Genomic DNA, 55,984 nt, shown 5'->3' on the forward strand with positions numbered 1-55,984 from the left:
CCACACCCTCAACCCCCCCCGCTTACACCGAAACAACCTCCCCCTCCTCCATCACCCCATTGGGCAACATCCCATTCGCTAAATCATGCACCACCGCCTTCGCCATCTCCCCCAAATAATGCGCCGCCCAGGCATAACGGTCCGCTTCTTTGTCCATGGCCGCATCCAATGCGAGCATTTTGGAGCAGTGCAGCAACTCGGAAGCGTGCTCCAGGGCATCACGAATGGGCACGCCGGCATTGACACGGAATAGACGGTGCAGGTTGGGCTGTTTGCCGCAGGTGGAGAAGGTGATGATGCCGAGGGTTTTGTTGAGAGGTGGGTTGATCATTGGGCACCTCCGGGCTGGGCGGTGGTGTGGGTTGCAGTATTACGAGGATATGACCTGTCAGAAATGCTCATGGATCTAGCTCCTAATGTCGAGAAGCTGCCACATTCGTTATCAGGCGAAAGGGTGGCAGCTGTGCGCAGGCTGATAAACCGGGACAATAGGAACCCGGCAGGCCCGAAGGCCTCCCGCGCACAGCCGCCATAACACGGATGTGCGGACGCAAAAAAAGCGCCGGCATGGTGCTGGAGACGCTTGAGCGCCTATTGTTCCACGGGTTATCAGGCCCGGTCACTGAATTTGCAGTGACCGTGCGGAAAGTAGCGCAGAAAGCGGCACGGCTAATAGGCGTTATCTGTGGCGAAAAATTTCGGGAGGGCATTCGAGCAAATAGGCCGGAACTACAACATCACCGCATATGGCCCAAGCACCTTACTCGTCTGCACCAACCCCTGGCGCATCAACATCTCAAGATAACTCCCAGCCTCCATCGGCGGCCGCTTCAACGTCCGCCTTTGCTTCTGCGCCGCCCCCAACACCGCCGCCTGATCCAAATCCCACAGATCCGAAATAAAGTCATCCGGATGCATAGGCTCAATGTCATAGGCAGCCAGGATATGCGCCGGGAAATCTTTCAAATTGAAGGTCACGATAACTTCAGCCTTGCTTCGAATAGCCGCCGCCAGCACATGACGGTCATCAGGATCAGGCAAATCCAAACTCGAACACAGATCCTCGTACCCCGTCACCAATGCATCGGGTATCGCCTTATCCATCAGCGCCGACGTGCAATTGACTTGCTCAGCCGTAAGATCGGATCGGTTCTTGAGCACGTTGCGCTTCCACTCGTCATGAATCTGGCTCGTCCATCGAGCTCGATACAGTCCCGACAAACCAAGCCACATCAGCAAATCCCGGAGTGCCGCCGGGTAGAGAACACACGCATCGTATACCGCGGTAAACGGCGAACACCTCATCCGTCATACCCCATTCCCAACGCCTGAGCTTGTTGCGCCAGCGCTTCCATTGCCTCTTGGCTTTCTTCGTCACGGCGCTGCTTGAACGCCATCAGATCCGAAAACCGGATTCGCCGATGCCGGCCCGTTTTTGTAAACGGAATGGCGCCCTCCTCCAGCATCTTGACCAAGTGCGGGCGCGAAACGTTGAGCAGGTCGGCGGCCTCCTGCGAGGTCAATTCGGCATGCACCGGTACAACCTTGACGGCATTACCGATAGCCAATTCACCCAGGATATCGACCAACAGGCGCAGGGCTGAGGTCGGGAGTACGAGAGTGTGCGGTTTGTCTTCTTTGTCAAAAATGTCGATGCGCTGAGTTTCAAATTTGGTCGAAAGCAAAGACGCCAGCTCTCGCTGGCCTTGCACGGCGGCTTCGACTTCCTTTTCCAGCGGCAGGATCGTTTTGGGGAGTTGATTGGTGATCATGATGCAGCTCCGGCGTTACGCAATTCGTTTGAATCAAAGCTAAACGAAACAAACGAAAATCGCAATATTCGAAACATCCCTGACTAACCAAACGCTAGTCTCTTTTTCCCACACCAACCGTCGAACGAAGCCGACATCAGCCACTGCTCCCACCTCATAGGCTCACTCCCCACACAAGGAAGTGAGCCAGGCATGTCAGAACGCGCGTACCCCATCACCGAAGAAGAACAACTCAAACGGCGGATTCTGACGCCGCAGCCGAAGCGCGTGCCTTATTCACCGCCGATTGATTTATTTGAGCCGCCTCCCGCCCCAGCGCCAACACCCGCCAAACCGCCCGGCTGCGTCTTTACCAAAGCGTGCCAACTGCCCAACGGCATCATTCGCTACAACGACCCCACCGGTTACGTACCGCTGGAGTTGATCAAGGACTATGGCCATTTCGGCCTGTTGGGTGGCCGCGAGGTAGACAGCCGTGGCGCGGTTGCCTTGCGCAAGATCAGCGGCACTGCCCTGCCTGTCGGCTTGGGGCAATTGGCGTTGCGATCGGCGGCAGTGGAGTCGGCAGCGACTGCTGTTGGCACTGTCGCCGGTGGGCTGTTGACTGGGTTGGTCGCGTTGTTATGGCCATCGGCGCTGGGCGATAGCGCGCTCTACAGCGAGGAGCAATTACGTTCGCTGCAACGGGCGCGGTCGCAGATGCGTTTGCATGTCGAGCAGCGTGAGGACGGCACACTCAAGGGATATGGGTTTTACACGGGCAACAACCCCGATTGGCAGATGATTGATGTGGTGCAGTTCCAAAGCCGTGGCGATCAGTGTGTGGCGGATTTGGGAGAGGGCGTGGAGCTGATCTGGACGCCTGCGGTTGATCCGGGCGACACGCTGGGGATTCCCGCTTTGGAGGCTGCGCCGCAAGCGCCGGTGATCTGGATTTATCCGCCGACGGAGAAGGCGGCGCAGATTCTGGTAAACCCGATTTATCCACCGCAGTACCGGGATTTTATTCTGGTGTTCCCGGTGGAGTCGGGGGTTCGGCCGCTGTATGTGGTGGTGAGTGTTCGGGCTGGGGATCACGCTTACCACACCAAGCCGAAACTTCTAGCAGCGTTTCCAAACGCAAGGTGGGCACGCTCGAAAACACCCATGAAAGGTGGAGGTAAACGTCCAAGATGGAAAGACCCTGACGGGACGATCTATGAATGGGACTCCCTCCATGGAGCTGCGGAAAAGTACACAAAGCATGGGGCTCATCTCGGTGAGTTCGACCCTATAACCGGTAAACAAAGAAAACCAGCCGAGCCCAGCAGGAGGGTAGAACCATGAATCATGTGATTATGGGTGTTTTGCCAAACGAGGAGTTTGCATCTTTTGAGCAGGAGCTATTTCTTTCTACAGAAGAGCTAATGCAAATCATGGGTTGGTTGAAGCCGGAGGATTGCGTATTTGATTACCAATTGACGCAAGAGCAAACAATCAATATAGAAAAAGCGTGCGCCCTAAAATTGCCTACCCACCTAGATTTGTTCCTTTGCTCACACGGGTAACCTAACCTTAGAAAATTCAGCTTCATGCGCAGACTTTTCACTGACAAACAAAAAACTCCGACCCTCTCTGGATACCTGAGAGAACTCACCGTCGAGATGAATCTGCAGCAGTTCAATTTTGGGGCTGCTTCGCAGCCCGACGCAGGGCAAGCCTGCTCGCCACAACGAGGCCGTTGGCTCGTAACAGGTGGGGATCATTAATCGGTCATGTTACGCGGCACTTTCTGGTCAAAAACCAGCCGCGCACACAACCCACCCTGCTCCAAATTACTCAACGTCAACCCACACCCAATCTTCCCCACAATCATCTCCACAATCGCCAACCCCAACCCCGCGCCATTGGCGTTGTCCCGGCTGTAAAACCGTTCAAACAAGCGCCCCATCTCCGCCTCAGCAATTCCCGGCCCTTGGTCTTCCACGCTCAAACCCTGCGCGCCGATCACCACCCGCACCTCGCCACCCACCGGCGAAAAGTTAAGCGCATTGGTCACCAGGTTTTGCAGCGCAATCGCCAACGCCACCGGCTCGGTCTGTACCCAACATTCTTCATCGCCTTCCAGCACCAGCTCCACGCCTTTGTCCATGGCCAGTGGCGTTAGCTCGGCGAGTTCTTCGCGCACCAGTTCCGTCAGTTGCACGGGCTTGCGCACGGGGTTGCTCAGTTGTGGCTCGATGCGAGCCATGGTTAGCAGTTGGCTGCCAATGCGTGTGGCGCGGTCTACGCCGTTGACCAGAAAGTCCAAGGCTTCGCGCCGTTGTTCTTCAGTCCCAGCGTTTTGGGCGTTTTGCGCGTGGATGCGCAGGATCGCCAACGGCGTGCGCAGTTCATGGGCGGCGTCGGCGATGAAGCGGCGTTCGCGCTCCAGCAGGTCGTCCATCTGCACCAGCAGCCGGTTGAGTGCGGTTTGCATCGGCTCCAGTTCGTTCGGCAGTGGGTTCACGTTCAGCGGTTGCAGGGCGTTGGTGTTGCGCCCGCGCAGCTTGCGAGCCATGGTGCGCAAGGGCCTCAGCCCCCAGCCGATGGTCAGCCAGATCAGCACGGTCAGCAGCGGCACGCCAATCACGCTGGGCCATAGGGTGTGGCGCACGATGCGCTCGATAACGCTCTGGCGAATGTCGTCGCGCTCGCCCACCCAAATCAGCAGGCCTTGTTGCGGGTCGGCGAGGAGGAAGGCGCACCACTCGTTGCCACTGTCCATCAGGTCATGGGCGCCGAGAGTCGTGGGCGGTGCTGTGAGGACAGGTGCTTCGGCAGAACGCATGAGCAGTTGCCCATCGCTGCGCCAGACCTGGAAGGTCAGGCGGGTCTCGTAAGGATGGGCCACGCCCTCCTCGCCCACGCGGCTCATGGCGTGGTCGAACGCCTCATACAGGCGGCCCCAGTCTGCGTCGCCAGGATCGCGCTGGCGCAGTACGCCTTGCAGCAGGCGGGCACTTTGGGCGAGTTGGGCGTCGTAGACTTCTTCGATTTCGTGGTGGCTGTCGCGCAGCACCAGCCAACTGATCAGGGCGTCGCCGAGCAGGATCAGCACCAGCACCGGAATAAGAATGCGCGCGCGTACCGAGCTCATGGCTTGAGCGCCAGCACATAGCCCACACCGCGCACGGTACGGATCAGCTCTGTGGATAACTTCTTGCGCAGGTTATGGATCAACACTTCCAGCGTGTTGCTCTCAACCCGGTCTTGCCAACCATACAAAGCACGGGACAACCGCTCGCGGGTCACCACTTTGCCAGGGCGCACCATCAACTGGTGCAGCAGTTGGTATTCCATCGGCGTGACGATGATTTCATCGCCCAGGTAGCGCACTTGCTGAGTGGCCGGGTCGAGGCTGACGCCGACGTGTTCGAGCATCGGTTGGGCGCGCCCCTGGCTGCGGCGCAACAGGGCGCGCACGCGGGCTTTGAGTTCCTCGACGTCGAAGGGTTTGATCAGGTAGTCATCGGCGCCAGCATCCAGGCCGGCGATGCGTTCGGCGGTGCCATCGCGGGCGGTGAGGATCAGCACCGGCAGGTCGTGTTGCCCGGCGCGCAGTTGCTGCAACAGATCGAGACCATCGAGGCGCGGCAGGCCGAGATCGAGCAGCAGCAGGTCGAAGCTTTCAGTGCGCAGGGCGTGCAAGGCGCTGAGGCCGTCTTGCAACCAATCCAGGGTGTAGCCTTCGGCGCCCAATGCCACGCGAATGCCTTGGCCGAGGGCGCGGTCATCTTCGACGAGGAGTAGGCGCATAACGAAATCTCTGTAGGAAACGGCGGAATCATGCCGGGTTCCGGTACGCGCTATTCAGCTAAAGATGTTACGGCTCGTTGCCAACTAAGGTTGCGCTAAGGTTGGTTTTGCACTGTGCCGGCAGGTACGGGACCACCTGTCGTTATGCATGCCCACCGGCCGCAGGAAGCGCCTGCCGGATGAACGTGCGCAGTCATCCTTTCTTCTCACAGGTTCCCTATGCGCTGCGCCCTACTGATCTTCAGCCTGCTAGGCGTGTTTATTGCCGCCTGGCTGAGCCATCCACCCCACGTGCTGGCACCGTTTGCCCAGGCGAACCCGAGCCCGGCGAAGGTGGCGGCAGCACCGCAATACACCAGCCGTTTTGTATCGTCACAGCTCACCGACTTTGTGCACTCCTCCTCCGTGACCGCCCTGCCCGGTGGCGACTTGATGGCCGTGTGGTTTGCAGGTTCGCGCGAAGGCGCGGCCGATGTGCAGGTGCGCACGGCGCGGTTTGATGCACGCAGTGGCGAATGGGGCGGCGAGCAGGTGCTGGCCACGCGGGAAAGCACGCGCGACGGCACCCAGCGTTACATTCGCAAGCTGGGCAACCCGGTAATTGCCCTGGGGCCGGATAAACGCCTGTGGATGTTTTACGTGTCGGTGTCAGTCGGCGGCTGGGCCACCAGTGCGATCAACGTGATGGTCTCCGATGATCTCGGCGCGAACTGGTCGGCGCCTCGGCAATTGGTGACGTCGCCGTTTTTCAATATCAGCACCCTGGTGCGCGCCGCGCCCGTGTTCCATGCAGACGGTTCGATTGGGTTGCCGGTGTATCACGAGTTCATGGGCAAGTTTGCCGAGTACCTGTACTTGAGTGCCGACGGCGCGGTGATCGACAAATTCCGTATCAGCCGCGGCAAACATTCGCTGCAGCCAACCATCGTGGCACAGGACGGCCAGCGTGCTGTGGCGATGTTGCGTTACGCCGGTGAAACCCATCACCGCGTGCTCGCCAGCCGCACCGAGGATGCCGGGCAAACCTGGAGCGAGCCGTTCCCGCTGGAACCGGCCAACCCCAATTCATCGCTGGCGGCCGTAGGGACTGAAGACGATGGTCTACTCGTCGCGCTCAACGACCTGCAAGACGGCCGTTTCAAACTCAGCCTCTACGGCACCAACGCGCAGATGACGCAATGGCGCACGGTGGTGCAGTTGGACGAATCCCCGGACCCGCTCGGCCAACCGTTTTCCCCCCAGGCTTATAAAGAAATCATCGGCGAAGGCTTCCGCGCCTCCAGCGGTGCCAAGCGCCTGCCGCTGGAACAGCGCTTTCTGAGCAACCTGGATTACCGCGTGTGCAAACCCCGCGGCTGCGATTTCGAGTACGAGTACCCGTATTTCAGCCGTAGCCCGGACGGCATGTATCACTTGGTGTACTCGTGGAATAACACTTTTATCAAACATGTCAGCTTCAACGAAGCCTGGCTGGCGGAGCGCTTGTGATGATGGCGTTGTGGCAAGCCCATTTGAGTTTTGTATTGCTGGGGTTTGTGCTGCTCAGCACGTTGCGGTTTACCGCGCCGTGGCGGCCATGGTTGTTGCCGGTGTTGGTGGTGCTGAGCTTTATTCCGGTGAATGAACTGCCGTTGGCGGCGTATGTGCGCAGTTTTACCGATGACCTGGCGATCAGCACCTTGGTGTTGTTGGCGTGGGTGGCGGTGTGCCGGTTGGGGCTGGTGCAGCCGCTTGGCCGGGCACATCAGGTGCAACTGTTGGTGCTGTTTGGCGGGCTGTGCCTGGTGCTGTACCCGGCGGCGATGGGGCTGACGTATGTCGACCCGTACCGTTGGGGGTTTAACCCTCGGCCGATGATTGTGCTGGTAGGTGCGCTGGCGCTGTTGATGCTGGCGCTGCGCAACAGGCTGGCCGTGTGGATGCTGGCGGTGGGCACGTTGGCGTTTGCGCTGCGGCTCAAGGCGTCGGAGAACTATTGGGACTACCTGGTAGACCCGCTGTTGATGGGCTACTGCGCCGTCGCTGGATTAATTCAATTGAAACTGTGGGAGCGGGCTTGCTCGCGAATGCGCCGTGTCGGTCAGAACATCGTTAGTTGACAGACCGCTTTCGCGAGCAAGCCCGCTCCCACATTTGCTTTGTGGTGTTAAGGAAATTTAGTTGAGGTTAATGATGACTGCGTTGCAATCACGCCGCCTGCGCTACGGCGTGGGCGCGATCGGGTTGGTGTTTGTGTTGCTGGCCGCGTTGCGGTTGGTGTTTTTAATCAGCTTTTCCGGCCTGAATTTAAATACCGAGGGCTTGCTGGAAACCTTCGGCATCGGCCTGCGTTTCGACCTGCGCCTGGCGGTGGTGCTCCTGCTACCCGTGGCCGTGCTCGCCTGGCTGCCGCGCTGGAACCTTATCACCCTGCCTGCCCTGCGCTGGCTGGCACGCGTCTATCTGCTGATTGCACTGGCCGTGGTTGGCCTCATCTACATCATCGACTTCGGCCACTATGCCTATCTAGGCGTGCGCATTAACGCGACGGTGCTGCGCTATCTGCAAGACGCGCAGATTTCTCAACAGATGGTGTGGGAAACCTACCCGGTGCTGTGGATAACTGCTTGTTGGTTGGCGGCAGTGGCTTTGTGGGTGTGGGCGCTGGTTTGCCTGGAGCGATTGACCCTGGATCGTGCGCCAAAAACCATCGGCAAACTCACAGTGGCGTCGGTGTCCGTGATCGGTGTGGTTATGGTGCTGCTAGCCCTGCTGGGCCGCGTGGCCAACCTCAACCTGGAAAACCCGGTGCCGCTGCGCTGGAGCGATGCGTTCTTCTCCGGCAACAGCCAGGTCGCCGCCGTGGGCCTGAACCCGGTACTGTTTTTGTACGACACGCTCAAGGTTGGCCAGTCGCAATTCGATGAAGCCCAAGTGCGCAGGCATTACCCGCAAGTGGCCGAGTACCTGGGCGTTGAGCGGCCTGACGCGCAGCAGCTGAATTTCAGCCGCGAACAAGGCGTGCAGCCCTACAAACTGCCCGGCGAGCGCCCGCCCAACGTAGTCTTCGTTATGCTCGAGTCCCTGGGCACCAGCGCGGTCGGCGCCTATGGCAACCCACTGAACCCCACGCCGAATCTGGATAAGCTGGCGACACAAAGCTGGTTCTTCAAACACTTCTATGTGCCCGTCACCGGCACTGCCAAAACCGTGTGGGCGAGCATCACCGGAGTGCCCGACGTGACCCGCCAGGAGACCGCTACGCGCAACCCGCTGATCACGCGGCAACACACGTTGATCAACGCCTTCGAGGGTTACCAGAAGTTCTACATGATCGGCGGCAACGCCGGCTGGGCGAATATCAACGCACTGATCCGCCAGAGCATCGACGGCGTGCAGCTGTTTGACGAAAGCCACTGGCGTTCGCCCCGCGTGGACGTGTGGGGCATCTCTGACCTGGACCTGTTCAAGGAAGGCGACCAGTTATTGCGCGCCACACCCAACGGCCAGCCGTTCTTTGCCTACCTGCAAACCTCCGGCAACCATCGGCCGTTCACCATTCCAAAACAAAACGACGGTTTTCAGTTAAACAACGTAACCCTGGAGCAAGCACAGGCCGCTGGCTCACGCAGTGTCGAACAATACAATGCAGTACGTTTGCTGGACTTCAACATCGGTCGCCTGATGGACATCGCCAAGGCCGGTGGCTGGTATGACAACAGCATTTTTGTGTTCTTCGGCGACCACAACACGCGCATCAGCCAGATCCCGCACATGGCGCCTGCCTTCGAGCAACTGGGCCTGGAAAGCAACAATGTGCCGTTGCTGATCCACGCACCGGGGCTTGAGCCACGCGTTATCGAGGAGGCCGTGGGCCTGGCGGACTTGCTGCCGACCGTCGCCGGCATGGCGGGCGTGCCGTTTCGCAACGGTGCGATGGGCCGCGATATCCAGCAACCGGCACCGGAAGGCGAACGTGTGGTGCCACTGGTGTTGCACGAAGGCACCTTCCCGATTATCGGCGGCGTGACCCAGCACTTCCTGTTGCAGATGCAGCACGACGGCGGCTCACCGACCTTGCATGACCTGGCGTCGCAAACGCCACGCGAAGATGTGGCCGAGCAGCATCCCGAAGAGTTTCAGCGCCTGCAGGGGCTGACCCGTGGGCTGCATGAAAGTGCGCGGTTGATGCTGTTCAGGAACGTGCGCGAATGATTACTTGGGCTGGAAGGTTTCCAGGTAGGCCAGGATGTTTTCGATCTTTTCCGGGTCGCTGATACCCCAGAAGATCATGCGCGTACCGCTCACCACCTTCTTCGGCGCCTCGATATAGGCCGCGAGTTTGTCGCGGGTCCAGACCACGCCGGAGTTTTTCATCGCATCGGAATACTGATAGTCGGTGGTGGTGCCGGCAGGTCGACCGATGATGCCGTTCAGCTCAGGCCCGAAACCACCGCGCGCGCCTTCACCGATGCTGTGGCAGCCGCCGCAGGTCTTGCTGAACAGTTTGCCGCCCGCCTCGGCATCGCCGGCCGCCAAGGCCGGGGCGGAGTTGAGGATCAGGGCGAGGGTCAGTAAGGCATACTTCATGCAGGGCTCCACAGCGGGCAACGGTGCGGCAATTATGCCTGTATCCACCTTCGCGTGCCGCTATGGGCAACCCCGCGCAACCGCTCTAAAACGACCACCCATCGTTTAAAAAACATCCAATCGAACCTATTCAGCCAGCGCCCACTCCACCTTACTGAACCCTGATGGTGGAGTAAGGATCATGGCTCAGCCATCGATTTTGGTATTGGAAGACGACGAGATCATTCGTGCGTTAATGGTGGATGTATTGGAGGACTTCGGCGCACATGTGACGTCGTTTCCTTCGGCGGATGAAGGCATGATTTATCTGGAACGCGGCGATGACCCGGTGGACCTGATCGTCAGTGATATCCAGATGCCGGGGTTACTCAATGGCTATGACTTGAGCAAGGTGGTCGCGCATCGCTGGCCGTCGGTGCCGGTGGTGCTCACTTCTGGCAATACCAAGCTGGCGGCGCAACTGGGCGGCTCGGTGCGGTTTTTACCCAAGCCCTGGAGTGCGGAACATTTGGTTGAGTGCGTACAGACAGCACTGACCCAGCAAGGCGCCTCCCTGCACTAATAGCGTCGCGACATCACTTAAACCGAACTTGCTGCAGTGCCCTGTGGTCATTCATTACTCAAGGAGCGACTTTTCTGATCCGCCGGTCAGGCTTTTCGCCTTGTGCGTACAGTTGACGGCAATGAGTTGTGTAGAATCGTCGCCCATTTCACGCGTCATTCATGGCCTCAAGGCCCACAGTTCGAGCTTATTGAATGCATTCACAGGCCCATGACGTCAGTGCGCCCTCATTGCTGGAAGCGTTGCGCACAGGCACGGGTTTGCTGCATGTGGCGCTGGAAAAGCGCTTGCCGTTTTTCTCTGAGCAACTGGATGCCAACGGGTATCGGCGCTTGCTCCAGGCGTACTACGGGTTTTATGGGCCGATGGAAGCAGCGTTGTACGACTGTGGCTTGATCCCCGACGGATATGACTCTGTACTGCGTGTGAAAACACCCACACTACTGGGCGACTTGCGCGCCCTGGGCTTGAATGATTACGCCATCAACGCCCTGCCCCGCTGCACTCGACACCCAACCTTCGACACCCCCGCTGCCTGCCTTGGTGCCCTCTATGTTCTGGAAGGCGCCACCCTGGGCGGCCAAGTGCTGCGCCGGGAAATGGCCCGGCGCCTGGGTGTACACGCCGATAACGGCGGAGCATTCCTTGATGTGTACGGCACCGAAACCGGTCGGCGCTGGAAAGACTTTCTCGATTACCTGGGCCGCCTGCCGCTGGATGCTGACGCAAAACAGCGCGCGGTCGATGCGGCCCGTTCCACATTCAGTGGCTTTGAGCAATGGCTCGCCAGCCAGGAGGTACTGCTATGAAACCCGAAGATTTTGAAGAACTGCTTGCCAACTGTGCCGACGAACCGATTCGCTTCCCGGGCGCGATCCAGCCCCACGGTGTGCTGTTGACGTTGTCGGAGCCTGAGCTGCACATCACTCAGGTCAGCGCCAACGTGGCCAGCTTGTTCGGCCACGCACCCGAGGCGCTGCTGGGCCAGCCGTTGCACCAGTTAATTGGCGTTGAACCCGCCCAAGCCGTGCAATCAATCGCTGAAAACAATGCGTTTTTTGACGCGCCGGCGCTGCATGTCACGCTCAATGGTGCTGAATATGAAGGCTTGCTGCATCGCCATCAGAACGTGCTCGTGCTGGAATTCGAACCGCGCCTTGCAGATTTCAAACCCCGCGCCCTGAATGGCCGCACCAGTGACCTGGGCAAGATGCTGCAACGCTTGCAGTCGGCGAAAACCCTGCAGGCGCTGTACGAAATCAGCGTGGCTGAGATCCAGGCCATGACCGGTTACGACCGGGTGCTGATCTATCGCTTTGAAGAAGAAGGCCACGGCCAGGTGATTGCCGAAGCGTCGGCGCCGTCCATGGAGCTGTTCAACGGGTTGTTTTTCCCCGCGTCCGACATTCCCGAGCAGGCCCGCGAGCTGTACCGCACCAACTGGCTGCGCATCATCCCGAACGCTGCCTATGAGCCGGTGCCGCTGCTGCCCAAGCTGCGGCCGGGCACTGACCAGCCGCTGGACTTGAGCTTCGCTACCCTGCGCAGTGTGTCGCCGATTCACTGCCAATACATGCAAAACATGGGCGTGCTGTCGTCCATGAGCATCTCGTTGATGGCCGGCGATAAGCTGTGGGGCCTGATCAGCTGCGGCAACCGCGAGCCCTTGCTGGTACCCAATGACCTGCGAGTTGCCTGCCAGACCATCGGCCAGGTGTTGTCGCTGCAGATCAGCGCCATGGAAGCCCTGGACTTGAGCCGTCAGCGCGAAGAGAAAGTCGACGCCCTGGCACTGCTGGACCGGGCGATGAAATCCTCGGAGCAAAACGTTTTCGATGGCCTGGCCCAGCAGCCCCAGGTGTTGATGGACCTGGCCCTGTCGGGCGGCGTGGCGATCATCGAAGACAAGCAATTGCACCGTTACGGCAATTGCCCCGAGCCTGCGCAGATTCGTGCGCTGCACAAGTGGCTGCAAGAAAGTGGCGAGCCGGTGTTTTCCAGCCATAACCTGACGTCGGTGTACCCGCCTGCCGCCGAGTTCCAGCAAGTGGCCAGCGGCGTTCTGGCCATGAGCCTGCCTAAGCCTGTGGATAACGGCGTGTTGTGGTTTCGCCCGGAAGTCAAAGAGAACATCAACTGGAGCGGTGACCCGAACAAGCCGCTGAACCTGGAAAGCTCCGACGCCGGTTTGCGCCTGCGCCCACGCACCTCGTTTGAAATCTGGAAAGTCGAAATGGCCGGCATCTCCACCAAGTGGAGCCACGGCGACCGGTTTGCCGCCAACGACCTGCGCCGTTCCGCCCTGGAAAATGACCTGGCCCGCCAAGTGCTGCGCGAACAGCAAGCCGTGCGTGCGCGTGATGAGCTGGTGGCGGTGGTATCCCACGATCTGCGCAACCCGATGACGGTTATCTCGATGCTCTGCGGCATGATGCAAAAAGCCTTCAGCTCCGACGGCCCACACACCTCACGGCGGATTTCCTCGGCCATCGACACCATGCAACAGGCCGCCGGGCGCATGAATGTGCTGCTGGAAGATTTGCTCGACACCTCGAAAATCGAGGCCGGGCGTTATGTGGTCAAGCCAGTGTCGTTGGACGTCAGCCAGATGTTCGAAGAGGCCTATTCGCTGCTCGCACCCTTGGCGATGGAGAAAGCTATCGATCTGTCGTTCAACGCCGAGCCCGGCCTGCTGATCCATGCCGACCCGGAGCGCCTGTTCCAGGTGCTGTCGAACCTGATCGGCAATGCCATCAAGTTCACCCCACGCCAGGGCAATATCGGCATCAGCGCCATGAGCAATGGCGAAGACATTGTGTTTTCGGTGCGCGACTCCGGCGAAGGTATTGCGCCTGAGCAGTTGCCCCATGTGTTTGATCGCTACTGGACCCAGACCGAAAACAACCCCACCGGCAGTGGTTTGGGGCTGTATATCACCCAAGGCATCGTGCAGGCACACGGCGGGCGAATCGAGGCTGAGAGTGAGTTGGGGCGTGGCAGTGAGTTCCGGTTTACGGTGCCCAAGCCTGCCTGAAACGCGCGGAACCCTGAGATTCAAATATGCGGAAACCTATGGCCGGGAACGTTAACCCGGCCAATGCCACTGAGTCGGTGCGCAGTCAAAGGGAGTATTGATGCGACAACCCCTTTCCCATTGAGCAAGAGGCTTCCCCATGGATATCTTCCACATGCTCCCCGGTTTTCAGTTCAACATAGCTTTCCACATGACCAACCAAATAACTGACATCGCCTTCCAGACTGCGCAAAAGCACTCACGTCCTGACAGCAACCCCATGATGCAAAACGCACCACCCAAGCCCAAGCCTTATCGAATGTCCCTGGACTCCCTGGGGCAAGGCCGGTTGCTTTAACGCAACCAGGGCAATCGGCTGCCAGGTGTCTGCTGCAAGCTGTTAACAAAACGCTGACATCCTCTGCGTTACCCTTTTAAGTCCTACCTTGTATGAGCTGCTTGCTGCATGCCGCAATCCGACACACTGCCCGCCGTCATTGCCGGCCCAATGCTACGGCGCCTGGAACCCCAGCGCCTGGTGATCTGGCTGGTGGGCAGTCGTGTCCTGCCATTGGCCTTGAAGCTGCAAGCGCCTGAAGGCCAAACACTGACGATCGATCTGGACACCCAGCAGTGCCAAGTCGTGCCCATTGGCCGCCACGCCTTTATCCACCTGATCGACGTTGCCCTGAGCGAAGCCCTGCCTCTGGACGTGGTCATCGACTACGACCTGCTGGTTGACGGCTGTCGCATTGCACAATGGGCGCCGCACCTGCTGTATGCCGACGCTCCATCGGCGAATTTCGTATTGCATAGCCGCATCCACCAGTTGGTGCATGGCTCGTGCCGCAAACCCCATCACCACGCCGATGACGGTTTGCTATGCGTAGACCGCCTGCTGGCTGACGCACACGCACCGGCTGAGCGCCCGGCGCTGTTAATGATGAGCGGCGACCAGGTTTACGCCGACGATGTAGCCGGCCCCATGCTGCGGGCGATTCATGCGCTGATCGCACGGCTGGAATTGTTCGACGAATACCTGGAAGGCGCCGTGGTGGATGACAGCGCCAGCCTCTACGGGCATCGCGCCAGCTATTACCACCGCGCGGATCTGCTGCCCGCACTGGACAGCAACGAGACCCTGCGCGAACGCTTTTTCGGCGGTGTGAAAAAACCGATCTTTACCAGCAGTACCGCCGATAACCACTTGGTAACTTTTGCCGAAGTGCTGGCGATGTACCTGTTGGTGTGGTCGCCCACGCCCTGGACCCTGATCACGCCACAGCCGCCGTCATTAAGTGCGCCGGAACAACTGCGCTATGACCGTGAGCAGGTGCAGGTGGATCGGTTCCGTGTCGGCCTGCCCGGTGTTGCGCGGGTTTTCGCGCACCTGTCGACGCTGATGATCTTTGACGATCACGACATCACCGACGACTGGAACCTCAGCGCCCAATGGGAGGCCACCGCCTACGGCCATCCATTCTCCAAACGCATCATCGGCAATGCCCTGCTCGCTTATATGCTGTGCCAGGGCTGGGGCAACCAGCCGGATGTGTTTGGCGAACTGCTGGAACACACCCAGGCTCTGGCCGCCAAGACTCAAGACAACCACCTGCACGCCGCTGCGCAGGATGAACTGCTGCAACGCCTGCTGAAATTTCAGCACTGGCATTACGTGCTGCCCACCACACCCGCGCTGGTAGTGCTCGACACTCGCACCCGGCGCTGGCGCAGTGAGTTCGCGCTCAAGCAACCCTCCGGCCTGCTGGACTGGGAGGCTTTGAGCGAACTGCAACAGGCCTTGCTGGACCACCCGTCGGCCATCATCGTCTCGCCTGCGCCAATCTTCGGCGTCAAGCTGATCGAGACGGTGCAAAAAGTCTTCAGTTGGTGCGGCTACCCATTGCTGGTAGACGCCGAAAACTGGATGGCCCATCGCGGCGCCGCCCAGGTGATCCTGAATATCTTCCGCCACTCGCGCACGCCAGGTAACTACGTGATCCTGTCGGGCGATGTGCATTACTCGTTCGTCTATGAGGTGCTGATTCGCCACCGCAGCGCTGGCCCAAAAATCTGGCAGATCACCAGCAGCGGCATCAAGAACCAGTTCCCGGCACGCTTGCTGGAGTGGTTCGACCGCCTCAACCGCTGGCTCTACTCACCGCGCTCGCCACTCAACGGTTTCACACGCCGACGCACCATGCAGGTAGTACCGCATATCCCGGAACATGCCGAGGCGGGTGAACGGCTGTGGAATTCGGCGGGCATCGGCCAAGTGTTCTTCAATGAGCTGGGCCAGCCGGAGGCGATTTACCAGCACAACGCGGACGGAAAGCCTCGAACGCGCATGGTGGCGCCGGAGTAAGTTTTCCTACGCATGGAAAATTATTCTCGCACCCACCTTTCAGAAAGTTCATAACGCTTTATTTTTAATGATTTTTTTTGAAACCCTTCAACCTCAGCAACTCACAAAATAAGTGCCAGGCTCTGACCAATCTTCGCGAAAAGCCCTCTTAATCGCCGATTGCCTTATGAACCTATTTTGGTACGCTCTCCATGAACAACATACCTCTTGTGTTGAGCGTCGCATTTTACCGAACGGAGGCTGGCAACGAGCCCGTGCGTGACTGGCTGATGGAATTACCCAGGGACTCAAAAAAACTGATAGGCACTGACATAAAGTCGGTACAACTCGGATGGCCGCAAGGGATGCCGTTGGTTAGAAAGCTGGAGCATCGCCTTTGGGAGGTCCGAACCGATCTCGGTGAAAATGCTGCACGCGTCATTTTTACGTTGGTCGCCAGCCAAATGGTTTTGCTGCACGGCTTCATTAAAAAGAGCCAGAAAACACCATTAGTCGACCTGAATACTGCCAAACATCGCAAAACAAGCTGTGAGGAACATCCCATGAATAAGCATATCGGCTCCAACTTTGATGATTTTCTCAGTGATGATGGGCTCATAGAAGAGGTCTCTGCCGGGGCGTTGAAGCGTGTTATTGCCTGGCAGTTGGCAGAGGCGATGAAGGCGCAGAAGGTCAGCAAGAAAGCGCTGGCCGAACGTATGCATACCAGCCGTACCGCCGTCGATCGAGCGCTGGACCAAAACGACGCGGGCATGACACTGTCCACCCTGGCCTGTGCGGCAAGGGCTTTGGGTCAACATGTAGAAATACGCCTCGTATCGAACACGCAAGCAAGGCCCGCAAGGGCGTGAAAGCTCGCGCCAGGCGAGCACAACGTATATATCTTCACCTGTTGATTAATGGCCTATCGCCACACCACTAAAGCAGCACATTCAGCCTATTCAAAGCGCGCAAGCCGCGATGTAGAGTAACCTCAGCCACGGTGTACCGGCGTCAATGAAGACTGGCCGTAGGAGCCAGCATCGGCAGGGAAGCGCACAGATGAACGAGACATCCGGCAATAAACCGTTGCTCAATAACTTTTCCGAACTCAACGCCGACATGTTGCATGCGGTGATGGAACTGGTAAGCGACGGTATCTGGGACTGGAATGCCAACACGGGGTTCGTGTACCGCAGCCCCGGCTGGTACATGATGCTTGGCTACCCCCGCCACTCTCTGGAGAACAGCGTGTTCACCTGGGAGAACGTGATCCACCCCGAAGATTACCCACGCGTAATGGCCGTTTTTGATGACTACATCAGCCAACGCGCGCCCTATTACCAGGCCGAGTATCGTTGCCGCAAGGCTGATGGCACTTACCTGTGGATCGAAGACCGTGGCTACGTCATTGCACGTAACCCCGACAATTCAGTGGCGCGCATGGTCGGTGCGCACCGCGATATCCATACACGCAAAATCTCCATCGAACAGCTGCAACAGCGCAACCAGTCGCTGGAAGCGCTGGTGGCCGAACGCACCCGTGAATTATCGCGGGTCAATCAGCAACTGCAAATGCAGTTGGACGAGAACCGCTCCCTGGCCGAACAGGATGCCCTGACACGCATCGCCAACCGTTATCGCCTGGAGAAGGTGCTGCTGGAGGAGTGCGACCGTGCCGAGCGCTTCCGCGTACCGCTGGCCTTGGTGGCCATGGATATCGATGACTTCAAGCCGATCAACGACAAACAGGGTCACGGCGTCGGCGACCAGACCCTGGTGAGCGTGGTAGACAGCCTGGAAACCTGTATGCGCCCAGGCGACTTGCTCGCGCGCTGGGGTGGCGATGAGTTTATGGTGGTCCTGCCCAAAAGCACATTGGACACCGCCAGGCAATTGGCTGAACGTATCCGTCAGGCCATCGCCGAGATGCCCGCCGTGGGCGACTTCAAGGTCACCCTGAGCCTGGGCATAGTGGAGCGGCGGATGGGCGAAACGCCCGCCGCCCTGATGGCACGTGCCGATCAAGCACTGTACCGATCCAAGGCGGCGGGCAAGGATGTGGTCTCGGAGTGATGTGGGAGCTGGCTTGCCAGCTCCCACTTAAGGCAGCGCTCAGTCAACGCACCGGCGGTGCGTACTGAATGCCGCCATTGCTCCACAACGCATTAAGCCCGCGTTTGATCTTCAGCACGCTGCCCTGGCCGATATTGCGTTCGAATACCTCGTCGTAGTTACCCACTTGCTTGACGATCTGCACCACCCAATCCTTGCGCAACTTCAGGTCTTTGCCGTAATCGCCGTCTGCACCGAGCAAGCGTGCAACGTCGGGGTTCTGGGTGGACTTTGCCTGGGCCTCGACATTTTGCGAGGTGATGCCCATTTCTTCGGCATTGAGCATGGCGAACAAGGTCCACTTGACGATGCTGAACCACTCATCGTCGCCCTTGCGTACCAGCGGCCCCAACGGCTCTTTGGAGATCACCTCCGGCAGCACCACGAACTCATCCGCGTGGGCCATCTTGATGCGCTGGGCATACAGGCCCGACTGGTCGGTGGTGAGCACGTCGCAACGTCCGGCTTCCAGGCCCTTGGCGCTCTCATCGGCGGTGTCGAAGGTGATCGGCGTGTACTTCATGCCGTGGGTGCGAAAGTAATCGGAAACGTTGAGTTCGGTGGTGGTGCCGGCCTGGATGCAGACGGTCGCGCCATCGAGTTGCTTGGCGCCGGTCACGCCCAACTTGTGGTTGACCAGAAAGCCGATACCGTCGTAATAGGTCACGCCGGCAAACACCAGGCCCATGCCGGAATCGCGCGAGCTGGTCCAGGTGGTGTTGCGCGAGATCAGGTCGATTTCGCCCGATTGCAGCGCGGTGAAACGCTCCTTGGCGGTCAACTGGGTGAACTTCACTTTTGACGCATCGCCAAACACGGCGGCGGCGACGGCGTGGCACACGTCCACATCAAGGCCGGTCATCCTGCCCTGGCTGTCGGGCACGCCGAAGCCCGGCAAGCCGTCACTGACGCCGCACTGGATAAAGCCTTTTTTCTGGATCGCGTCCAGTGTCACACCCGCGTGGGCGCTGCCGGCAAGCGCAATGGCCGTGGCGGCGAGGATAGTTTTAAGGTGGTTCATGCGAGGCACTCCCTGTGTATCTTTTATTATTCGGCGCCGCACTGCCCGCGCCGGTTTCTGAGGTTGCCCGGCAGTATTGTCAGGTTTGCAGCGTGGCCACAAACGACCTTTAGGCAACAGCTCCTTCCGATTTGGAATGACCCGGCGACTTTATTTCGTTTGCGGCAAGCCTGGGCGCGCGGCTTAGATAAATACACGTCCGCCATTGCCGAGTCCCCGATTCATGAGCCGCGAAAGCATCAGCCAGTCGATTTCCATCGTTCACCCCATCAGCCTTAGCCACGGTAAAAATGCCGAGGTGTGGGACACCACGGGCAAGCGCTATATCGATTTTGTCGGTGGCATTGGCGTGCTTAACCTCGGGCACTGTCACCCAGGTGTGGTGGAGGCGATTCGCGAACAAGCCACCCGGCTTACCCACTATGCGTTCAACGCCGCGCCGCACGCGCCCTACATCGAGCTGATGGATCGCCTTTGTGCGTTTATCCCGGTGGATTACGCGGTGAGCGGCATGCTCACCAACAGCGGCGCGGAAGCGGCGGAAAACGCCTTGAAAATCGTGCGCGGCGCCACCGGCCGCACGGCGGTGATCGCCTTTGACGGTGCCTTCCACGGCCGCACCCTGGCCACGCTTAACCTCAATGGCAAGGTAGCGCCATACAAGCAAAAAGTCGGTGTGCTGCCTGGCCCGGTGTATCACCTGCCCTACCCCAGCGCCGATAACGACGTGACCTGCGCCGAAGCCCTGAAGGCCATGGACCGTCTGTTCAGTGTGGAAATCGACGTAAACGATGTAGCCTGTTTCATCATCGAACCGGTGCAGGGCGAAGGCGGCTTTCTGGCCCTGGACATCGAGTTCGCCCAGGCCCTGCGCCGCTTCTGTGATGCGAAAAACATCCTGCTGATTGCCGACGAAATCCAGTCCGGCTTCGGGCGTACCGGCCAGCGCTTTGCGTTCTCGCGCCTGGGTATCGAACCGGATCTGATCCTGCTCGGCAAAAGCATCGCCGGGGGCGTGCCATTGGGCGCGGTGGTCGGGCGCAAGGCGCTGCTCGACAACTTGCCCAAAGGCGGCCTGGGTGGCACCTATTCCGGCAACCCGATTGCCTGCGCAGCGGCGTTGGCAACATTGGACGCGATGACTGATGAACACCTGCAAACCTGGGGCTCACAGCAAGAGGCCGCCATCGTCCGCCGTTATGCCGCCTGGCGCGAGCAGCAACTGTCGCCCTATCTGGGCCGCCTGACCGGCGTGGGTGCCATGCGCGGCATCGAGCTGGCCCATGCCGACGGCACGCCCGCGCCCCAGCAACTGACCCAACTGCTCAGCCTGGCGCGCGATGCCGGCTTGCTGCTGATGCCCAGCGGCAAATCGCGGCATATCATCCGCCTGCTGGCACCGCTGACTACTGAGCCTACGGTGCTGGAGCAAGGCCTGGATATTCTTGAGGACTGCCTTAAGCAGCTGGCTTAATAGCGCGCATCCACCGGTTTGCCGCCGTTGGGCCAGTCTTTGACCTTGTCCGGGAAATCCGGGCGCGGTTGGCCAGAGAAGTACGCCGCCACGTCCACCGCTTCCTGGTCCGACAAGCCGCCCTGCCCCAACGGGAATTTCTCGTGGAAGCCGATCGGCATGTTGCGCTTCACAAACGCCGCCGCAGTGTAAGGCCGTGCCATACCGGCGCCGATGTTGAACGACTGCTCGCCCCACAGTGGCGGGTACACCAGCTCGCCGTCGGCACGCGCCAGGCCTTGGCCGTTATCGCCATGGCACACCGCGCATTGCTTGGCATACACCTGCTTGCCGTTGTCCAGGTCCGGCTTGATCGCCGGGTCGATCTTCCCCACGCCGCGCCCGGCGACTTTATCTTCAGGGCGGGTGTTGTTTTTCATCCAGTCGAAATACGCGACCATCGCCTGCATATCCGCCGACTGCGGCGCCAGTGGCTTGCCGTTCATGGAACGGCGGAAACAGCCATTGATGCGCTCCTCCAGCGTGACCACCTTGCCCGCACGCGGCGCGTAACTGGGGAAAAATGCCGACACGCCCACAAACGGCGAACCGTCCGCCACGGTGCCGGCGTTGAGATGGCAACTGGTGCAGTTAAGCGAATTGCCGACGTTATCCGGCAGCAGCGCCTTGGTTTGCAGGTGCAGGCGCATGCCGCGAATAACCTGGCCGGCGTTCGGTGCGGCGAGCAAATCTGCCAGCCTTGGGGTTTCGAAGGCCGACGAATCGGTGCTGGCAGGGTTGAGTTGGTCGCGCAGTGTCTTCACCTGGGCAGCGCTGATAGGTGTGCCTGCGTTGCCCCAACCGGTGCGCACGAAGGTCAGGATCTCGGCGATTTCCTGATCGGCCAGCCGGCTGAAACCGGGCATGGTGTAGACCCTCGGGTGGGCAGCGGTTTGCGCGGTTTCCCAACCGGTCAGGGTGATATGCAACAGCGAAGACGGGTTGTTCGAGGCAATGCTCGGGTTACCGGCCAAGGGTGGAAACAGGCCTTTAACGCCAGCGCCGTCACTGCGGTGACAATCACTGCAAAACTGCATATAACCCAGGCCGCCACGGCTGGTGAACAAGTCGGCTGGCGGTGCGGCAGGTGCATGGGCGACCGATGGCATTGGCAGGTCGTCTTTACCCGGCGGCAGGGACTTGAGGTAACTGGCGATGGCCGTAAGGTCGTCATCGCTGAAATGCTGGGTGCTGTGGTGGATCACATCGGCCATGTTGCCGGCGACCGTGGCAAAGCGGTTCTGCCCGGTCTTGAGCAGTTGCACGGTGTCTGGCACCGTCCACAGGTTGCGCAGGCTCAGGGCTCGCCAGTGCTCGACGGTTTCCCCGGCCAGGTAATGCCGGCCGCTGCGGCCCGCATCGCTCATGGCTTTTTCCTGGAAGGCGATGCCCCGTGGCGTGTGGCACGAGCCGCAATGCCCCAGGCCCTGGACCAGGTAGGCACCACGGTTGAGCACCGCGCTACGCTGCGGGTCAGGTTGGAACGGTTGCTTGTCGAGAAAGGCAAAATTCCACAGCGCCAGGCCCCAGCGCTGATTGAACGGGAAGCCCATGTCCGCCTCTAGATTGGCCTGTTGCACCGGCTCGACGCCTTGCATCAGGTAGGCGTACAGGGCGCGCATGTCCTCGTCGCTCATCTTCGCGTAAGACGGATACGGCATCGCCGGGTAAAGGTTCATGCCCGCCGGTGTCACGCCTTCACGCATCACCTTGTCGAACTGCTCGAAGCTGTAGTTGCCGATACCGGTGGCGCGGTCCGGCGTGATGTTGCTCGAATAAATCGTGCCCATCGGCGTGCTCAGCTCCAGCCCGCCAGCCATCACCTGGCCTTGCTTGGCGGTATGGCAGGCGATGCAGTCGCCCAGTTGGGCCACGTATTTACCCTGTTCTATTTGGGTTGGGGTGGCGTGCAGAGGTAGCGCAAGACACAGCGTCGCCCCCAGCAAGGCCAGGCGGGACAATGAAAAGGCCATCGCATTAATCCTTTAATAACCTGGCGTGGAGTAGCCCCCTCGGCGCAGGCCAGCGGTTGTTTTTATGGGTTCATCAGGCCGCTGTGTTGTAACGGGTTTTGTGGTGGAGGGTGTTGATGTGGGTCAGCTGTAAAAATGATGACAACGCCAAGCGCGTGACCGTTGATAGGATGCCCCTTGTAGACATGTACGCATTTCTGTACGTTTCAGCCATCAATGAGGAGACCTGCATGGAAACTATCAACTACACCAAAGCCCGCGCTCATTTGTCCGAAACGATGGACCGAGTTAACGAAGATCACATCCCGCTGCTGCTGACACGACAAAAAGGCGAGCCGGTGGTGATGATCTCGCTGTCAGAATTCAATGCTCTTGAAGAGACAGCCTATCTGCTGCGTTCGCCAAAAAATGCTGAACGTCTCATCAACTCAGTCAACAGCTTGCGAGCCGGTAAAGCCAAGCCAAGGCGGTTGATTGAAGAATGAAAATACTTTTTACCCCTGAAGGCTGGGACGACTACCTCTGGTTTCAACAAAACGACAAGGCAGGCCTCAAGCGTATAAACCTGCTGATCAAAGCGATCCAAAGAGACCCCTTTGATGGTGTCGGCAAACCTGAACCTCTCAAACACAACCTGAGTGGCTTCTGGTCCCGCAGAATCACTGCCGAGCATCGACTTGTTTATGGTATTGAGGCGGATGAAGTACAAATTTTGATGTGCCGCTATCATTACTGACCGAGCTCACATCGCCTGATCTGCTCCTCTCCTGAAAGTACCCGACGCATTACTGCAAGGAAGCACCCATGCTCGATATCCTCCAAGGCACGCCCCTGTGGGTGTACGCCATCTACCTGTGGATTTGTTATTACGGCGTCAAGGCCTGCCTGGGCGGTCGCGAGAATCGCCGCTCACTGCTGATTTTGCCGGTGGTGCTGGTGGTGTGGTCGCTGATGTCGCTGGCGCCTTCATTGCTGTCGAGTGGTGCCTGGGTCGGTGGTGTGCTGGCAGGCTGCCTGATGGGGATGTTGCTGTTTAACGCCGATGGCGCCCGGCTCGATGCCGATGGCGAAACGCTGGTGCTGGTGGGCACCTGGAAAACCCTGCTGATCTCGCAGCTGTTCTTTGCGGTGAAGTACTACTTCGGCTATCAGCAGGCCGTGCATCCGTTGCTGTTGAGCACGCCTGAGATGTTGCTGGCCGTCGGCGGTGTGTCGGGGTTTACCGTTGGTCTGTTCTGCGGGCGGGCCGATCGATTGCAGCGGGCGCTGAGCGCATTGCGCCGCGATATGGGCAGTGTGCTGCCTTGACCTGACCTGCGTGGCCGCCGAAAATGCGCGACGTTTTTTTGTTCCCGCTTACTGAAGTAGTGAAATTTCAATGTCTGATTCTTACACCGAACACGCCGCCGAAGAATCTGTAGCCGCCCTGCAATCGAAGGCCGAATACGAAAACGCCATCAATCTTTCACAGCATGTGCCTGCGGCCAAGATCATCAGTGAGATGGTGCTGGACGCGTTCCACACCTCCAAGGAAAGCGACCAGATCCGCGAACTGCGCGTGGCCATCCGCCAGGCCCATGACGCCTTCGACGACGACAAGGCCTACGACCTGATGGGCCAGCTCAAGCAACTCAAGGATGCCGAAGCAGCCGACAACATCGCCCTGGAAGACCTGAGCAGTAAGTTCTCGATCAGCCGCATCCTCTCCAGTTTCAAGGACGACCCCGAGTTCCAGGAGCTGGTCTACGGCCTGGCCCTCAAGGTGCTGAACCAGTCTCACCAGGCCATCAGCAACCCAAGCGCCGGCAAGGGCAAGGCTGCACGGGCCAAGAAAGAAGCCGAAGTGTTTGTGATCAGCAAGGATGGCATCAGCGTCACCCTGCCGCTGCGCACGCCGCGCTCCAAGCTCAACGTTGACCGCGAGGCATTCGAGTTTTTGGGCTTCAGCTTTGTGGGTGAAGGTGACGAGGCTGAGCTTGAAACCGAGAGCTTTGTGGATAACACCGGCGCCGAGCAGCCGTTGAGCCGCAAGAGTGTGATTACTGCATTGCAGCAGCAGACGGCGTTTGATGGGTACAGCATCGCGCAGCAGTAATTCAGTACTCAAAAGGTGGGAGCTGGCTTGCCTGCGATAGCATCACCTCGGTATGCCTGATGGACCGAGGTGATGCTATCGCAGGCAAGCCAGCTCCCACATTGGGCCCGCGTCGGTTCAGACCTGCGCGGCAAACACTTCGCGAAACCGCGCCATCTCCTGTTTGTTGCCCACCGTCACCCGCACCCACTGCGGCCAATCCTTCCACACCCGCCCGACCAATACGCCCTGTGCCGCCAGCTTCTCGATAACCTGCTCTGCCGGCTGCTTCACGTTAATCATGAAGCAATTGCTTTGCGACGCTGTGCAGGTAAAACCACGCCCGTTTAGCCAGGCGATGGTTTCATCACGCAATTGGGCGTTGAGCGCCTTGCGTTGCGGCACCAGCTTGAGGTCGTCCAGGCTTGCCCGGGCACCGAGCAACGTGGACGCCGCCGGCACATTGTCGCCACCAAACACCGCCAGCCGTTCCAGCAACGCCGGGTGGCCGATCGCCAGGCCCAGGCGCGCGCCGGCCATGCCGTAGATTTTCGAGAAGGTGCGCAGCACCAGCAAGTCGTCGTGGTCCTTGACCCAGCTCACGCAGCTTTGTGCATCGCAGAAGTCGATGTAGGCCTCGTCCACTACCAGCACGCAGCCTTTGGGTTTGTTTGCCAGCGCCTGGCGGATCGCTTCGGTGGGTGTCAGCGTGCCAGTCGGGTTGTTGGGGTTGCACAGGTACAGCATGCCCGCCTGCGGGTCGGCGGCGAGCATGGCCGGCACATCATGGGCATGCTCGGTATTGAGGCTCACTTCGTGTACTGGCGCCTGCCACGCTTCGGCGGCCTGGCGTGGCACTTCATAAGATGGCGTGGCCATCACCAGACCACGGGCCTGGCTGGTAAACGCCAACACGGCGTAGCGCAGGGCGGCCATGGAGCCGGCAAATACAGCGACCTGTTCTTCGGCAAGCCCCTGCGCTTTAGCGAACTGTTCTGCCAAGCCGTACATATAGCCATAGGGATACAGCCCGGAGAGGCCGATGCCACGCTGCATCGCCTCGCGGGCGGCGGTTGAAGGGCCGTAGGGGCTTTCGTTGTAGTTGAGTCGCACCGTGTCCGCCGGGGCCGGTGGCGGGCTAGCCACCGCCCAGTCCAGGCGGCCCAGCACCGGCAAGGCCACGCCAAAGGCGAGAAGAGACCGACGACTTACGCTGAACATGGAGCAACTCCTTGTAGACGGGTGATGGTTTCTCACGGTTCGTACAAAGAAGTATGACGAGAAGGCGTTCAGCTGATTTAGCCACCTGCGCGGTGATCAGCCCTCCAGGTAGTCGGCGATCGGGTAATTCATGCACAAAGCTTCCACCGCCGTGCGCACCTGCTCGCGCACCTCAGGCTCAAGGCGATAGTCCAGTTCGCCCAGCGGGGTGACGTGTCCCAACACCCGACAAATCAGCTCAATCACCTGCCTGCAGCCGTCGGTGTCAAGTTGGCGTTGCGCCATTGAGCCGGTACCGAGACACAAACCGCTGGTGACCAACTTCGAACGTGTCTCGCCCGGTACGCGGTGCTTGCTCACCACAATGGCGCAAGACTCCAGGGCCGCCTCGGCGATGGCGCCGGTCATGGCGCCCCGCAACCGGATCAGCACCGTATGGTTCTCACTGCGCCCGCCCACCACGTCGTAACCCTGGGCCGCAAACGCACTGGCCACCTCATCGGCAAGCGCACGGCCACGCCCCATACAGGCATCAAACTCTGCCGACTTCGCATACCCCAAGGCCGCCGCTTTTGCCGCGATCATGTTCATCGCCGGCGCACCTTGCATACGCGGGAACACGGCTTGATCCAGCACGCGTCTGAACGTTGATTTAAGGCCGGGAACCTTGGTCTCGGCGTCGCGGCCGCACAGAATCAACCCACCCCTTGGGCCGCCCAATTGCTTGTGCGTGCAGGCGATGGTGACGTGTGCGGCATTGATCGGGCTCGGATGGCGCCCCGTTACCACCAACCCGGCGATAGCGGAAATATCCGCCAGCAGGATGGCGCCCGCCTCGTCGGCAATCGCGCGAAAGCGCTCAAAATCCACCACCCTTGAGTAAGCGCCCGCGCCACAAATAATGATGCGTGGGCGATGAGCCAGGGCCAGGCTGCGCACCTGCTCATAGTCGATAAGGCCTGCGTCGGTGGTGCCATAGCGGATGGCCTTGTAATACGCCCCGGTGAACACCGCCGGGCTGCCAAGGGTGAGTTCACCGCCATGGTCATGGGCCATGCCCAGTAGCGTATCGCCCGGTTCAAGCAGCGCCGAAAGCACTTGGGATATGGCGTTGGACGCCGAATGAGGCTGCACGCCGGCGTAATGCGCGTCGAACAACTCCCGCGCCCTGCGTATGGCCAGGGATTCAACCAGATCGACATTTTCGCAGCCGGTGCGATAGCGTTTGCCGGGCGTGCCTTCGGCGCTCACGTTGACCAGCGCAGAGGCGCAGGCGACCAAGGTGCGTGGCTTGACCGCGCAGGAAGAAGCCACCAGTGAGAGGGTGCGATGCTGGCGAGTGACTTCAGCATCCAGCAGGCTGGCGAGTTCGAAGTCTTCTGCGCGCAAATCCGCCAGGCCACGACGCAGCAGGTCGGCTTGGTCTTTGAGCGGTACGGTATTGAATGCCATCGGTGCGGTTCCCTTCCTGGGCGTTGCGTGCCGGTCCGTCCTGAACCGAGAGGGTTAATTAAACAGGAAATTAAACATTTTCCAAATCAAATGTTCATTTCTCACGCACCATGCCCATCAAAAGTACGCAAGCCGCGCATCCGGACTTTATTGTTAGGCCCGACGCATGCAACACTCCCGCCGCCGCAAAACCAGAAGCGCCCCGGGAACGGGCGCTCGCCTGTTGTGGCTGCGCAAACAACGGACGTTAACGACTAAAAGGAAGTGGTGAGCACGTGATACACAGACGCGAAAAAACCGAGCACTTGAAGAGCAACATCAAGTACTTGATCAAAAGCCGCGGCGAGACGCAGTTGTCGTTATCCAATGCTGCCGGCCTGACCAGGACCACCATCTACAACATCCTGGAAGGCAAGGTCGTCAACGTGCAGCAGTCCACCGTCCGCAAGATCTCGGACTTCTTCGGCGTCTCCTACGATGAAATCGAGACCCTCGATTTTGAAGCCAAGGAAATCATCGAGAGCAGTGTTTCCCCACAGGGCAACATGAACCCGGCCGCCGTGCCGGTGCTCAAGGAAAGCCTGGTTATCCAGAACCTGGACAAGCGCATTGGCGAGTTGGCCACACTGTATCCGCTGACCTACTACTTCGGTTCTTCCTACAACCTGATCGGTGTGCGCCTGGAACGGGGCATTCCCGGCATCAACGAGCCGGGTGATTTGTTGATCGTGCAGAAAGGCGCGTCAACCCTGGGCAAAGAAAAGCTGGTGTACGACCGGGCTACCCAGAAGATGTTTATCACCCTTGAAGCCTGCGTTGGCTCAGAGCGCCTGTGCGTGATCGGCGACATCATTGAGGAGCGCTTCAATGACAACCTATGAAGCGGGCATCGAAAACAGCAAATACAAACTGCTGGGCTTTGAGAATGACAAGAGCCTGGCGGTGATCATGGTGATCGCCACCGGCAAGGTCATCAGGATGAAGCTGAGTGAAGTCATCAACAGCGAAATTATGGATAACCTCAATAAAATGGAAGTTAAGAACATGTACAAGAAGTTTTATTCCCAGGGAGGGACGCTGACGGCCTACGACATAAACGACCGCAACGAAAACTCCTGGATGATCTACATCATCCTGAACCTGTTGCTGTTCACGTTTTATATCTTCACCAGCATTGCCGCGACCAAGCCTATTTACTTGGAGTCGATGGGCATCATCGTCACGCCGGGCACGTTTCTGTACCCACTGACGTTTTTGATCGTGGATCTGCTCAACGAGCAATTCGGCCTGCGCCTGGCCAGACGCGCCATTTTGTTTGCGTTCGCCAGTAACGCGATGATCATCATCCTGCTCTACGGCTCGACGTTTCTGCCAGGGTTGCCGGGCTGGAAACTCGATGGCCCCTACAACGACGTGATCATTCAGGTGTCCTCGGTATTGGTGGCGTCCTCGGTCTCGTTCCTGGTGTCGGAGAATATAAACTCCTACTTGCTGTGCAAGATCAAAGAACTGACCAACTCCAGATACCTGTACCTGCGGATTTTCCTCAGTACGTTTTTTGCGGTGATTATCGACAGCTTCCTGTTCTGCTTTATTGCGTTCTATGGCGCGATGCAGACCAGTGACATCTTGAGCATGATCTACGTGCAGATCGCGATCAAAGTCGGCTTTGCGTTTTTCAATATTCTGCCGGCCTATGGCGCGCGCGCGTTGTTCAAACGCTGGATTACCGGTAGCGCTGCCTGATGTAATGCGCTCTAACTGTGGGAGCTGGCTTGCCTGCGATGCAGACAACTCGGTACATCTGCAACACCGCAGCGATGCTATCGCAGGCAAGCCAGCTCCCACAGTTGACCGAGTATGACTCCTACAACTAGCTCAACCGCAACTTCTGCTTCAGGCTGCTCATCACACCAGCCTTGTCCTGCAAATACTCATTCAAGCCCCGCGCCCGCAGGTTGCATGCATCGCAATTACCGCAGCCGGTGCCCATGATGCCGTTGTAGCAGGTCAGGGTCTGGTGCTGAACCAGCTCCAGTTGGTTGTGGTAATCAGCCAGCGCCCAGGTTTCAGCCTTGTTCAGCCACATCAACGGCGTGTCCAGGCGCAGCGTGTAGTCCATGCCCAGTTGGAGCGCGGTGTTCAGCGCTTTGACAAAGTCATCGCGGCAATCGGGGTAACCCGAGAAGTCGGTTTCGCACACACCGGTAATCACGCTTTCGGCTTTGACTTGATAGGCGTAGATCGCCGCCAGGGTCAGAAACAGAATATTGCGACCCGGCACAAACGTGCTCGGCAGGCTTTCGCCCGAGCTGTTCACGGTCGGCACCGGGATGTTGTCGCGGGTCAGGCTGCTGATTGCCAGCTCGTTGAGCAAGGACACGTCCATCACTTTGTGAACGGTGGCGCCCAACTGCTTTGCCAGCTTTTGCGCGACTTCAACTTCGGCGACATGGCGCTGGCCATAATCGAAGGTAATGCAGTGCACTTCGTCATACTGCCCCAGCGCCTGGATCAGGCACGTGGTCGAGTCCTGCCCGCCACTGAATACCATCACGGCTTTTTTAGTCATCAGTTTGCTTCCTGCATTTGTAGAATGTGGGAATAGTTTAAAGGCCACTCAATAAAAAGCCCCGCGCTTCTTGCGAAGGCGGGGCTTTTTGTTGCTCGATGACTCAGTGTGCGTAGGTCAGCAACAGCTCTTTCGGCACTTGGAAATCCAGGGACATCATCACGCTGAGCGCGGTGATGGTGAAGATCGAGAACACGAACAGCTTGCGCGCCCAGACGGTGTCATCCACCGCCTTGTAGCCGGTCCAGGCCATGTACAACCAGTACATGCCCATGGCGGCAGCGACGGCGAGGTAGCTCATGCCGGCGTAGCCACTGAAGGTCAGCATCAAGGTCGCCACGAGGAAGGCCAGGATGTAGAGCAGGATGTGTTTCTTGGCTACCTGAATGCCACGTTTTACCGGCAGCACCGGAATCGACGCAGCCAGGTAGTCATTGAAGCGGAAGATCGCGATGGCATAAGAGTGCGGCATCTGCCACAGGCTGAACATCACCAGCAGCACCAGCGCAGCCATGTCGAAGCTATTGGTCACAGCCACATAACCAATCACCGGCGGCATCGCCCCCGACAGACTGCCCACCAGCGTGCCGTGAACCGACTTGCGCTTGAGGTACAGGCTGTAAAGGCCGACGTAGATGACAAAACCGATCACGGCAAACAGCGCCGCCAACGGGTTGGCCACCTTGTACAACAGGGCCACACCGGCAACACCCAGGACGGTCGCATAGATCAGAGCCAGTTTCAGGGAGATAAGGCCCTGCACCAGCACACGATTCTTGGTGCGTTCCATCTTCAAGTCGATGTCACGGTCGATGCAGTTGTTGAACACACAACCGGAAGCTACCACCAGGGACGTGCCGATCATCGCAGCCAGAAAAATGGCCAGATCGACATGCCCCTTGGAGGCCAGGAAGAAACCGCCTGCCACAGAAAGCACGTTACCGAAAATGATCCCCGGTTTGGTGATTTGGATAAAGTGCTTAAGCGACATCGGGTCTTACCTCACTTCGCCATCATGAACGTATGGATGCTGAACATGATCCATATCGACAGGCCAACCAGCAGCAGGATCACAAGACCTGCGAACACGAACGCAATCACGTTATCGCGCTGCTCTTTCGAGCGATCCAGGTGCAGGAAGTACACCAGGTGAACCAGAACCTGAATCACCGCAAACGCCAGGACGATCATCAAGGTGATCGACTTCGGCAAGGTTGGGTACATCACCAGGCCGAATGGGATCAGGGTCAGGATGACCGACAGGATGAAGCCGATAGCGTAAGACTTTACGCTGCCGTGGCTCGCATCATGGCTGTCATGGTCATGGGAGTGTGCATTAGCCATTACAGAGTCCCCATCAAGTAAACGACGGTGAATACGCAGATCCAGACCACGTCCAGGAAGTGCCAGAACAGGCTCAGGCAGCTCAGGCGAGTCTTGTTGGTGTTGGTCAGGCCGTGTTTATTGACCTGATACATCATCACCGCCATCCACAGCAGGCCGGCAGATACGTGCAGACCGTGGGTGCCTACCAGCGTGAAGAACGCGGACAGGAAGCCGGAACGGTGCGGGCCGTAGCCTTCGGAGATCAGCAGGTGGAACTCGTTGATCTCCATGCCGATGAAGCCCAGGCCGAACAGGAAGGTCAGTGCCAACCAGCTCAGTACGCCCTTCTTGCTGCCCTTGTAGAAGGCCAGCATGGCGAAGCCGTAGGTGATCGAGCTGAACAACAGCAAGGCGGTTTCGCCGAGCACGTAAGGCAGTTCGAAGATGTCGTGGCCCGACGGGCCACCCGCTACGTTGTTTACCAGTACCGCGTACACCGCGAAGATCGACGCAAACAAGATGCAGTCGGTCATCAGGTAGAGCCAGAAACCGAATACGGTCATTGGCCCCGAGTCGTGGTGATGGTCATCGTGCCCATGGTCATCGACATGGGCGTGTCCAGCATTGGTCACTAAGTTCGACATGGTTTAAGCCTGTTCCAACGAGGTTTCTACACGGTTGGCCGGGATTTTCTTCTCGGCTACCAGGCGAGCGTGTTGCTCGGCTTCGATGCGTTCGATCGTCTCGACCGGCACCATGTAGCCTTGATCATCACGGGCAGCGTGAATGATGAAGTAACCGATGGTGCCTACCAGGCCCACGATTGCCAGCCACCAGATGTGCCAGATCATCGCGAAACCGAACACGGTCAACAGCGCGCCCATCACCACGCCAGTGGCGGTGTTGTTCGGCATGTGGATCGGCTCGTAGTGCTTAGGCTTCTGGTACGCAGTACCGTCTTCCTTGGCTTCGGTGAACGCATCAATGGTGTTCGCAGTCGGGATCACAGCGAAGTTGTAGAACGGTGGTGGCGACGAAGTCGACCATTCCAGGGTGTGGCCATTCCATGGGTCACCGGAGTCACAGGCGTTCTGCTTGCGATCACGGATACTCACGTACAGCTGGATCAGCTGGCAGGCGATACCGGCAGCGATCATCAACGCACCGAACATGGCGACGTACAGGTACGGCACCCACTCAGGGTTGGTAGTGGCGTTCAGACGACGGGTCATGCCCATGAAGCCCAGAGCGTAGAGCGGCATGAACGCGACGAAGAAGCCCGAGATCCAGAACCAGAATGCAGCCTTGCCCCAACCTTCGTGCAGCTTGAAGCCGAACGCTTTCGGGAAGTAGAAGCTGAAACCTGCGATGTACCCGAATACAGCACCACCGATGATCACGTTGTGGAAGTGAGCGATCACGAACAGGCTGTTGTGCAGCACGAAGTCAGCACCCGGGATGGCCAGCAGTACGCCGGTCATGCCGCCGATGGCGAAGGTCACCATGAAGCCCAGGGTCCACAGAACCTGGCTGGTGATACGCAGACGGCCGTGGTAGATGGTGAATAGCCAGTTAAATAGCTTCACCCCCGTCGGGATAGAAATCAGCATCGTCGCCAGGCCGAAGAAGGCGTTGACACTGGCCCCCGAGCCCATGGTGAAGAAGTGGTGCAGCCAAACCATGAAGCCCAGTACCGAGATCGCGCCCGATGCGTAAACCATCGAGTGGTGACCGAACAGGCGCTTGCCGGTAAAGGTCGAGATTACTTCAGAGAAGATACCGAACGCTGGCAGGATCAGGATGTACACCTCAGGGTGACCCCATGCCCAGAACAGGTTCACGTACATCATTGGATTGCCACCAAGTTCATTGGTGAAAATGTGGAAATCCAGGTAACGGTCAAGCGACAGCAGCGCCATGGTAGCGGCCAGGATCGGGAACGAAGCCACGATCAGGACGTTGGCCCAGGTGCAGGTCCAGGTGAAGATCGGCATGTCCATCAGTTTCATGCCAGGGGCGCGCATTTTCAGGACGGTGGCCAGGAAGTTGACCCCCGTCAATGTCGTCCCGAGTCCTGATAACTGTAGCGCCCAGATGTAGTAGTCCACACCCACGCCAGGGCTGTACTGAATGCCCGACAGTGGCGGATACGCAACCCAACCGGTCTTGGCGAATTCGCCGACGCCCAGGGACAGGTTGATCAGCACCACGCCGGAAACCAGCAGCCAGAAGCTCAAGGAGTTCAGGAACGGGTAGGCAACGTCACGCGCACCAATCTGCAGCGGCAAGGCAAGGTTCATCAAGCCGGTGAAGAATGGCATCGCCATGAAGATGATCATGATCACACCGTGAGCGGTGAAGATCTGGTCATAGTGTTCAGGCGGCAGGTAGCCAGGCGAACCCTCGGTGGCCATGGCCAACTGGGTACGCATCATGATGGCGTCGGCAAAACCACGCAGCAGCATGACCATGGCAACGATGACGTACATGACACCGATTTTCTTGTGGTCGACAGACGTCAGCCACTCGGTCCACAGGTAGGTCCATTTCTTGAAATACGTGATTGCAGCAAACAGTGCCAGACCACCCAGCGCGATCATGGCGATGGTCACCATTACGATCGGCTCGTGGAACGGGACCGCATCCCAACTTAATTTACCAAACATCGTTTACTCCTCTGCCCCAGCAGTTGAATGCGAGCCCGTGTCAGAACCTTCAACCACGGCCACTTCTTTCTTCTCGTGCTTGACCGGCTTGCCTGGCTTCATACCTTCGTACTTGTCGACGATTTTCTGAAACAGGTCCGGCTCAAACGCGGAGTACAGAGCGACTGGGTTGTTCTGGCTTGGTTTGGTCAGGGCGTCGTATTCAGCTTGATCAAGCTGTTTAGGTGCGGCCTTGACTGCGGCTACCCAGGCGTTGAAGTCTTCCTGGCTCGTCGAGATCGCTTTGAATTTCATGCCGGTGAAGCCAGCGCCGCTGTAGTTCGCGGAGATGCCTTCCATTTCAGCTTTCTCGTTGGCGATCAGGTGCAGGCGAGTCTGCATGCCTGCCATCGCGTAGATCTGGCCGCCCAGTGCAGGGATGAAGAACGAGTTCATCACGGCATCGGAGGTGATTCGGAAATTAAGCGGAGTGTTCTCCGGGAACTGGATCTCGTTGACCGTGGCGATACCCAGGTCCGGGTAGATGAACAGCCACTTCCAGTCCAGCGCGACCACTTCGATGTTGATCGGCTTGACGTTGGATTCCAGCGGACGGTACGGGTCCAGCTCGTGGGTCGACTTATAGGTGATGTAACCCAGGGCGATGATGATGAGGACCGGCACCAGCCACACGGCGATTTCGATCTTGGTGGAGTGCGACCACTTAGGCGCGTAGGTAGCGCTGGTGTTCGACGCGCGGTATTTCCAGGCGAAGGCGAAGGTCATGATGATCACAGGGACCACGACCAGCAGCATCAGCAGGGTAGCGGTGATGATCAGGTTTCGTTGATCCAGACCGATCTGTCCTTTTGGGTCCATCAAGGTCCACTTGCAGCCTCCCAGCATTAACAGCATGCCAATCAGCGGCAAAAAGCCTAGTAATCGGGGGTACCTGTTTTTACTCATCTCACGACCTCTAAAGCAGCTTGCGCAATGCAGTTGGGTTTTGATCGCCAACACTTCACCCTGCCAAGGGTTGGCATTTCTCTTCGATTGAATAAGAGCCTGCCCGTCACGCCATAACTGTACGTTTCACGGACCTGCGGTGAGTTCTTATTCGATTTCGTGGTTAAAGGCCTTGTTACAGACCAATTCCATTTGGTGCGGATAGTTGAAAGGCTGCCGGAACCTTGGGGTCGCACAGAGCCGTCCATCTGCCCCTCGACCGCTCCAGTGCTCAAATATTGAACAGCACAGGACATTCAGTGCGGGCGATTGTAGTTAGCTAGCGATGTATAAACCATGTCTTATAAAGAAATAATTTTTATCGATTACAGCAACAATCCTTCACTAAACCTGCAAAGGTTCGCGATCTTATCGTGTTCGATTCTCAACAAAAACCACAAAAATTGCCGTGTTATTGGGCATAACGCCACTTCCCTTACGCCTTGTAAGGGCTTGCAAAACGGATCCAAGCCCCCATAAAACAAGGCATTCGGACATCACCCAATGGCTCGGGCGGCGTGACATTCACGGCATCGCCCAAACGATGAACTGACAGCACAATTTAGCCATCGGGTGCAAATTTAGGCGGTGGTTTGATGGGTCAGAAATGTCCTGCGACAGCGTCCGTGTGACAACATGTCGCACGCTGTGCACACCTATTGTTGCCCCTCGTCACGGCCCTTTCACAAATCCCTACAACCAAAAACGCCCCGGACTTCCTTCAATGAAGACCGAGGCGTTTTGGGGAACAGACTCAGGCCTGGCGTTGGCGATTGCGATAGATGCCCAGCGGCACCAGGATCACCGTCAACACAAACGCTACCAGCGCCCATTGCGCCAGCGACAGGCCAAGGATCGGCGGGTACGGCGTGCTGCAGAAGCCGTCAACCTGGAAGCCCAGCGGGAACACCTTGGCCAGCGGCAGTTCATCGACAATCGGCTGCAGCACATCGACGCCGCAGCTCACCTCGGGGAAAAACTGGGTATACACGTGGTGACCTGCGGCAGCGACGCCGCCCAAAGCACTGAGTACTACCAGCCCTTCAAACAGAGTGACCGCACCTTTGCGGCGCATGGCAGCGCCGATGAAGGCAAAGATCGCAATCAACAGCAAAGCGTAGCGCTGCAGGATACACAGCGGGCACGGTGCCTCGCCCAACACCACTTGCATATACAGCGCACCGCCGATCAGCGCCAGGCAGATGATGCCCAGCAACACCAGAAAGCGCCGCTCCCTGCCTAAACGCAATTCGTCACTCATGCCCATTTTCCCTTTGTCGTTGTGCCAATGCCGGCAAGTTTACACACAGAGCATGGTTAAAACAGAGAGGGGTTAACTGCGGATTAATCTGGATAAATGTTGTGGCTGAGCGGATGCCATCGCGGGCAAGCCCGGCTCCCACATTGGAATGCGATTCCCTGTGGGAGCCGGGCTTGCCCGCGATGATGCCGCCTCGGTGTGATGCCGAACGTTACTCCAGCGCCGCCGCCGGGCCGAAGAACTCGTAGCGCGCCTGCTGCTCCGGCACACCCAGCGCCTTCAGGTGACGCTTGATCGCCGCCATAAAGCCTTTAGGCCCCAGGAAGTACGCATCCAGGTCACGCTCCTGCGGCAACCACGCCGCCAATTGCTCCTGGCTCAACAGCCCCACCTTGTCCGCCGCCGGGCTCACGCCATCGTCCTCGGCATAGCAATAAAAGCGTTTGAGCTGCGGGTGCCTGGCTGCCAGGGCATCGACCCATTCGCGGAACGCATGCACACCGCCGTTGCGCGCGCAGTGGATAAAGTGCACTGGGCGCTCGGTTGCCAGGGCCGCTTCAAGCATTGGCAATGTCGGAGTAATGCCCACCCCGCCGCTGATCAGCACCAGCGGTTTATCGCTGGCCGCCAGAGTGAACTCACCCGATGGTGGGAACAGGTCGATAGTTGCACCGACATGCATCTGGTCATGCAGGTAGTTGGACACCCGCCCACCGGCCTCGCGTTTGACGCTGATGCGGTACAGGCCCGCATCGCTCAAGGCCGACAGGGAATAGTTGCGGCGCACTTCTTCGCCGTCCAGCAGCAGTTTCATGCCGATGTACTGGCCCGGCGCGGCTTGCAGGATTGGGCCGTTATCCACAGGCGCAAAGTAGAACGAGATGATTTCGTCGCTCTCCTCCACGCGCTTGACCAGCAAGAATGGCCGCGCACCGCGCCAGCCGCCCGGTGCCTGGGCTTTTTCGTCGTAGATGGCCGCTTCGGCGCCAATCAGGATGTCGGCCAATTGGCCGTAGGCCGCGCCCCAGGCATTCATCACTTCAGGCGTGGCGATCTCGCTGCCGAGCACTTCAGAGATGGCGCGCAGCAGGCAGGCGCCCACAATCGGGTAGTGTTCCGGCAGGATCTGCAAGGCCACGTGCTTGTTGATAATCTTGGCGACCAGGTCACCCAGTTGGTCCAACTGGTCGATGTGCCGCGCATACATCAGCACGCCATTGGCCAGGGCACGGGGCTGGTCACCGCTGGCCTGGTGGGCCTGGTTGAACAGCGGACGAACTTCCGGGTATTCGCTGAGCATCATGCGGTAAAAATGCGTGATCAGCGCTTCGCCGCCGCTTTCCAGCAGGGGCACAGTGGATTTGACGATGGCACGGTCTTGGGCACTAAGCATGGCACACTCCTGGGTCTCTTTACTGATGACCTTTACCTACTCAGTATTCGTGCCAACTTATTAATCGTTATATTTCAATTACTTAAATATTTTGTAGTCAGTATGACACCCTACACTTTATAGTCATAAGGACTACAAGGAGTCATTATGACTGCACAATCACTGCTCACCACCCTTTTGCCCCTGGTCGCCGATCTGTCCCGCGAGCTGCCCGAGGGCGAGCGCTATCGACGCCTGCTGCAAGCCATGCGCGCACTGCTGCCGTGCGATGCCGCCGCGTTGTTACGCCTGGACGGTGAGTGGCTGGTGCCGCTGGCAGTGGATGGTTTGAGCGCCGATACCCTCGGTCGGCGCTTCAAGATCAGTGAACACCCACGCTTTGCAGTGTTGCTGAGCAGCCCCGGCCCTACCCGTTTTGACAGCGACAGCGAACTGCCCGACCCCTACGACGGTTTGGTCGATGGCCTGCACGGGCACCTGGAAGTCCACGACTGCATGGGCTGCCCGCTGTTTATTGACGACCAGCCTTGGGGCCTGCTGACCCTCGATGCGTTGGATACCGAGCGGTTCGAACGCGTCGAGCTGGATGCCTTGCAAGCCTTTGCCAGCCTGGCGGCGGCCACGGTCAATGTCGCCGAACGCATCGAACGCCTGGCATTGCGCGCCGAAGACGAGCACCAGCGCGCCGAAATCTACCGTCAGGCCAGCGGCCAGCAGCACAAGGAAATGATCGGCCAGAGCAAGGCGCACAAGCGTCTGGTCGAGGAGATCAAGCTGGTGGGCGGCAGCGACCTGACCGTACTGATCACCGGCGAAACCGGGGTCGGCAAGGAACTGGTCGCCCAAGCCATCCACGCCGCCTCGCCGCGTGCAGACAAGCCGCTGATCAGCCTCAACTGCGCCGCGCTGCCGGAAACCCTGGTGGAAAGCGAACTGTTCGGCCACGTGCGCGGCGCCTTTACCGGCGCGTTGAATGAACGCCGCGGCAAGTTCGAGCTGGCCAATGGCGGCACCTTGTTTCTGGATGAAGTGGGCGAGCTGTCGTTGACCGTGCAGGCCAAATTGCTGCGCGTGCTGCAAAGCGGCCAGTTGCAACGCCTCGGTTCGGACAAGGAACACCAGGTGGATGTGCGCCTGATCGCCGCCACCAACCGCGACCTCGCCGAAGAAGTGCGCAATGGCCGCTACCGCGCCGACTTCTACCACCGCCTGAGCGTGTACCCGCTGCAAGTACCGGCGCTGCGCGAGCGCGGGCGGGATGTGTTGCTGCTGGCGGGCTACTTCCTGGAGCAGAACCGTTCGCGCATGGGCCTGGGCAGCCTGCGCCTGACCAGCGACGCCCAGACCGCGCTGCTGGCCTACAACTGGCCGGGTAATGTGCGGGAGCTGGAACATTTGATCGGGCGCAGCGCGCTCAAAGCCCTGGGCAATTGCCGCGAGCGGCCGAAGATTCTGAGCCTGAGCACCCAGGACCTGGACCTGCCGGACGTCAGCGCGCCAGCCATCGAAGCACCGCTGCAAGCGCCTCCGGCCGTGACCGGCGACCTGCGCCAGGCCACCGAGCATTACCAGCGCCAAGTCATCAGCGCTTGCCTGGAGCGCCACCAGCATAACTGGGCCAGCGCCGCCCGCGAACTCGGCCTGGACCGTGCCAACCTCGGCCGCATGGCCAAGCGCCTGGGCCTCAAATAGCCCAGGCAACTCGGTCAACTGTGGGAGCTGGCTTGCCTGCGATTGCGGTGGGTCAGTTAGTTCAACTTTGACTGATCCACCGCCATCGCAGGCAAGCCAGCTCCCACATTAGATAGCCTTTACCTTTAAGATTGGCTGAACCGGCCGAGGCTTACGAAACACCAACACATTCCCCAACATCACCAGCACCAACCCCATCAGCGCCGGGGCGGTCCATTGGTAGCCCTCGGCAAACGCCGACACGTTCAGCGCCACCACCGGAAACAGCACCGTGCAATACGCCGCCCGCTCCGGCCCCATGCGCCCAACCAGGGTGAGATATGCGGTAAAGCCGATCACCGAACCCGGAATCACCAAGTACCAGAGCGCGCCGATATACCGTGCACTCCAGTCCATGTCGAAGGGAATGCCGCGCACCGCACAGTAAGTCGCCAGCATGGTCGCGCCATAGGCCATGCCCCACGCGTTGGTGGTCAGCGGCTTGAGCCCGGCCTTCTGTTGCAGGCTCGAAAGCATATTGCCCGCCGAGAAACACATGGTCCCCAACAACGCCAAGCCCAGGCCGAGCAAGGTCTGCGGGCTGGCGGTATGCCCTGCCAGCTCCGGCCAGAACAAAAAGCCCAGTCCCAGCAAGCCGAGTGCGCCGCCCATCAACACGTTACGCGCTACGCGCTGGCCAAAAAACACGCGGGCATTGAGGGCGTTCCACAAGGTGGCGGTGGAAAACACCACTGCGACCAGACCGCTCGGGATCCATTGGCTGGCGGTCAGGAAGCACATGAAGTTGACGCAGAACAGGCACAGCCCTTGCGCCAGGCAGATCAAATGCCCGCGCCGGTTCATCACCTGCAACTTGCGGCTGAGCAGCAACAGCGCAAACAGCACCAGCGCCGCCAGGCCAAAGCGGTAGACGATCGATACGGGAATCGCCACGACACCCAATTGCCACTTGAGGGCGATCCAGGTGGTGCCCCAGATCAACACGGTGAGTAAATACAGGAAAAGGTTCATAGCGGGCTCCGTCGGTTGAGCCACAGTGTCCCTTGGCAGCCGGTCGGCGCTCTTGCACATTCTTGCGCTTTTGTCGGGCGCAGGGATCACAGCCATCGCCGGCGGGAGTAGGATGCAAGGCGTCGGAGAGCACAACCATGCCAGATCTGGAATCCCTGCAAGTCTTTCAAGCCCTGAACCGCTCGCCCAACGCACGCCTGGAAGCCTGCGCCGAGCTCGGTGACGGCTTGTCTGCGGCCTTGTGGAGCAACCATCACGATTCGCAGGACTACCAGGCGCCGACCCACCACACCTTGTCCTGCTACATCGGCGGTGGCACCGGCACCTTTCGGCGCGATCAGCCAGGTACCAAAGGTGGCCCGGACAAACTCTGCATCCTGCCCGCCGAACACCAGTCAGCCTGGGTGATCAACGGCGAAATTCGCCTGGCCCATGTGTATTTCAGCCCGGAGCAATTTGCCCTCGGCTGCGTCACGCTGCTTGACCGCGAGCCGCGTGAATTGCAATTACGCGAAAGCACCTTCCTCGAAGACGCCAGCCAGGCCCAACGCTTTCACCAACTGATCGCGCTCAACTGGCACGAGCCCGCCGAGCGCCTGCTGACCAGCAGCCTGGCCCACGAGATGCTCAGCCACACCTTGCTCAGCCAAGTCGGCGCACGCAATGGCCTGCGTTTGAAAGGTGGGTTGGCGGCGCATCAGCGGCGGCTGTTGGTGGAGTTTATCGACCACCATCTGGAAGACCCGATCAGCCTCGGGCAACTGGCGGGTATGTGCGCGCTGTCGGAATACCATTTTGCACGGATGTTCCGCCAAAGCTTCGGCCTGCCGCCCCACCAGTACTTGCTGACGCGTCGCCTGGCGCGTGCGCAAGCCTTGCTGCGCGGCGGTGCCCTGCCCCTTGGCGAGATTGCCTGGCGGTGTGGCTTCTCCAGCGCCAGCCACTTTACCCACCGCTTTCGCCAGGCCATGGGCGCTACGCCCGGGGAATACCGCCAGGCATTCTGCGCCTAGACCATCAAGCCCAATGTCTTGGCTTTGGCCACCGCTTGGGTGCGCCGCTCCACGCCGAGCTTGCTGTGGATGCGCCGCGCGTGGGTCTTGACGGTGTGCAGCGAGATAAACAGCCGGTCGGCGATTTCCAGGTTGGAGTTGCCTTGGGCGATCAGTTGCAGCACTTCCAGTTCGCGCTGGCTCAGCGGGTTTTCCACCACGCCACTGGGCGCCGCCGGGGTTTCCAGGCCCAGCTCACTCAACAGCCCCGGCGCCCGCAAACGCAGCTCGCGAATGGCCTGCTGCACCTGGCAGCGCTGCGCCAGCTCGAGCCCGGCTTGCAGGGCGCGCCGGGCCACGGCCGAGTCGCCCAACTGCCAGGCCACTTCGCCCAGCACCAGGTGCAGCTCGGTTTCCAGGCAGAGCATGCCGCGTTGTTGGGTGGTGTCGAGCAAGGCATACAAGCGCTCCATGGGCTGAACAGCCACACCCAGCTTCACTTCGGCCAGCACCAGCAGGTACTCCAGCCGTGGAATCAGTTCCAAGGTGGCCGGTGGTGCCTGCCGGGCCTGTGGCCCACGGAAATGCCGCAGCACGCGGCGCACCGCCTCCACGGTCAGTTCGGCTCGGCCCTGTTGCAACCAGAAGTGTCCACTGACCAACAGCAGCACCGCGCGGTATACCGAGTCCGGCACATGGCGCTGCTGCATCAAGCGCTCCGCCTCGCGCAACTGGATAAACGCCTGGGCGTAATCGCCCTGGTTGGCCGCCAGCAGCGCCAGGCCGAGAAACCCGTAGAGCACGCGCTTGTCCTGGCTGTGCAGGCACAGGTTCAAACCGCTCTCGAAACATTCACCGGCGAGCGCGTCCTGGCCTTGACGTAACGCCAGATGCCCGCGCCGCAGGGCGATGCGCCCTACCAGTGGCCCCGCCTTGAGGCGCTGGCGCGCCAGCATCGCCTGCACATTTTCCAGCAGGCTTTGCGCCCGATACGGTGCACCGCGCTGCTCCAGCAATTGCGCATGATCCAGTTCCAGCAGCGCCTCCAGCACCAATGAACCATGGGCACGCGCCAGGCACAGCGCTTCGCGGTTCAAGGCTTGGCTGACGTCCAACTCGCCGCGCAACAAGGCTTGCTGGGTCAGCCCCGACAGGCACATCAAGCGGGAGGTCCAGGCGCTGTCGGGCAACGCTTGCAAGGCCTCCAGAAAATGCTCGCGCGAGCGCTCGGCATCGCCATTGAGGTGCAACAACCAGCCCCATTGCGCCTGCCAGCGCGCCAATAAATGCCGCTGTTTCGCCGCCGTCGGCTGCGGTGCAAACCGGGCAAGCTGGTCGATGCACACACCGGCTTGCTCAAAGCGCCCGGCGAACAGTAATGCGGCCGTCACCAGCCCCACCAGTTGCGCCGAGCCCAGCATCAATTCATCGCCATGCTGTTCATGCAAACGCAACAGCAGTTGCGCATTCTGCTGACGGAACAGGTCTTCAAAATTGAAGTGCTGCAACAGGCTCACCGCCACCTCAAACTCTTCGGCCAGCAAGGCCTGCTCAAACGCGGCTTGCCAATCGCACTCAGTGGTAAACCATTGGCAGGCGCGCCGATGCCAGGAACGCTTGGCCGGCCAGGGTTCATCGCGCAGCAAGCGTGCGAGCGGCGGGAACACCTGCAGCCAATCGGCGGTGTCTTCCCAAGGCTGGATAAACGCGCCCAGTGCCTGCAATTCGCGCAGGTAGTGGTCACCGTCGCCAGCGCCGAACAGGTGCTCGCACAGGCTCGGGTTGAAACGCGGCAGGTGCGCCAGTACCCGCCAGGCCTCAGCCAACTCGACCGGCAAGGTGCGCAGCAGTTCGTGTTGCAGGTAGTCGAGCAAGGTCTTGTCCGGGTGACCATCACCGAGCAAGGCAATGCGTACACCGGCGCACCAGCCGCCGCTGAACTGCATCACGCTGTCGAGGCTTTGCTTGGGGCCGAGCAGTTGCTGGACCTGCGCCGGGCTGAAGTTCAGCTCGCTGCACACCAGCAGTTCATCGTCGAGCAACAGGCGCGGCCAGTTGCACGCTGGTCGCCGCCGCGCGCCCAGCCACCAGGTCAGCGCCGGGCTGGCGACACTGAGCAGGCGGTCGAGCAAAGCATCCAATTCGGGCGCGGGCAGGCGGCAGTAATCATCCAGGAACAACCAGGCCGTGGGCTGCCAACGGCTCAGGTCAAGCAACAAGGTAGCTTCATCGACAAACGCCAGCCCCAGGTTGTGCGCCAAGCGTTGGCACAACTCATCGGGGCCCAAGGCCGCGCCATTGAGGGGCAGCCAATACACCTGGCAACCCTTGGGCGCCTGCAAGGCACACTCGGCCAGCAATGCGCTTTTGCCACTGCCGCCCGGCGCGCACAGCAACTTCACCCTCACGGGCGCCGCGAGTAGCGGCTCGGTCAATTGCGGGCGTAACAAGTGATGGGCGGACAGCCGTGGCATGAATCCAGGACGGTCCAGGCAGCGGGTCATGGCAGTCATTGCTGCATCCTGCGTTTTTATTGTTATGCAACCTGACGCCACCCTAGTCCTGTGGTTGGCGGTTGTTGAAGAAGTATTCAGCGGGGTGATCAGTGGCCATGCACAAAACCAAGTGTGGGAGCTGGCTTGCCTGCGATGCAGACACCTCGGTCTCACAGCCATACCGAGGTGATGCTATCGCAGGCAAGCCAGCTCCCACAAAAGCCAGCTCCCACAGGTTGATTGCATTTCAAATGGGGATCAGCGAACGCCCTCGGACCGCAACGCTGCTGGCGTGTAGTCCGCCGCCTTGGCCGCAAAGCCGAACACGAAACTGCGCTTCTCCTCGTTCTTCATGCCGAGGGCGATGTAGCGCCCGGCGATGATGTCGTACAGGGTTTCCACGGTGTAGGCCGGCACCTGGTGGTCGTAGTAGAACTGCGCATGGCCTTCAGCAACGCGCCACAGCTGGCCACGCCCGTCGTAGTGATCCACCAGCGCGACCTGCCAGCTGTCCTCGTCGATGTACATATGGCGCTTGGCGTAGATGTGCCGCTCGCTTGGCTTGACCGTGCCGACCACTTCCCACACGCGGTGCAGCTCGTAGCGGGTGAGGTCCTGGTTGATGTGCCCGGCCTTGATGATGTCGTCGTACTTGAGGGTCGGCGAATCGAGCTTGTAGCTGTTGTAGGGGATGTACATCTCTTTTTTGCCGACCAGTTTCCAGTCGTAGCGGTCGGGCGCGCCGGAGAACATGTCGAAGTTGTCGGTGGTGCGCAGGCCGTCGGAGGCGGTGCCCGGGCCGTCATACGAGACTTGCGGTGCACGGCGTACGCGGCGTTGGCCGGCGTTGTAGATCCACGCCAGGCGCGGTTCCTTCACCTGGTCGAGGGTTTCATGCACCAGCAGCACGTTGCCCGCCAGGCGTGCGGGCGCCGTCACCGACTGCTTGAAGAAGCTCAGCACGTTGGCCGCCTTGGCTGCGTCGATGTCCGGGATGGCTTGCGGCACTGCCACTTCTTCTTCAAAGCGGATCGGTGTGTAGCTGCCATTCGTTTGCGGAGTGGCCTGGGTGATGATGCGCTTGAGATTACCGCCGTGGTAACGGGTGATGTGGTTCCACAGCACTTCCACGCCATTTTTCGGGATCGGGAACGCGTAGTAACGGTTGCCGGTGAAATTTTCCAGGCCGTTACCGTCGTTGATCGCGTGCACGTTCAACGCGCTGCGCTTGATCGACTCGTAGATGTCCGGCGGCAGGTTGACCGTGCGGTGGGTCGGGTACACCGGGATCTTGTAGGTCTCGGGGTAACGTTTGAACATCGCCACCTGCCCGTCGGAGAGCTTGTCTTTGTACTTGTCGACCGTGGCGGCAGTGATCACGAACAGCGGTTTTTCATTGGCGAACGGGTCGGCCAAAAAGCCTTTGCTGTCCACCGCGCCAGCGTTTTTCGGGATGCCGCCGGTCCAGGCGGGGATCGAGCCGTCGGCGTTGCCGGCTTTTTCGGCACCCACCGGCGTCAGGGTAGTGCCGAGCTTGGCCGCCTCTTCGGGCGAGACGGCGGCCATGACGTGGGCGGCCAGTACACTCAGGGCCATCACTGCAAATAGCTTACGCATAGGTTGTTGTCCTTCCTTAAACCAAGTCAGAAGTTCACGCCGAAGCTGAGGGCGATAAAGTCACGGTCGGTGAGGGTGTTGTAGTCACCGCCAAAAAAGTCGGTGTAGCTCAGGCTCGCGGTGTAGGTGTTGCGGTAGTCCGCATCCACGCCGACGCTGATCGCCTTGGCGCCTTCGTTGAAAATGCCGTTGGGGCCGTAGCCGCTGACGTCATGGGACCAGGACAGGTTGGGCTTGAGGTTCACCCCGGCAAACACGTTGTTGTAGTCGAGGATCGCGCGGGCGCGGTAGCCCCAGGAGTTGGCGGTGACAAAGCCGTCGGTATCGCCGCCAAACCCATAGGCGCCGTACACCGAATCGCGGCCGTAGCGCAGTTTGGTCTTGGCTTCCAGCCCGCCGACGTGCACATACGCCGCCTCGCCCACCAGCGTCAGGCGTTCGGCGCCCAGCACCTGGTCGAAGAATTGGGTCATGGTGCTTTGGATCTGGGTGATTTCCTTGCGGCGGTAGCCGGAGTTATCCGAGCCGAACGAACTGCGGATCGGCGAGGCGGTTTGGCCGGCAATCGGGTTGACCAGCGCCAGGGTCAGGTCAGTGGTGTTGAGTTGCACCGGCGCATTCGGCCGGTAGCTGATTTCGCCGGTCCAGGCTGTGCCGGTGGGTAAGGTGGTGGAAAAACTCGCGCCGTACAGGCGGATGTCTTCCGGGTAATCGAGGTAATACTGGCCACGCCCGAGCATGGTGCTCTGGGCCAGGCCCGCGCCGGTACCTGGGGCAATGGCGTTGGCGGTATTGATAATGCGGCCGATAGTGGCCAGGTTGGTGTTGGCGGTGATCGTGCCCACCGTTGGCGTGCGGCTGTGGTAGTTCATGAAGTAGAGGCCGTACTCGGTGTCATCGCCGAGCCAGCGCAAGGCCGCCCCGAACTGGCCGCCATCGCGCGCTTCGCGGTCGTTGGCGCGCTGCACCACCACGCCTTCACGGGTCACCTGGAAGCCCTGGCCAAACGCTGCGGCCACCGGTTGCAATGGCGCAATCGCCGGGCTGCCGACCGTGTAGTTGCTGTTGCAGCCGTGGGCCACCACGTCGTTACCAAAGAAGGTGCCGCAGTTATCCACCACGGTGTTTTCCCAGTTGAGTTGGTAGAAACCTTCTACCGACAGCTGGTTGGTCAGGCTTTGGGACGCGAACAACATGTTGACCGGGATCAGGCCTTCCTTGATCTCAGCGCCTGGACGGCGGAACGCCGAGACGTCGATGGGGTTGATGCTGTTGATCGAGTTACCGATAAACGTACTTTCGCCCCAGCTCACCACCTGTTTGCCGACCCGCACAGCGCCCGGCAAATCGCCGATGGAATAGTTGTGGTACACGAAAGCGTCCAGCAGTTCGTAGCCGGACGAGCGCGCACCTTCGTCACGGTGGTTGTTGCTGATTTGCTTGAACTCGCGGTTTTCGTCCTGCAGTTCGAAGTCGTACCAGTACTTGCCGCGCACAAAGATGCCGCTGTCGCCGTACTTGAGCTCCAAGTCGTGAATGCCCTTGAAGATCTTGGAGAAGGTCTCACCCTTCTTGAAGTTCAGCCGCCCGTCATCACCGGTGGACGCCTGCCCCGTGCCGCCGTTGGGAATACCCACCAGCTTCTTGTCAGCATCGCGCATGCCCCAGCTGGCGCCGACCGACAGCGAGGAATCGAATTGCCCTTCGATCTCGCCGATGTTGAATGAAACAGCCTGTGCCTGGGCGCAGAAACCCAGCGCAACCGCCGTGGCCAGCGCCTGTGGCGTGAAGATGGCGCGCATTGTTGTTTTTGTCATGCGTCTTCCCCGGTGAGTGACAGAAGGCCCCACCCTACTGCCGCCCGTCGGGAGCGATAAGCGCACCAAAGGGGTATTCGTGGTGTCGCTCGAAAGGATGAACAGGCGCTCTGGCCGGGGTTTGCGCGCCGCCATGGATTGGGTAGATGGCGGATTATCAGGAGGATGGATAGGCGCAAGCGATCGTTACCGAAATTGCAACAGTCCTTGTCCTGAACTGCTATTACTCATTTTGTTACAACCGACTATTCTTAACGCACTTTCAGGGCACATGGCCCGCTTGCGTAATCGCAGGAAAAGTCTGATTCCATAGATTGGTCCAATGTTTCAATCTATTACCGCTGTTCACTGACGTTGATTTGTCGCTCCTTGATCCAACGTCTTACTTCGGCCGCTGCGTTTGCAGCGGCCTTTTTTATGCCCAAAATAAAACGGGGCGCCTGTAGCGCCCCGTAGTATTCAAACGTGTTCAAGCAACGATCAGAGGCTGAACTTCTGCAGGTTGGCCATCATCTCCTTCAACGCCTCGATGTTGTCCTTGGGGTGCGCGGCGCCTTCGAAGTCGCAAATCTGCGCCCAGTGCGCTGCCACATCGTCGGGTGAGAACCCGGCCTCAGGGTCAAACCCCACGCCCAGGCTGCGTTCCCAGCGGGTCTTGCCGACCCAGCCGCCGCCGACTTCGAACAACCCGGAGGTGTCCTGGCATGCCTCGCTGCCCAGGTACACCACCAAGGGGCTGACCAGCTCCGGCTTGAGCCGCTCGAACACCTGCGGCGGGATCAGGCCTTCGGTCATGCGCGTGCCGCCGGTAGGGGCGATGGCATTGACCAGAATGTTGTTCTTGCGCCCTTCCAGCGCCAGGGTGCGTGTCAGGCCATACAGACCCAGCTTGGCCATGCCGTAGTTGGACTGGCCGAAGTTGCCATAGATGCCCGAAGTGGACGCGGTGAAGATCACGCGCCCATAACCCTGCTCGCGCATGTGCGGCCAGGCGGCGCGGGTAACTTTGTAGGCGCCTTCGACATGCACGCGGTAGACCAAATCCCAGTCACTGTCGTCCATCTTGTGGAAGGTCTTGTCGCGCAGGATGCCGGCGTTGTTGACCACCACGTCGACACGGCCAAATACGTCGAGGGCGTGCTGGACGATCTTGTCACCCTCGGTTACGGAGTCATGGTTGGCCTCGGCAATACCGCCTGCCTCTCGAATCTCAGCCACGACACGGTCGGCGGCCGAGGCATTCGCGCCCTCGCCCTGGGCCGAGCCGCCGAGGTCGTTGACCAGCACTTTGGCCCCGTGCCTGGCAAACAGCAGCGCATGGGCACGGCCCAACCCGCCGCCGGCACCGGTGACGATCACGACCTTATCCTGGAACTGCACTGACTCACTCATACCGAACTCCGCTGACGACAATGGGAATAGCTTGAGTGTCAGGCACGCAGCCTTTGGTCACAATAAAGTCAGCCGAGGCTGAATGGTGCTCGATAAGGCAGGGGGATGATCATTTAGCTCAGGAATAGGCGACACGTGGCGCGGGCTGCCCCACTCGCTCGCGAAACGCCAGGTAATGCTTGAGCACCAGCACCGGCGCTTCGATCTGCGGATAGTGGCCGATATTGGCCAGCGACACCGAGTCGGCATTGGGCACCAACTGGTGGTAACGCTCCACCATATGCGCGCCGGAAATGGGATCGACTTCGCCGTCGATCACCCGCAGCGGCACCTCATCGCGTTGCATCGCCGCCACCCAACGTTCACGCATACGCCGGCGCTGGGGAATGTAAGCAATCAGCTTATGCAGGATGCGCGGGCCCTCATTGCAGTCGATCAGGCTCCAGAAGTCATCCAATGCACTTTCACTGGGCCGCGTGGTCGGGCCGAAAATCTGGCTGAAACTGTTCGACAAGGCATTACGCCCAAAGGCGCGGCCGATCATCCAGCCGAGCGGGCTGAGCAAGAGTTTCTGCACCAGCGCCGGGCGATGGGTCTCGGGAAACAGCCCGCCATTGAGGAACACACAGCTGGCCATCTGGAAGCGACCGTCGTAATGGCGCGCCAGTAATTCCTGGGCCACGCTGTCGCCATAGTCATGGGCCAGCACATGCACTGGCCGTTCCACGCGCAAGTGTTCGAGCAGCGCTTGTTGCAGGTCCGCCTGCTCCAGCAGGCAGTAATCGTGGTTCAACGGTTTGGCCGAATCGCCAAACCCGAGCATGTCGCAGGCGATCACCAAGTTGCGCTGGGCCAGGGGCTGCCACAGGTAATGCCAGTCCCAGCTGGCGGTAGGGAAGCCGTGAATCAGCAGCAATGGCTCACCCTGCCCCGCCACCCAGTAACGGATCACGTGGCCACGAAAGAGGAATTCCTGGCCACGTTTGCGCCAGGCTCTAAGCGGTATCTCGGCGAGTGGCATCAGCTTTTATACCCGGGATCTTGCAGGTCCAATTTACGCAACAGCGCCGGCCATGCCAGCGCACCGCCCATACCTTGAGCGCTCTTTGTGACAGCCGCCACCATCGCCTTGGCGCCCGCCAGAATCTGCGGCTCGATGGCAATCAATTCGGCGCCGCCGTTTTGCGCCAGCACCTGGATGTCGCAGGCGCGCTGGAAGGTGAACATCATTAAAAACGTGTCGGCGATGGAGCCCGCGCAGGTCAACAGGCCGTGGTTGTGCAGCATGAGGAAATTGTTCTCGCCCAAGTCCGCCTGCAAGCGGGCTTTTTCTTCAGGGTTGAGCGCCACGCCTTCATAGGCGTGATAGGCCAGGCTGGACAAGACAAAGGTGGATTGCTGGCTGATCGGCAGCACGCCCTGCTTTTGCGCGGAAACGGCAACGCCCGCGGCGGTGTGGGTGTGCAGCACACAGACCACATCGTGGCGCACTTCATGGATGGCACTGTGGATGGTGTAGCCGGCGGGGTTGATCTCGTAAGGGCTGTCCATCAGCTTGTTGCCGGCCTGATCGACCTTGACCAGGCTCGACGCCGTTATCTCATGGAACATCAGGCCATAGGGGTTGATCAGGAAATCATCGGTGCCCGGCACCTTGGCGGAAATATGCGTGAAGATCAGGTCGTCCCAGCCATGCAGCGCCACCAGACGATAGCAGGCCGCCAGGTCGACGCGGGTCTGCCATTCGGCAGCGCTGACCTGGTCTTTGACATTCTGTGGCGATAGAACAGGGGCTAGGCTCACGGCAACAACCTCCTTGGTTCGCTTTATTATTATTTTTTTGGATGAGGGGCCAGTCTAGTCAGACGCCGTGGCGCAAGGAGTTGCCTTGGCAGCCAGCTTGATGACTGAGCGAGTCAGTCATGAGAATAGTACAAACGGTGTCAGAGAAGTGCCGCCAATAAAGGTACGGCGAACAAGTTGAGCAAGCCGGTCAGCACCATCACCAGGCCCGCCACCGAACCCTCTTCGCCGCCGACTTCACGCGCCCGGCTGACACCCGCGCCATGGGCACCCACGCCAAACAATGCGCCACGCGCCAAGGGTGTACGCAGTGGCAACCATTTGAGCAATATGCCACCGAGCATGGCGCCGAACACACCGGTGAACATCACGAACACCGCCGTAAGCTCCGGCACGCCGCCAAGGTCCGAGGACACCGGCATGGCAAAGGGAGTGGTGATCGAGCGCGGTAACAGCGACATCGTGACCGAACTGTTCAACGCCAGCGCCTTGGCCAGCCCGAACGAGGTGCCGATAGACGCTGCGCTGCCCGCCACCATGCCCAGCAACAATGCCGACCAGTGGCGTGCCAACACGCGCCGCTGTTGCCAGATCGGCACGGCAAACGCCACGGTAACCGGCCCCAGCACCAGCATCAGCCAGTGGGTGTCGGTGGCGTATTCGGCATAGGCGGTTTTCATCGGCACCGCCACCGCCAGCAGCAGCGCCGGCACCAGAATCAAGGGTGACAGCAGGTAGCGGCCGGTGCGGCTATAGATCCAGCGGCTGAAAACATAGGCGGCCAAGGTCAGGGCAAGCCAGAACAGCGGCATCAGCTCAAGCTTCACGGCGCAGGCTCCAGCGGCAGACCATCTCCACGGTGAACGCAGTCACAAGCATCACCGCCAGCGTGCTGAAGCCAATCACCAGCAGGATGCGCCAGCCGTCATTGCGCACCAGGCCACCATAATCGAGCAGGCTCATCAGGGCCGGGATAAAGAACAACAGCATCTCCGCCATCAACACCCCGGCGCCCAGTTGCAGGGCCGCAGGCTTGACCAGGCCGCTGGCGAAAGTCGCCAGCAACAGGCCAAGGCCCACCACGCCGCCGGGAATCGGCCACGCGAACCACACCGACAACTGAGTGCCGAGCAGATAAATGGCCAGCAGTACCACCAACTCCGTGAGCAGGCGGCCGAGATGTTTGAAGGTGAATCGTTTCATGAGCTTTGGGTCCTCGCAGGCGCTCATTTTAATGAGACACGCCCCCATACCCACAGCGAATTGTTAGACTGCATACTATTCCAAACTGGAATCACGCTATGGAATTCAAACAGCTGCGCAGCTTCGTCGAAGTGATCCACCGTGGGGGCTTTACCCAAGCCGGTAAGACCCTGCACATCAGCCAATCGGCGGTGAGCAAGCAAGTCGCGCAGCTGGAGCAAAGCCTCGGCACACCGCTGCTGGAGCGCACCGGTTCACACATCCGCCTGACCGCCAGCGGCGAGGTGGTATTGCAGCGCGCCGAGGCCATGTTGCGCCTGCAGACCGAGCTGCTCAGTGAGCTGGATGACATGCAACAACTGACGCGCGGCGAGTTGCGCCTGGGCTTGCCACTGCTCGCGGGCGATACCTTGTTCGCCGGGTTATTCGCCGAGTACCGCCGTCGCTACCCGAAGGTCTCCATCCAGTTGCTTGAAGGCGGCAGCCGCACCATCGAGCAGGCGATTCTCAACGGTGAATTGGACGTGGGCGGCACCTTGATGCCCAGCGACCCGGCTTTCGCCTGGCAACTCTTCTGTGATGAACCCCTGGATGCCTTGCTGCCAATGGACCACCCGCTGGCCGACAACGCCCAAGTGCGCCTGGAAGAATTGGCGGACACGCCGTTCCTGATGTACCAGCGCAGCTTTGTGCTCAATGACCGGCTGATGCAGGCGTGCCAGCAACTGGGCTTCACGCCCAAGGAAATCGGGCGCAGCGGCCAGGCGGATTTTCTGGTCGCCCTGGTCGCGGCCGGCCAAGGCGTGGTGTTGTTGCCCAGCGTGGTCGCCCGTGGGCTGGTGCGACCGGGCGTGGTGCGCCTGACGCTCAAGGCGCCCGATTTCCTGCGCTGGGACATCGCCTTTATCTGGCGTGAGGGCGCCTATCTGTCGAAAGCCGCCCAGGCGTGGCTGGCATTGCTGCGTGAATTCCCGGTCAAGCGCGCAGTGCAGTGACCAACTCAGCCAGCCACGGCTCGGCGTCGGCTTCCGGGGTCACGCTTTCGCTGGCATCCAGGCGCAGCATTGGCAGCACTTCGTGTACGCCCAGCTCACCGAACAGTTCGCGCATTTGCTCGCCGCCACCGCAGAACGTGTCGCCATAGCTGGCGTCGCCCAGGCCGATCACCGCACCGGGCAGGCCGCGCCAGGCGGCTGGCAGCTGGTCGCGAATGGTCGAATACAGCGGTTGCAGGTTGTCGGGCAGCTCACCCATGCCGGTGGTCGATGTGACCGCCAGGAACGCCTCGGGGGCAAAGGCCTGCACCTCGGCCAAGGTGGCACGCGGGTTGTGCCAGGCTTCAAAACCGGCGGCGTTGAGGATACCGGCGGCGTGGCGGGCGACTTCTTCAGCAGTGCCGTAGACCGAGCCGGAAAGGATGGCGACTTTCATCAATCTGATCCTGTAGTTGAGCGAAAGCGTGGGATATTAGCAGCTGATGCAAATATTTCAGCGCACACCGTGCAACATTCAAAAGTTGCCATAGAATTCAGACTCTAAAAACGCGCCATGGACTGCTCAATGATCAACGCCAAACTCATGCAACTGGTAATCAACGCCTCTAACGACGGCATCGTCGTCGCCGAACGTGAAGGCCAGGACAAGCCGCTGATCTACGTGAACCCGGCGTTCGAGCGCATGACCGGTTACGCCTTGGACGACATCCTGTATCAGGACTGCCGCTTCCTGCAGGCGGGTGACCGCGATCAGCCGGCGCTGATGGCCATTCGTGAAGCCCTCGACAGTGGTGGCGCCTGCCGGGAGATCCTGCGCAATTACCGCAAGGACGGCACGCATTTCTGGAACGAGCTGTCGCTTTCCACGGTGTACAACGAGGCCGACAAGCAGACGTATTTTGTAGGTGTGCAAAAAGACGTCACGGCTCAGGTGAAAGCGCAGCAACGTGTCGCGCAGCTGGAAGTCCAGGTGACCAAGCTCGAAAACGAGCTGGCAGCACTCAAGGCGACGAGCGGAATTAACAAAGTGTAAAAAATGCAGTCTTTAGAGCGATAATGGCTTTTTAATGTCTCATCCTTGAGCTACATCAATGCACCGCGACGCTCTTTTGACGCAGGACGAACTGGATTTTATCCAGGATATGCAGCACAACCCGCAGCTCAACGTACGGGATGCCTGGTCGAGCCTGACGGTTAATGGCGGTGCACAGATTCGCGATTTGCTCACGCGGCTGGCGGCTCACGACCACGTCACCATCCAGGCACAGTTCGACAACCAGCAACTGACCTTCCCGCTGCACCTGGTGGAAGACGAGTTTCATGCGGTGCATCTGCGCCTGGGCGTGCCAAGCATTTTTGAAGACGGGCCGATGATCCGCCCATGGCGCCTGGCGCTAGAGGCACCCGTGGCATTGGAAAACGTCAGGGGCAACCCTGCCGCGCTATGGGTGCATGAGGTGTCATTCAAGGGTGTGCTGGTGGAGATTCGCGGCCGGGTCAAACCGCCGAAAACCTTTTCGCTGTGGTTCAGCCCTTCCGGGTACGAGCGTATTGCCTTGCGCGGCACGCTGGAACGGGAAACCGCGCGAGGCCTGTTCGCTTATCGCCTGAGCCAGAGTGACGCAGATGAGATCGAGCGGTTACGCCAGTTCATCCTGCATCAGCACCGGTTGGTCCATCCCCACGTACACGCCTGAAATCAGGTATCCAGGCGGCCTGCCAGAAACTGCTGCAAGCGGCTCTGCATCTGGCGCCCTTCGCTGCCCAGGCAGCCGATGGGCGAGCCGGCCATGTCATCCTCGGCCAGGTCCGCAGCCGCACCGGCCAGAAACAGCGGGCAATCCAGGGTCAGCGCCAGGCGACTCAGGCGCGCGGTCAGATCATGGTTGTGCGAATGGTTGGAGAAAATCACCAGCGCCCTGGGGCGGATCTTTTCACACACCAGGGTCAATTCATCAAAGGGCTGGCCCATGCCCAGCACTTTCACCGGCGTGTCTTCGTGACTGAGCATCAGCGCTGCCACCAGCAGTTCCAATTTACGGCATTCGCCAGGCATCGCCGCCAGTAACACCCGCGGTGCCAGTGAGCTGCTCGCGAGCCTTAAGCGCTCAAAGGTATGCATGCGCAGGAAGGTGTCGTAAAAAAGCCATTCACTGGCTTGGCCGAAACGGCCCTGGTGGCGCAGCAGATCACTCCAGAGCGGCATCAGGATGTCCTGGAATGCCACGCTCAATGGGTAGGTGGCAAAAATCTGCCCGTAGAGGCTCTCCAACTGACGGTCGTCAAAGGCGCTGACGGCGTGCATCAACCGCGCCCGCCACTGTGACCACTCCTGTTCATCGACGCCATTGCCCTCAGCATCGATAGCCAAAGCCTGTAGATCGTCACGTGCGAGGATCTTGCCGACCTTGCTCACGGCCACGCCACGCTCGATCCAATCGAGAATGCGATTGACGGTCACAATATCGGCGCTGGAGTAGAGCCGATGCCCGCTTTCGGTGCGCGTTGGCTGGATCAGCCCATAACGACGCTCCCAGGCACGCAGGGTGACCGGGTTGACACCTGTCATTCTCGAGACATCACGGATCGGGAACAGCTCATCCGGGTCAGAGACGTGAGCCTGGGCTATTTCGCGAGTTTGAGCAGTTATTTCAGGCATCAGAGATCGGAAACATCCATCTAAATGTGGATCCCATTTAACGCTTTTAGACTTGTCCTTTTCAAGGGCTGCCCCGTCAGACCAATGCCACTGGTGTATTTCTTGAAAACAGGAATAATCCTTGCCTGTTTTTTGGTGATGACCTTACCCGGTCGCCACCTAAGTGCCCCGCCTACCCGGCTCAGTGCACCTGATTACTTGGAGATACACAATGTCTACCTCTCCCGTCACCTTGATGGTTGCGCGCCGCGTGGCCAAAGGGCGCTATGAAGAATTGATGGCCTGGCTGCGTGAAGGCGAGCAATTGGCCACTGACTTCCCCGGCTACCTGGGTTCCGGCGTGCTTGCACCGCCGCCCAATGATGATGAATTCCAGATCATCTTCCGCTTCGCCGATGAAAAAACCCTGCATGCCTGGGAGTTTTCCGCCTCACGCGGTGCGTGGTTGAGCCGAGGCAGCGAACTGTTTGCCGACCCGTCCGAGCATCGCGTCAGTGGTATCGATGGCTGGTTTGGCGCCGTAGGCGCAAGACCTCCGCGCTGGAAACAGGCGGTGGCGATCTGGCTGGCATTTTTCCCAGTGTCGCTGCTGTTCAACTTCGGGCTGGGGCCGCTGCTCAGTGAGTTGGACATGTTCCCGCGTGTGCTGGTCAGTACCCTGGCACTGACGCCGCTGATGGTTTACTTCTTTATTCCGCTC

54 protein-coding genes and 2 pseudogenes (1 of these 56 running past the window's edge) are annotated in these 55,984 nt (G+C 59.6%); 27 read left to right on the forward strand and 29 right to left on the reverse strand.

Translation table 11 applies throughout. The features are described 5' to 3' along the window. Window positions 1-22 precede the first annotated feature (22 nt). The 3 genes from K0H48_RS20740 to K0H48_RS20750 all read right to left on the reverse strand — a co-directional run bounded on the left by K0H48_RS20740 (window position 23) and on the right by K0H48_RS20750 (window position 1,772). The gene (locus tag K0H48_RS20740) at window positions 23-331 is read right to left on the reverse strand and encodes a DUF3077 domain-containing protein (protein WP_219268953.1); all 309 of its coding nucleotides are present in this window, start codon (window positions 329-331) and stop codon (window positions 23-25) included. A 398-nt stretch (window positions 332-729) separates the two neighbouring features. Then, window positions 730-1,305, reverse strand: a complete 576-nt coding sequence (locus K0H48_RS20745) for a PIN domain-containing protein (RefSeq protein WP_219268954.1) — start codon at window positions 1,303-1,305, stop codon at window positions 730-732. After that, complete coding sequence (locus tag K0H48_RS20750) at window positions 1,302-1,772, reverse strand: helix-turn-helix domain-containing protein (RefSeq protein WP_017135424.1); 471 nt, start codon at window positions 1,770-1,772, stop codon at window positions 1,302-1,304. The genes K0H48_RS20745 and K0H48_RS20750 overlap by 4 nt, the downstream gene beginning before the upstream one ends. 192 nt (window positions 1,773-1,964) lie before the next feature. Here K0H48_RS20750 and K0H48_RS20755 point away from each other — a divergent pair, with 192 nt between their 5' ends. Both K0H48_RS20755 and K0H48_RS20760 read left to right on the forward strand, forming a co-directional pair. Next, complete coding sequence (locus K0H48_RS20755) at window positions 1,965-3,098, forward strand: colicin E3/pyocin S6 family cytotoxin (protein WP_219268955.1); 1,134 nt, start codon at window positions 1,965-1,967, stop codon at window positions 3,096-3,098. After that, window positions 3,095-3,319: a hypothetical protein gene (locus K0H48_RS20760; RefSeq protein WP_219268956.1), complete on the forward strand. Its 225-nt coding sequence runs from the start codon at window positions 3,095-3,097 to the stop codon at window positions 3,317-3,319. Before K0H48_RS20755 ends, K0H48_RS20760 begins: the two co-directional genes overlap by 4 nt. Before the next feature lie 197 nt (window positions 3,320-3,516). Here the strand turns inward: K0H48_RS20760 and K0H48_RS20765 are convergent, their stop codons facing one another. Both K0H48_RS20765 and K0H48_RS20770 read right to left on the reverse strand, forming a co-directional pair. Further along, window positions 3,517-4,890, reverse strand: coding sequence for an ATP-binding protein (locus tag K0H48_RS20765; RefSeq protein WP_219268957.1), 1,374 nt, complete (start codon window positions 4,888-4,890; stop codon window positions 3,517-3,519). After that, window positions 4,887-5,549 (reverse strand): response regulator, encoded by a 663-nt coding sequence (locus tag K0H48_RS20770; RefSeq protein WP_219268958.1) that lies wholly within the window; start codon window positions 5,547-5,549, stop codon window positions 4,887-4,889. Before K0H48_RS20770 ends, K0H48_RS20765 begins: the two co-directional genes overlap by 4 nt. 219 nt (window positions 5,550-5,768) lie before the next feature. Between K0H48_RS20770 and K0H48_RS20775 the strand changes: the two genes are divergently transcribed. The 3 genes from K0H48_RS20775 to K0H48_RS20785 all read left to right on the forward strand — a co-directional run bounded on the left by K0H48_RS20775 (window position 5,769) and on the right by K0H48_RS20785 (window position 9,743). Next, complete coding sequence (locus K0H48_RS20775) at window positions 5,769-7,037, forward strand: exo-alpha-sialidase (RefSeq protein WP_219268959.1); 1,269 nt, start codon at window positions 5,769-5,771, stop codon at window positions 7,035-7,037. Then, window positions 7,037-7,648 (forward strand): hypothetical protein, encoded by a 612-nt coding sequence (locus K0H48_RS20780; protein WP_219268960.1) that lies wholly within the window; start codon window positions 7,037-7,039, stop codon window positions 7,646-7,648. Before K0H48_RS20775 ends, K0H48_RS20780 begins: the two co-directional genes overlap by 1 nt. 73 nt (window positions 7,649-7,721) lie before the next feature. Continuing rightward, window positions 7,722-9,743 carry an LTA synthase family protein gene (locus tag K0H48_RS20785; RefSeq protein ID WP_219268961.1) on the forward strand — a complete coding sequence of 674 codons (2,022 nt, stop codon included), beginning with the start codon at window positions 7,722-7,724 and terminating at the stop codon, window positions 9,741-9,743. Here the strand turns inward: K0H48_RS20785 and K0H48_RS20790 are convergent, their stop codons facing one another. Then, window positions 9,744-10,118: a cytochrome c family protein gene (locus tag K0H48_RS20790; RefSeq protein WP_219268962.1), complete on the reverse strand. Its 375-nt coding sequence runs from the start codon at window positions 10,116-10,118 to the stop codon at window positions 9,744-9,746. A gap of 181 nt (window positions 10,119-10,299) precedes the next feature. Between K0H48_RS20790 and K0H48_RS20795 the strand changes: the two genes are divergently transcribed. The 8 genes and pseudogenes from K0H48_RS20795 to K0H48_RS20830 all read left to right on the forward strand — a co-directional run bounded on the left by K0H48_RS20795 (window position 10,300) and on the right by K0H48_RS20830 (window position 18,113). Continuing rightward, the gene (locus K0H48_RS20795; protein ID WP_219268963.1) at window positions 10,300-10,680 is read left to right on the forward strand and encodes a response regulator; all 381 of its coding nucleotides are present in this window, start codon (window positions 10,300-10,302) and stop codon (window positions 10,678-10,680) included. Window positions 10,681-10,874: 194 nt separating this feature from the next. Further along, on the forward strand, window positions 10,875-11,489 hold the full coding sequence (locus K0H48_RS20800; RefSeq protein WP_219268964.1) for a biliverdin-producing heme oxygenase: 615 nt from the start codon (window positions 10,875-10,877) through the stop codon (window positions 11,487-11,489). Then, complete coding sequence (locus tag K0H48_RS20805; RefSeq protein ID WP_219268965.1) at window positions 11,486-13,714, forward strand: ATP-binding protein; 2,229 nt, start codon at window positions 11,486-11,488, stop codon at window positions 13,712-13,714. Before K0H48_RS20800 ends, K0H48_RS20805 begins: the two co-directional genes overlap by 4 nt. Before the next feature lie 139 nt (window positions 13,715-13,853). Continuing rightward, window positions 13,854-14,051 carry a hypothetical protein gene (locus tag K0H48_RS20810; protein WP_219268966.1) on the forward strand — a complete coding sequence of 66 codons (198 nt, stop codon included), beginning with the start codon at window positions 13,854-13,856 and terminating at the stop codon, window positions 14,049-14,051. A gap of 108 nt (window positions 14,052-14,159) precedes the next feature. Further along, on the forward strand, window positions 14,160-16,058 hold the full coding sequence (locus tag K0H48_RS20815) for an alkaline phosphatase D family protein (RefSeq protein ID WP_219268967.1): 1,899 nt from the start codon (window positions 14,160-14,162) through the stop codon (window positions 16,056-16,058). A 191-nt stretch (window positions 16,059-16,249) separates the two neighbouring features. Beyond that, window positions 16,250-16,579, forward strand: a pseudogene (locus tag K0H48_RS20820) (type II toxin-antitoxin system RelE/ParE family toxin); the annotation flags it as partial. Between the two features lie 21 nt (window positions 16,580-16,600). Next, a complete protein-coding gene (locus K0H48_RS20825; protein WP_219269034.1) occupies window positions 16,601-16,909 on the forward strand; it encodes a helix-turn-helix transcriptional regulator in 309 nt (102 codons plus the stop codon). Between the two features lie 190 nt (window positions 16,910-17,099). Then, complete coding sequence (locus tag K0H48_RS20830) at window positions 17,100-18,113, forward strand: sensor domain-containing diguanylate cyclase (RefSeq protein ID WP_219268968.1); 1,014 nt, start codon at window positions 17,100-17,102, stop codon at window positions 18,111-18,113. Between the two features lie 43 nt (window positions 18,114-18,156). On the opposite strand, the gene K0H48_RS20835 is transcribed toward K0H48_RS20830, so the two are convergent. Continuing rightward, complete coding sequence (locus tag K0H48_RS20835; RefSeq protein WP_219268969.1) at window positions 18,157-19,173, reverse strand: amino acid ABC transporter substrate-binding protein; 1,017 nt, start codon at window positions 19,171-19,173, stop codon at window positions 18,157-18,159. 223 nt (window positions 19,174-19,396) lie between these two features. On the opposite strand from K0H48_RS20835, the gene K0H48_RS20840 reads away from it, so the two are divergent. Beyond that, entirely contained in the window at window positions 19,397-20,647 is a 1,251-nt protein-coding gene (locus K0H48_RS20840; RefSeq protein WP_219268970.1) for an aspartate aminotransferase family protein, read from the forward strand. Here the strand turns inward: K0H48_RS20840 and K0H48_RS20845 are convergent. Further along, entirely contained in the window at window positions 20,644-22,659 is a 2,016-nt protein-coding gene (locus K0H48_RS20845) for a c-type cytochrome (RefSeq protein WP_219268971.1), read from the reverse strand. The genes K0H48_RS20840 and K0H48_RS20845 overlap by 4 nt on opposite strands. A 230-nt stretch (window positions 22,660-22,889) precedes the next feature. On the opposite strand from K0H48_RS20845, the gene K0H48_RS20850 reads away from it, so the two are divergent. The 4 genes from K0H48_RS20850 (at window position 22,890) to K0H48_RS20865 (ending at window position 24,754) form a co-directional block, all read left to right on the forward strand. Continuing rightward, a complete protein-coding gene (locus K0H48_RS20850; RefSeq protein WP_099489639.1) occupies window positions 22,890-23,144 on the forward strand; it encodes a type II toxin-antitoxin system prevent-host-death family antitoxin in 255 nt (84 codons plus the stop codon). After that, window positions 23,141-23,395: a Txe/YoeB family addiction module toxin gene (locus tag K0H48_RS20855; RefSeq protein ID WP_219268972.1), complete on the forward strand. Its 255-nt coding sequence runs from the start codon at window positions 23,141-23,143 to the stop codon at window positions 23,393-23,395. Before K0H48_RS20850 ends, K0H48_RS20855 begins: the two co-directional genes overlap by 4 nt. 68 nt (window positions 23,396-23,463) lie before the next feature. Beyond that, window positions 23,464-23,967 carry a DUF6622 family protein gene (locus K0H48_RS20860; protein ID WP_219268973.1) on the forward strand — a complete coding sequence of 168 codons (504 nt, stop codon included), beginning with the start codon at window positions 23,464-23,466 and terminating at the stop codon, window positions 23,965-23,967. A gap of 70 nt (window positions 23,968-24,037) precedes the next feature. After that, window positions 24,038-24,754 carry a hypothetical protein gene (locus tag K0H48_RS20865; protein WP_219268974.1) on the forward strand — a complete coding sequence of 239 codons (717 nt, stop codon included), beginning with the start codon at window positions 24,038-24,040 and terminating at the stop codon, window positions 24,752-24,754. 117 nt (window positions 24,755-24,871) lie between these two features. On the opposite strand, the gene K0H48_RS20870 is transcribed toward K0H48_RS20865, so the two are convergent. After that, complete coding sequence (locus K0H48_RS20870; protein ID WP_219268975.1) at window positions 24,872-25,954, reverse strand: pyridoxal phosphate-dependent aminotransferase; 1,083 nt, start codon at window positions 25,952-25,954, stop codon at window positions 24,872-24,874. Window positions 25,955-26,050: 96 nt separating this feature from the next. Next, window positions 26,051-27,406 carry a serine hydroxymethyltransferase gene (gene glyA, locus K0H48_RS20875; protein ID WP_219268976.1) on the reverse strand — a complete coding sequence of 452 codons (1,356 nt, stop codon included), beginning with the start codon at window positions 27,404-27,406 and terminating at the stop codon, window positions 26,051-26,053. 275 nt (window positions 27,407-27,681) lie between these two features. Here glyA and K0H48_RS20880 point away from each other — a divergent pair, with 275 nt between their 5' ends. Then, window positions 27,682-28,287, forward strand: a complete 606-nt coding sequence (locus tag K0H48_RS20880) for a helix-turn-helix transcriptional regulator (RefSeq protein ID WP_081321445.1) — start codon at window positions 27,682-27,684, stop codon at window positions 28,285-28,287. Next, window positions 28,274-29,152: a queuosine precursor transporter gene (locus K0H48_RS20885; RefSeq protein WP_219268977.1), complete on the forward strand. Its 879-nt coding sequence runs from the start codon at window positions 28,274-28,276 to the stop codon at window positions 29,150-29,152. The genes K0H48_RS20880 and K0H48_RS20885 overlap by 14 nt, the downstream gene beginning before the upstream one ends. 127 nt (window positions 29,153-29,279) lie before the next feature. On the opposite strand, the gene queC is transcribed toward K0H48_RS20885, so the two are convergent. The 6 genes from queC to cyoA form a co-directional block, all read right to left on the reverse strand. Beyond that, window positions 29,280-29,978, reverse strand: a complete 699-nt coding sequence (gene queC / locus K0H48_RS20890) for a 7-cyano-7-deazaguanine synthase QueC (protein ID WP_219268978.1) — start codon at window positions 29,976-29,978, stop codon at window positions 29,280-29,282. A 103-nt stretch (window positions 29,979-30,081) separates the two neighbouring features. Next, the gene (gene cyoE, locus K0H48_RS20895; protein ID WP_017135069.1) at window positions 30,082-30,969 is read right to left on the reverse strand and encodes a heme o synthase; all 888 of its coding nucleotides are present in this window, start codon (window positions 30,967-30,969) and stop codon (window positions 30,082-30,084) included. Between the two features lie 11 nt (window positions 30,970-30,980). Next, a complete protein-coding gene (gene cyoD / locus K0H48_RS20900; protein WP_010206434.1) occupies window positions 30,981-31,322 on the reverse strand; it encodes a cytochrome o ubiquinol oxidase subunit IV in 342 nt (113 codons plus the stop codon). Further along, window positions 31,322-31,948 carry a cytochrome o ubiquinol oxidase subunit III gene (locus K0H48_RS20905; protein WP_056858318.1) on the reverse strand — a complete coding sequence of 209 codons (627 nt, stop codon included), beginning with the start codon at window positions 31,946-31,948 and terminating at the stop codon, window positions 31,322-31,324. The genes cyoD and K0H48_RS20905 overlap by 1 nt, the downstream gene beginning before the upstream one ends. A gap of 3 nt (window positions 31,949-31,951) precedes the next feature. Next, window positions 31,952-33,970, reverse strand: coding sequence for a cytochrome o ubiquinol oxidase subunit I (cyoB, locus tag K0H48_RS20910; protein WP_138813899.1), 2,019 nt, complete (start codon window positions 33,968-33,970; stop codon window positions 31,952-31,954). Between the two features lie 3 nt (window positions 33,971-33,973). Further along, complete coding sequence (cyoA, locus tag K0H48_RS20915; RefSeq protein ID WP_026013527.1) at window positions 33,974-34,915, reverse strand: ubiquinol oxidase subunit II; 942 nt, start codon at window positions 34,913-34,915, stop codon at window positions 33,974-33,976. A 27-nt stretch (window positions 34,916-34,942) separates the two neighbouring features. Here cyoA and K0H48_RS30990 point away from each other — a divergent pair. Then, window positions 34,943-35,234, forward strand: a pseudogene (locus K0H48_RS30990) (hypothetical protein). Window positions 35,235-35,708: 474 nt separating this feature from the next. Here the strand turns inward: K0H48_RS30990 and K0H48_RS20920 are convergent. Together K0H48_RS20920 and hmpA are read right to left on the reverse strand one after the other, a co-directional pair. Beyond that, entirely contained in the window at window positions 35,709-36,215 is a 507-nt protein-coding gene (locus K0H48_RS20920; protein ID WP_056858320.1) for a disulfide bond formation protein B, read from the reverse strand. A 211-nt stretch (window positions 36,216-36,426) separates the two neighbouring features. Continuing rightward, window positions 36,427-37,608: an NO-inducible flavohemoprotein gene (gene hmpA, locus K0H48_RS20925; protein WP_219268979.1), complete on the reverse strand. Its 1,182-nt coding sequence runs from the start codon at window positions 37,606-37,608 to the stop codon at window positions 36,427-36,429. A 147-nt stretch (window positions 37,609-37,755) separates the two neighbouring features. Here hmpA and norR point away from each other — a divergent pair, with 147 nt between their 5' ends. Beyond that, window positions 37,756-39,300, forward strand: a complete 1,545-nt coding sequence (norR, locus tag K0H48_RS20930; RefSeq protein WP_219268980.1) for a nitric oxide reductase transcriptional regulator NorR — start codon at window positions 37,756-37,758, stop codon at window positions 39,298-39,300. 108 nt (window positions 39,301-39,408) lie between these two features. Here norR and K0H48_RS20935 read toward each other — a convergent pair whose 3' ends face one another. Then, a complete protein-coding gene (locus K0H48_RS20935) occupies window positions 39,409-40,311 on the reverse strand; it encodes a DMT family transporter (protein WP_219268981.1) in 903 nt (300 codons plus the stop codon). A 137-nt stretch (window positions 40,312-40,448) separates the two neighbouring features. Here K0H48_RS20935 and K0H48_RS20940 point away from each other — a divergent pair, with 137 nt between their 5' ends. Continuing rightward, a complete protein-coding gene (locus tag K0H48_RS20940) occupies window positions 40,449-41,324 on the forward strand; it encodes a helix-turn-helix domain-containing protein (protein WP_219268982.1) in 876 nt (291 codons plus the stop codon). Here the strand turns inward: K0H48_RS20940 and K0H48_RS20945 are convergent. The 8 genes from K0H48_RS20945 to K0H48_RS20980 form a co-directional block, all read right to left on the reverse strand. Beyond that, window positions 41,321-43,816, reverse strand: a complete 2,496-nt coding sequence (locus K0H48_RS20945) for a LuxR C-terminal-related transcriptional regulator (RefSeq protein WP_219268983.1) — start codon at window positions 43,814-43,816, stop codon at window positions 41,321-41,323. The two genes, K0H48_RS20940 and K0H48_RS20945, sit on opposite strands and share 4 nt — an antisense overlap. A gap of 240 nt (window positions 43,817-44,056) precedes the next feature. Further along, window positions 44,057-45,415: a DUF1329 domain-containing protein gene (locus K0H48_RS20950; protein WP_219268984.1), complete on the reverse strand. Its 1,359-nt coding sequence runs from the start codon at window positions 45,413-45,415 to the stop codon at window positions 44,057-44,059. 26 nt (window positions 45,416-45,441) lie between these two features. Continuing rightward, window positions 45,442-47,232, reverse strand: a complete 1,791-nt coding sequence (locus K0H48_RS20955; RefSeq protein ID WP_138813892.1) for a DUF1302 domain-containing protein — start codon at window positions 47,230-47,232, stop codon at window positions 45,442-45,444. Window positions 47,233-47,712: 480 nt separating this feature from the next. Further along, on the reverse strand, window positions 47,713-48,624 hold the full coding sequence (locus K0H48_RS20960) for an SDR family oxidoreductase (protein WP_219268985.1): 912 nt from the start codon (window positions 48,622-48,624) through the stop codon (window positions 47,713-47,715). 118 nt (window positions 48,625-48,742) lie between these two features. Further along, window positions 48,743-49,645, reverse strand: a complete 903-nt coding sequence (locus tag K0H48_RS20965; protein WP_219268986.1) for an alpha/beta fold hydrolase — start codon at window positions 49,643-49,645, stop codon at window positions 48,743-48,745. After that, the gene (locus tag K0H48_RS20970; RefSeq protein ID WP_219268987.1) at window positions 49,645-50,427 is read right to left on the reverse strand and encodes a class II aldolase/adducin family protein; all 783 of its coding nucleotides are present in this window, start codon (window positions 50,425-50,427) and stop codon (window positions 49,645-49,647) included. The genes K0H48_RS20965 and K0H48_RS20970 overlap by 1 nt, the downstream gene beginning before the upstream one ends. 140 nt (window positions 50,428-50,567) lie before the next feature. Next, window positions 50,568-51,254: an LrgB family protein gene (locus tag K0H48_RS20975; RefSeq protein WP_219268988.1), complete on the reverse strand. Its 687-nt coding sequence runs from the start codon at window positions 51,252-51,254 to the stop codon at window positions 50,568-50,570. Next, on the reverse strand, window positions 51,244-51,630 hold the full coding sequence (locus tag K0H48_RS20980) for a CidA/LrgA family protein (protein WP_138813887.1): 387 nt from the start codon (window positions 51,628-51,630) through the stop codon (window positions 51,244-51,246). The genes K0H48_RS20975 and K0H48_RS20980 overlap by 11 nt, the downstream gene beginning before the upstream one ends. 98 nt (window positions 51,631-51,728) lie before the next feature. Here K0H48_RS20980 and K0H48_RS20985 point away from each other — a divergent pair, with 98 nt between their 5' ends. Then, a complete protein-coding gene (locus tag K0H48_RS20985; protein WP_219268989.1) occupies window positions 51,729-52,625 on the forward strand; it encodes a LysR family transcriptional regulator in 897 nt (298 codons plus the stop codon). On the opposite strand, the gene K0H48_RS20990 is transcribed toward K0H48_RS20985, so the two are convergent. Further along, a complete protein-coding gene (locus K0H48_RS20990) occupies window positions 52,606-53,061 on the reverse strand; it encodes a flavodoxin (protein WP_219268990.1) in 456 nt (151 codons plus the stop codon). The genes K0H48_RS20985 and K0H48_RS20990 overlap by 20 nt on opposite strands. Window positions 53,062-53,190: 129 nt before the next feature. Here K0H48_RS20990 and K0H48_RS20995 point away from each other — a divergent pair, with 129 nt between their 5' ends. Together K0H48_RS20995 and K0H48_RS21000 are read left to right on the forward strand one after the other, a co-directional pair. Continuing rightward, window positions 53,191-53,658 carry a PAS domain-containing protein gene (locus K0H48_RS20995; RefSeq protein ID WP_219268991.1) on the forward strand — a complete coding sequence of 156 codons (468 nt, stop codon included), beginning with the start codon at window positions 53,191-53,193 and terminating at the stop codon, window positions 53,656-53,658. A gap of 58 nt (window positions 53,659-53,716) precedes the next feature. Next, window positions 53,717-54,322 carry a hypothetical protein gene (locus K0H48_RS21000; RefSeq protein ID WP_138813883.1) on the forward strand — a complete coding sequence of 202 codons (606 nt, stop codon included), beginning with the start codon at window positions 53,717-53,719 and terminating at the stop codon, window positions 54,320-54,322. Between the two features lie 2 nt (window positions 54,323-54,324). Here K0H48_RS21000 and K0H48_RS21005 read toward each other — a convergent pair whose 3' ends face one another. After that, complete coding sequence (locus tag K0H48_RS21005) at window positions 54,325-55,284, reverse strand: MerR family transcriptional regulator (protein ID WP_219268992.1); 960 nt, start codon at window positions 55,282-55,284, stop codon at window positions 54,325-54,327. Window positions 55,285-55,495: 211 nt separating this feature from the next. Here K0H48_RS21005 and K0H48_RS21010 point away from each other — a divergent pair, with 211 nt between their 5' ends. Then, window positions 55,496-55,984, forward strand: partial view of an antibiotic biosynthesis monooxygenase gene (locus K0H48_RS21010; RefSeq protein WP_219268993.1) — the 5' portion only. 69 nt of this gene lie beyond the right edge of the window; only the first 489 of its 558 coding nucleotides appear in the window; its start codon is at window positions 55,496-55,498; its stop codon lies off the right edge, out of view.

The organism is Pseudomonas sp. Xaverov 259, assembly GCF_019352915.1.
GTDB lineage: Bacteria > Pseudomonadota > Gammaproteobacteria > Pseudomonadales > Pseudomonadaceae > Aquipseudomonas.

Bases quoted from the DNA above. Each gene is read 5' to 3' on its own strand.
- K0H48_RS20740 (WP_219268953.1), bottom strand. From the start codon at position 331: ATGATCAACCCACCTCTCAACAAAACCCTCGGCATCATCACCTTCTCC.
- K0H48_RS20745 (WP_219268954.1), bottom strand. From the start codon at position 1,305: ATGAGGTGTTCGCCGTTTACCGCGGTATACGATGCGTGTGTTCTCTAC.
- K0H48_RS20750 (WP_017135424.1), bottom strand. From the start codon at position 1,772: ATGATCACCAATCAACTCCCCAAAACGATCCTGCCGCTGGAAAAGGAA.
- K0H48_RS20755 (WP_219268955.1), top strand. From the start codon at position 1,965: ATGTCAGAACGCGCGTACCCCATCACCGAAGAAGAACAACTCAAACGG.
- K0H48_RS20760 (WP_219268956.1), top strand. From the start codon at position 3,095: ATGAATCATGTGATTATGGGTGTTTTGCCAAACGAGGAGTTTGCATCT.
- K0H48_RS20765 (WP_219268957.1), bottom strand. From the start codon at position 4,890: ATGAGCTCGGTACGCGCGCGCATTCTTATTCCGGTGCTGGTGCTGATC.
- K0H48_RS20770 (WP_219268958.1), bottom strand. From the start codon at position 5,549: ATGCGCCTACTCCTCGTCGAAGATGACCGCGCCCTCGGCCAAGGCATT.
- K0H48_RS20775 (WP_219268959.1), top strand. From the start codon at position 5,769: ATGCGCTGCGCCCTACTGATCTTCAGCCTGCTAGGCGTGTTTATTGCC.
- K0H48_RS20780 (WP_219268960.1), top strand. From the start codon at position 7,037: ATGATGGCGTTGTGGCAAGCCCATTTGAGTTTTGTATTGCTGGGGTTT.
- K0H48_RS20785 (WP_219268961.1), top strand. From the start codon at position 7,722: ATGACTGCGTTGCAATCACGCCGCCTGCGCTACGGCGTGGGCGCGATC.
- K0H48_RS20790 (WP_219268962.1), bottom strand. From the start codon at position 10,118: ATGAAGTATGCCTTACTGACCCTCGCCCTGATCCTCAACTCCGCCCCG.
- K0H48_RS20795 (WP_219268963.1), top strand. From the start codon at position 10,300: ATGGCTCAGCCATCGATTTTGGTATTGGAAGACGACGAGATCATTCGT.
- K0H48_RS20800 (WP_219268964.1), top strand. From the start codon at position 10,875: ATGCATTCACAGGCCCATGACGTCAGTGCGCCCTCATTGCTGGAAGCG.
- K0H48_RS20805 (WP_219268965.1), top strand. From the start codon at position 11,486: ATGAAACCCGAAGATTTTGAAGAACTGCTTGCCAACTGTGCCGACGAA.
- K0H48_RS20810 (WP_219268966.1), top strand. From the start codon at position 13,854: ATGGATATCTTCCACATGCTCCCCGGTTTTCAGTTCAACATAGCTTTC.
- K0H48_RS20815 (WP_219268967.1), top strand. From the start codon at position 14,160: ATGCCGCAATCCGACACACTGCCCGCCGTCATTGCCGGCCCAATGCTA.
- K0H48_RS20825 (WP_219269034.1), top strand. From the start codon at position 16,601: ATGAATAAGCATATCGGCTCCAACTTTGATGATTTTCTCAGTGATGAT.
- K0H48_RS20830 (WP_219268968.1), top strand. From the start codon at position 17,100: ATGAACGAGACATCCGGCAATAAACCGTTGCTCAATAACTTTTCCGAA.
- K0H48_RS20835 (WP_219268969.1), bottom strand. From the start codon at position 19,173: ATGAACCACCTTAAAACTATCCTCGCCGCCACGGCCATTGCGCTTGCC.
- K0H48_RS20840 (WP_219268970.1), top strand. From the start codon at position 19,397: ATGAGCCGCGAAAGCATCAGCCAGTCGATTTCCATCGTTCACCCCATC.
- K0H48_RS20845 (WP_219268971.1), bottom strand. From the start codon at position 22,659: ATGGCCTTTTCATTGTCCCGCCTGGCCTTGCTGGGGGCGACGCTGTGT.
- K0H48_RS20850 (WP_099489639.1), top strand. From the start codon at position 22,890: ATGGAAACTATCAACTACACCAAAGCCCGCGCTCATTTGTCCGAAACG.
- K0H48_RS20855 (WP_219268972.1), top strand. From the start codon at position 23,141: ATGAAAATACTTTTTACCCCTGAAGGCTGGGACGACTACCTCTGGTTT.
- K0H48_RS20860 (WP_219268973.1), top strand. From the start codon at position 23,464: ATGCTCGATATCCTCCAAGGCACGCCCCTGTGGGTGTACGCCATCTAC.
- K0H48_RS20865 (WP_219268974.1), top strand. From the start codon at position 24,038: ATGTCTGATTCTTACACCGAACACGCCGCCGAAGAATCTGTAGCCGCC.
- K0H48_RS20870 (WP_219268975.1), bottom strand. From the start codon at position 25,954: ATGTTCAGCGTAAGTCGTCGGTCTCTTCTCGCCTTTGGCGTGGCCTTG.
- glyA (WP_219268976.1), bottom strand. From the start codon at position 27,406: ATGGCATTCAATACCGTACCGCTCAAAGACCAAGCCGACCTGCTGCGT.
- K0H48_RS20885 (WP_219268977.1), top strand. From the start codon at position 28,274: ATGACAACCTATGAAGCGGGCATCGAAAACAGCAAATACAAACTGCTG.
- queC (WP_219268978.1), bottom strand. From the start codon at position 29,978: ATGACTAAAAAAGCCGTGATGGTATTCAGTGGCGGGCAGGACTCGACC.
- cyoE (WP_017135069.1), bottom strand. From the start codon at position 30,969: ATGTCGCTTAAGCACTTTATCCAAATCACCAAACCGGGGATCATTTTC.
- cyoD (WP_010206434.1), bottom strand. From the start codon at position 31,322: ATGGCTAATGCACACTCCCATGACCATGACAGCCATGATGCGAGCCAC.
- K0H48_RS20905 (WP_056858318.1), bottom strand. From the start codon at position 31,948: ATGTCGAACTTAGTGACCAATGCTGGACACGCCCATGTCGATGACCAT.
- cyoB (WP_138813899.1), bottom strand. From the start codon at position 33,970: ATGTTTGGTAAATTAAGTTGGGATGCGGTCCCGTTCCACGAGCCGATC.
- cyoA (WP_026013527.1), bottom strand. From the start codon at position 34,915: ATGAGTAAAAACAGGTACCCCCGATTACTAGGCTTTTTGCCGCTGATT.
- K0H48_RS20920 (WP_056858320.1), bottom strand. From the start codon at position 36,215: ATGAGTGACGAATTGCGTTTAGGCAGGGAGCGGCGCTTTCTGGTGTTG.
- hmpA (WP_219268979.1), bottom strand. From the start codon at position 37,608: ATGCTTAGTGCCCAAGACCGTGCCATCGTCAAATCCACTGTGCCCCTG.
- norR (WP_219268980.1), top strand. From the start codon at position 37,756: ATGACTGCACAATCACTGCTCACCACCCTTTTGCCCCTGGTCGCCGAT.
- K0H48_RS20935 (WP_219268981.1), bottom strand. From the start codon at position 40,311: ATGAACCTTTTCCTGTATTTACTCACCGTGTTGATCTGGGGCACCACC.
- K0H48_RS20940 (WP_219268982.1), top strand. From the start codon at position 40,449: ATGCCAGATCTGGAATCCCTGCAAGTCTTTCAAGCCCTGAACCGCTCG.
- K0H48_RS20945 (WP_219268983.1), bottom strand. From the start codon at position 43,816: ATGACTGCCATGACCCGCTGCCTGGACCGTCCTGGATTCATGCCACGG.
- K0H48_RS20950 (WP_219268984.1), bottom strand. From the start codon at position 45,415: ATGCGTAAGCTATTTGCAGTGATGGCCCTGAGTGTACTGGCCGCCCAC.
- K0H48_RS20955 (WP_138813892.1), bottom strand. From the start codon at position 47,232: ATGACAAAAACAACAATGCGCGCCATCTTCACGCCACAGGCGCTGGCC.
- K0H48_RS20960 (WP_219268985.1), bottom strand. From the start codon at position 48,624: ATGAGTGAGTCAGTGCAGTTCCAGGATAAGGTCGTGATCGTCACCGGT.
- K0H48_RS20965 (WP_219268986.1), bottom strand. From the start codon at position 49,645: ATGCCACTCGCCGAGATACCGCTTAGAGCCTGGCGCAAACGTGGCCAG.
- K0H48_RS20980 (WP_138813887.1), bottom strand. From the start codon at position 51,630: ATGAAACGATTCACCTTCAAACATCTCGGCCGCCTGCTCACGGAGTTG.
- K0H48_RS20985 (WP_219268989.1), top strand. From the start codon at position 51,729: ATGGAATTCAAACAGCTGCGCAGCTTCGTCGAAGTGATCCACCGTGGG.
- K0H48_RS20990 (WP_219268990.1), bottom strand. From the start codon at position 53,061: ATGAAAGTCGCCATCCTTTCCGGCTCGGTCTACGGCACTGCTGAAGAA.
- K0H48_RS20995 (WP_219268991.1), top strand. From the start codon at position 53,191: ATGATCAACGCCAAACTCATGCAACTGGTAATCAACGCCTCTAACGAC.
- K0H48_RS21000 (WP_138813883.1), top strand. From the start codon at position 53,717: ATGCACCGCGACGCTCTTTTGACGCAGGACGAACTGGATTTTATCCAG.
- K0H48_RS21005 (WP_219268992.1), bottom strand. From the start codon at position 55,284: ATGCCTGAAATAACTGCTCAAACTCGCGAAATAGCCCAGGCTCACGTC.